At 61.3% G+C, this 55,170-nt stretch carries 59 protein-coding genes, 2 tRNA genes and 2 pseudogenes; 37 read left to right on the top strand and 26 right to left on the bottom strand.

The window, feature by feature from the left end; translation table 11 throughout:
* From QKD99_RS09175 to QKD99_RS09185, 3 genes and pseudogenes are all read left to right on the top strand, one after another.
* Positions 1–403: pseudogene (locus QKD99_RS09175) on the top strand (integrase core domain-containing protein); the annotation flags it as partial.
* A gap of 607 nt (positions 404–1,010) precedes the next feature.
* A complete protein-coding gene (locus QKD99_RS09180; protein WP_347951275.1) occupies positions 1,011–1,700 on the top strand; it encodes an alpha-ketoglutarate-dependent dioxygenase AlkB in 690 nt (229 codons plus the stop codon).
* Positions 1,701–1,738: 38 nt separating this feature from the next.
* A complete protein-coding gene (locus QKD99_RS09185; RefSeq protein ID WP_297846831.1) occupies positions 1,739–2,284 on the top strand; it encodes an NAD(P)H-dependent oxidoreductase in 546 nt (181 codons plus the stop codon).
* A gap of 142 nt (positions 2,285–2,426) precedes the next feature.
* On the opposite strand, the gene QKD99_RS09190 is transcribed toward QKD99_RS09185, so the two are convergent.
* Together QKD99_RS09190 and betT are read right to left on the bottom strand one after the other, a co-directional pair.
* On the bottom strand, positions 2,427–4,004 hold the full coding sequence (locus QKD99_RS09190) for an aldehyde dehydrogenase family protein (protein ID WP_347951276.1): 1,578 nt from the start codon (positions 4,002–4,004) through the stop codon (positions 2,427–2,429).
* Positions 4,005–4,049: 45 nt separating this feature from the next.
* Positions 4,050–6,299, bottom strand: coding sequence for a choline BCCT transporter BetT (gene betT, locus QKD99_RS09195; RefSeq protein WP_347951277.1), 2,250 nt, complete (start codon positions 6,297–6,299; stop codon positions 4,050–4,052).
* Positions 6,300–6,632: 333 nt separating this feature from the next.
* On the opposite strand from betT, the gene betA reads away from it, so the two are divergent.
* The 5 genes and pseudogenes from betA to QKD99_RS09220 all read left to right on the top strand — a co-directional run bounded on the left by betA (position 6,633) and on the right by QKD99_RS09220 (position 11,553).
* Complete coding sequence (gene betA, locus QKD99_RS09200) at positions 6,633–8,408, top strand: choline dehydrogenase (protein WP_284788328.1); 1,776 nt, start codon at positions 6,633–6,635, stop codon at positions 8,406–8,408.
* A gap of 190 nt (positions 8,409–8,598) precedes the next feature.
* Positions 8,599–8,727, top strand: coding sequence for a chemotaxis protein (locus QKD99_RS09205; protein WP_284844601.1), 129 nt, complete (start codon positions 8,599–8,601; stop codon positions 8,725–8,727).
* 337 nt (positions 8,728–9,064) lie between these two features.
* A pseudogene (locus QKD99_RS09210) lies at positions 9,065–9,222 on the top strand (alkane 1-monooxygenase); the annotation flags it as partial.
* Positions 9,223–9,304: 82 nt separating this feature from the next.
* On the top strand, positions 9,305–9,664 hold the full coding sequence (locus QKD99_RS09215) for a metalloregulator ArsR/SmtB family transcription factor (RefSeq protein WP_023016478.1): 360 nt from the start codon (positions 9,305–9,307) through the stop codon (positions 9,662–9,664).
* On the top strand, positions 9,661–11,553 hold the full coding sequence (locus QKD99_RS09220) for a cation-translocating P-type ATPase (RefSeq protein ID WP_347951278.1): 1,893 nt from the start codon (positions 9,661–9,663) through the stop codon (positions 11,551–11,553). Before QKD99_RS09215 ends, QKD99_RS09220 begins: the two co-directional genes overlap by 4 nt.
* 918 nt (positions 11,554–12,471) lie before the next feature.
* Here QKD99_RS09220 and QKD99_RS09225 read toward each other — a convergent pair.
* Complete coding sequence (locus tag QKD99_RS09225; protein ID WP_347951279.1) at positions 12,472–13,197, bottom strand: TIGR02391 family protein; 726 nt, start codon at positions 13,195–13,197, stop codon at positions 12,472–12,474.
* A gap of 113 nt (positions 13,198–13,310) precedes the next feature.
* On the opposite strand from QKD99_RS09225, the gene QKD99_RS09230 reads away from it, so the two are divergent.
* On the top strand, positions 13,311–13,661 hold the full coding sequence (locus QKD99_RS09230; protein WP_347951280.1) for a VOC family protein: 351 nt from the start codon (positions 13,311–13,313) through the stop codon (positions 13,659–13,661).
* Here the strand turns inward: QKD99_RS09230 and QKD99_RS09235 are convergent, their stop codons facing one another.
* Entirely contained in the window at positions 13,662–14,291 is a 630-nt protein-coding gene (locus QKD99_RS09235; protein ID WP_347951281.1) for a HEPN domain-containing protein, read from the bottom strand.
* Positions 14,292–14,588: 297 nt separating this feature from the next.
* Complete coding sequence (locus tag QKD99_RS09240; RefSeq protein ID WP_347951282.1) at positions 14,589–15,563, bottom strand: NAD-dependent epimerase/dehydratase family protein; 975 nt, start codon at positions 15,561–15,563, stop codon at positions 14,589–14,591.
* Between the two features lie 206 nt (positions 15,564–15,769).
* On the opposite strand from QKD99_RS09240, the gene QKD99_RS09245 reads away from it, so the two are divergent.
* Positions 15,770–16,117 carry a VOC family protein gene (locus QKD99_RS09245; protein ID WP_347951283.1) on the top strand — a complete coding sequence of 116 codons (348 nt, stop codon included), beginning with the start codon at positions 15,770–15,772 and terminating at the stop codon, positions 16,115–16,117.
* 747 nt (positions 16,118–16,864) lie between these two features.
* On the opposite strand, the gene QKD99_RS09250 is transcribed toward QKD99_RS09245, so the two are convergent.
* Positions 16,865–17,494 carry a TetR/AcrR family transcriptional regulator gene (locus QKD99_RS09250; RefSeq protein ID WP_347951284.1) on the bottom strand — a complete coding sequence of 210 codons (630 nt, stop codon included), beginning with the start codon at positions 17,492–17,494 and terminating at the stop codon, positions 16,865–16,867.
* Positions 17,495–17,520: 26 nt separating this feature from the next.
* Between QKD99_RS09250 and QKD99_RS09255 the strand changes: the two genes are divergently transcribed.
* The 10 genes from QKD99_RS09255 (at position 17,521) to QKD99_RS09300 (ending at position 23,095) form a co-directional block, all read left to right on the top strand.
* Positions 17,521–18,246 (top strand): DUF998 domain-containing protein, encoded by a 726-nt coding sequence (locus QKD99_RS09255; RefSeq protein WP_347951285.1) that lies wholly within the window; start codon positions 17,521–17,523, stop codon positions 18,244–18,246.
* Positions 18,247–18,278: 32 nt separating this feature from the next.
* Complete coding sequence (locus QKD99_RS09260; protein ID WP_347951286.1) at positions 18,279–18,881, top strand: LysE family translocator; 603 nt, start codon at positions 18,279–18,281, stop codon at positions 18,879–18,881.
* Positions 18,882–19,018: 137 nt separating this feature from the next.
* Positions 19,019–19,693 (top strand): LysE family translocator, encoded by a 675-nt coding sequence (locus tag QKD99_RS09265; protein WP_347951287.1) that lies wholly within the window; start codon positions 19,019–19,021, stop codon positions 19,691–19,693.
* A 9-nt stretch (positions 19,694–19,702) separates the two neighbouring features.
* Positions 19,703–20,032 carry a YbjQ family protein gene (locus QKD99_RS09270; protein WP_347951288.1) on the top strand — a complete coding sequence of 110 codons (330 nt, stop codon included), beginning with the start codon at positions 19,703–19,705 and terminating at the stop codon, positions 20,030–20,032.
* Positions 20,025–20,960 carry an esterase gene (locus QKD99_RS09275; protein WP_347951289.1) on the top strand — a complete coding sequence of 312 codons (936 nt, stop codon included), beginning with the start codon at positions 20,025–20,027 and terminating at the stop codon, positions 20,958–20,960. Before QKD99_RS09270 ends, QKD99_RS09275 begins: the two co-directional genes overlap by 8 nt.
* Before the next feature lie 35 nt (positions 20,961–20,995).
* The gene (locus tag QKD99_RS09280) at positions 20,996–21,280 is read left to right on the top strand and encodes an RNA-binding S4 domain-containing protein (RefSeq protein ID WP_150851437.1); all 285 of its coding nucleotides are present in this window, start codon (positions 20,996–20,998) and stop codon (positions 21,278–21,280) included.
* Positions 21,281–22,108: a VOC family protein gene (locus QKD99_RS09285; protein WP_347951291.1), complete on the top strand. Its 828-nt coding sequence runs from the start codon at positions 21,281–21,283 to the stop codon at positions 22,106–22,108. It begins immediately after the preceding gene.
* 5 nt (positions 22,109–22,113) lie between these two features.
* Positions 22,114–22,425 (top strand): MGMT family protein, encoded by a 312-nt coding sequence (locus QKD99_RS09290; RefSeq protein ID WP_239279103.1) that lies wholly within the window; start codon positions 22,114–22,116, stop codon positions 22,423–22,425.
* A complete protein-coding gene (locus tag QKD99_RS09295) occupies positions 22,422–22,781 on the top strand; it encodes a multidrug efflux SMR transporter (RefSeq protein WP_347951292.1) in 360 nt (119 codons plus the stop codon). Before QKD99_RS09290 ends, QKD99_RS09295 begins: the two co-directional genes overlap by 4 nt.
* Positions 22,778–23,095, top strand: coding sequence for a multidrug efflux SMR transporter (locus tag QKD99_RS09300; RefSeq protein WP_347951293.1), 318 nt, complete (start codon positions 22,778–22,780; stop codon positions 23,093–23,095). The genes QKD99_RS09295 and QKD99_RS09300 overlap by 4 nt, the downstream gene beginning before the upstream one ends.
* Positions 23,096–23,177: 82 nt before the next feature.
* Here the strand turns inward: QKD99_RS09300 and QKD99_RS09305 are convergent, their stop codons facing one another.
* On the bottom strand, positions 23,178–24,029 hold the full coding sequence (locus tag QKD99_RS09305) for a PrsW family intramembrane metalloprotease (protein WP_347951294.1): 852 nt from the start codon (positions 24,027–24,029) through the stop codon (positions 23,178–23,180).
* Positions 24,030–24,611, bottom strand: a complete 582-nt coding sequence (locus QKD99_RS09310; protein ID WP_049377077.1) for a hypothetical protein — start codon at positions 24,609–24,611, stop codon at positions 24,030–24,032.
* A gap of 42 nt (positions 24,612–24,653) precedes the next feature.
* On the opposite strand from QKD99_RS09310, the gene QKD99_RS09315 reads away from it, so the two are divergent.
* From QKD99_RS09315 to QKD99_RS09325, 3 genes are all read left to right on the top strand, one after another.
* Positions 24,654–26,588, top strand: a complete 1,935-nt coding sequence (locus tag QKD99_RS09315) for a M13-type metalloendopeptidase (protein WP_347951295.1) — start codon at positions 24,654–24,656, stop codon at positions 26,586–26,588.
* A gap of 39 nt (positions 26,589–26,627) precedes the next feature.
* Positions 26,628–27,521 (top strand): alpha/beta hydrolase, encoded by an 894-nt coding sequence (locus QKD99_RS09320; RefSeq protein ID WP_347951296.1) that lies wholly within the window; start codon positions 26,628–26,630, stop codon positions 27,519–27,521.
* 63 nt (positions 27,522–27,584) lie between these two features.
* A complete protein-coding gene (locus tag QKD99_RS09325) occupies positions 27,585–28,961 on the top strand; it encodes a PepSY domain-containing protein (RefSeq protein WP_347951297.1) in 1,377 nt (458 codons plus the stop codon).
* Here QKD99_RS09325 and QKD99_RS09330 read toward each other — a convergent pair.
* From QKD99_RS09330 to QKD99_RS09350, 5 genes are all read right to left on the bottom strand, one after another.
* Positions 28,900–32,358, bottom strand: coding sequence for an arabinosyltransferase domain-containing protein (locus QKD99_RS09330; RefSeq protein ID WP_347951298.1), 3,459 nt, complete (start codon positions 32,356–32,358; stop codon positions 28,900–28,902). The genes QKD99_RS09325 and QKD99_RS09330 overlap by 62 nt on opposite strands.
* Before the next feature lie 74 nt (positions 32,359–32,432).
* Positions 32,433–34,409, bottom strand: a complete 1,977-nt coding sequence (locus tag QKD99_RS09335; RefSeq protein WP_347951299.1) for a galactan 5-O-arabinofuranosyltransferase — start codon at positions 34,407–34,409, stop codon at positions 32,433–32,435.
* A 196-nt stretch (positions 34,410–34,605) separates the two neighbouring features.
* Entirely contained in the window at positions 34,606–35,364 is a 759-nt protein-coding gene (locus QKD99_RS09340) for a decaprenylphospho-beta-D-erythro-pentofuranosid-2-ulose 2-reductase (RefSeq protein ID WP_284844614.1), read from the bottom strand.
* A gap of 37 nt (positions 35,365–35,401) precedes the next feature.
* Positions 35,402–36,817: an FAD-binding oxidoreductase gene (locus QKD99_RS09345; protein ID WP_347951300.1), complete on the bottom strand. Its 1,416-nt coding sequence runs from the start codon at positions 36,815–36,817 to the stop codon at positions 35,402–35,404.
* A gap of 126 nt (positions 36,818–36,943) precedes the next feature.
* Entirely contained in the window at positions 36,944–37,219 is a 276-nt protein-coding gene (locus QKD99_RS09350; protein ID WP_347951301.1) for a hypothetical protein, read from the bottom strand.
* A gap of 34 nt (positions 37,220–37,253) precedes the next feature.
* Between QKD99_RS09350 and QKD99_RS09355 the strand changes: the two genes are divergently transcribed.
* Genes QKD99_RS09355 through QKD99_RS09370 form a run of 4 tightly spaced genes read left to right on the top strand, consistent with a single transcriptional unit; the run spans position 37,254 to position 39,278 of the window.
* The gene (locus tag QKD99_RS09355) at positions 37,254–37,718 is read left to right on the top strand and encodes a hypothetical protein (RefSeq protein WP_049377070.1); all 465 of its coding nucleotides are present in this window, start codon (positions 37,254–37,256) and stop codon (positions 37,716–37,718) included.
* Between the two features lie 9 nt (positions 37,719–37,727).
* Positions 37,728–38,636, top strand: coding sequence for a hypothetical protein (locus QKD99_RS09360; RefSeq protein WP_347951314.1), 909 nt, complete (start codon positions 37,728–37,730; stop codon positions 38,634–38,636).
* An 11-nt stretch (positions 38,637–38,647) separates the two neighbouring features.
* A complete protein-coding gene (locus tag QKD99_RS09365) occupies positions 38,648–39,088 on the top strand; it encodes a GtrA family protein (protein ID WP_284769274.1) in 441 nt (146 codons plus the stop codon).
* 40 nt (positions 39,089–39,128) lie between these two features.
* Positions 39,129–39,278, top strand: a complete 150-nt coding sequence (locus QKD99_RS09370) for a hypothetical protein (RefSeq protein ID WP_284766416.1) — start codon at positions 39,129–39,131, stop codon at positions 39,276–39,278.
* Here QKD99_RS09370 and QKD99_RS09375 read toward each other — a convergent pair.
* The gene (locus QKD99_RS09375; protein WP_284766415.1) at positions 39,275–40,198 is read right to left on the bottom strand and encodes a glycosyltransferase family 2 protein; all 924 of its coding nucleotides are present in this window, start codon (positions 40,196–40,198) and stop codon (positions 39,275–39,277) included. The two genes, QKD99_RS09370 and QKD99_RS09375, sit on opposite strands and share 4 nt — an antisense overlap.
* A gap of 94 nt (positions 40,199–40,292) precedes the next feature.
* On the opposite strand from QKD99_RS09375, the gene QKD99_RS09380 reads away from it, so the two are divergent.
* Positions 40,293–40,961: a GNAT family protein gene (locus tag QKD99_RS09380; protein WP_347951302.1), complete on the top strand. Its 669-nt coding sequence runs from the start codon at positions 40,293–40,295 to the stop codon at positions 40,959–40,961.
* On the opposite strand, the gene QKD99_RS09385 is transcribed toward QKD99_RS09380, so the two are convergent.
* Positions 40,958–41,761 (bottom strand): ABC transporter ATP-binding protein, encoded by an 804-nt coding sequence (locus QKD99_RS09385; RefSeq protein WP_005323203.1) that lies wholly within the window; start codon positions 41,759–41,761, stop codon positions 40,958–40,960. The genes QKD99_RS09380 and QKD99_RS09385 overlap by 4 nt on opposite strands.
* A gap of 46 nt (positions 41,762–41,807) precedes the next feature.
* Positions 41,808–42,659, bottom strand: coding sequence for an ABC transporter permease (locus QKD99_RS09390; protein WP_239279113.1), 852 nt, complete (start codon positions 42,657–42,659; stop codon positions 41,808–41,810).
* Positions 42,660–42,872: 213 nt separating this feature from the next.
* On the opposite strand from QKD99_RS09390, the gene QKD99_RS09395 reads away from it, so the two are divergent.
* Positions 42,873–44,129: an aminotransferase class V-fold PLP-dependent enzyme gene (locus QKD99_RS09395; RefSeq protein ID WP_299139661.1), complete on the top strand. Its 1,257-nt coding sequence runs from the start codon at positions 42,873–42,875 to the stop codon at positions 44,127–44,129.
* On the opposite strand, the gene QKD99_RS09400 is transcribed toward QKD99_RS09395, so the two are convergent.
* On the bottom strand, positions 44,126–45,082 hold the full coding sequence (locus QKD99_RS09400; RefSeq protein ID WP_284815834.1) for an NAD(P)H-quinone oxidoreductase: 957 nt from the start codon (positions 45,080–45,082) through the stop codon (positions 44,126–44,128). The genes QKD99_RS09395 and QKD99_RS09400 overlap by 4 nt on opposite strands.
* Positions 45,083–45,259: 177 nt before the next feature.
* Here QKD99_RS09400 and QKD99_RS09405 point away from each other — a divergent pair.
* Both QKD99_RS09405 and QKD99_RS09410 read left to right on the top strand, forming a co-directional pair.
* Positions 45,260–45,343: transfer RNA gene (locus QKD99_RS09405), tRNA-Ser, on the top strand.
* Positions 45,344–45,569: 226 nt separating this feature from the next.
* Positions 45,570–45,830, top strand: coding sequence for a hypothetical protein (locus QKD99_RS09410; protein ID WP_347951303.1), 261 nt, complete (start codon positions 45,570–45,572; stop codon positions 45,828–45,830).
* A gap of 27 nt (positions 45,831–45,857) precedes the next feature.
* Here the strand turns inward: QKD99_RS09410 and QKD99_RS09415 are convergent, their stop codons facing one another.
* Genes QKD99_RS09415 through QKD99_RS09430 form a run of 4 tightly spaced genes read right to left on the bottom strand, consistent with a single transcriptional unit; the run spans position 45,858 to position 48,916 of the window.
* Positions 45,858–46,856, bottom strand: coding sequence for a ThiF family adenylyltransferase (locus QKD99_RS09415; RefSeq protein WP_347951304.1), 999 nt, complete (start codon positions 46,854–46,856; stop codon positions 45,858–45,860).
* Entirely contained in the window at positions 46,853–47,314 is a 462-nt protein-coding gene (locus QKD99_RS09420; RefSeq protein WP_301715877.1) for a molybdenum cofactor biosynthesis protein MoaE, read from the bottom strand. Before QKD99_RS09420 ends, QKD99_RS09415 begins: the two co-directional genes overlap by 4 nt.
* Positions 47,304–47,783 (bottom strand): MogA/MoaB family molybdenum cofactor biosynthesis protein, encoded by a 480-nt coding sequence (locus QKD99_RS09425; RefSeq protein WP_347951305.1) that lies wholly within the window; start codon positions 47,781–47,783, stop codon positions 47,304–47,306. The genes QKD99_RS09420 and QKD99_RS09425 overlap by 11 nt, the downstream gene beginning before the upstream one ends.
* Positions 47,780–48,916 carry a molybdopterin molybdotransferase MoeA gene (locus QKD99_RS09430; protein WP_347951306.1) on the bottom strand — a complete coding sequence of 379 codons (1,137 nt, stop codon included), beginning with the start codon at positions 48,914–48,916 and terminating at the stop codon, positions 47,780–47,782. Before QKD99_RS09430 ends, QKD99_RS09425 begins: the two co-directional genes overlap by 4 nt.
* Before the next feature lie 59 nt (positions 48,917–48,975).
* Here QKD99_RS09430 and QKD99_RS09435 point away from each other — a divergent pair, with 59 nt between their 5' ends.
* Positions 48,976–49,236 carry a MoaD/ThiS family protein gene (locus QKD99_RS09435; protein WP_239194003.1) on the top strand — a complete coding sequence of 87 codons (261 nt, stop codon included), beginning with the start codon at positions 48,976–48,978 and terminating at the stop codon, positions 49,234–49,236.
* Here QKD99_RS09435 and QKD99_RS09440 read toward each other — a convergent pair.
* Both QKD99_RS09440 and hisC read right to left on the bottom strand, forming a co-directional pair.
* A complete protein-coding gene (locus QKD99_RS09440) occupies positions 49,233–49,625 on the bottom strand; it encodes a phage holin family protein (RefSeq protein WP_204610500.1) in 393 nt (130 codons plus the stop codon). The two genes, QKD99_RS09435 and QKD99_RS09440, sit on opposite strands and share 4 nt — an antisense overlap.
* A complete protein-coding gene (hisC, locus tag QKD99_RS09445) occupies positions 49,626–50,678 on the bottom strand; it encodes a histidinol-phosphate transaminase (RefSeq protein ID WP_284766406.1) in 1,053 nt (350 codons plus the stop codon).
* A gap of 108 nt (positions 50,679–50,786) precedes the next feature.
* Here hisC and QKD99_RS09450 point away from each other — a divergent pair.
* Positions 50,787–50,875: transfer RNA gene (locus QKD99_RS09450), tRNA-Ser, on the top strand.
* Positions 50,876–50,959: 84 nt separating this feature from the next.
* On the opposite strand, the gene QKD99_RS09455 is transcribed toward QKD99_RS09450, so the two are convergent.
* The 3 genes from QKD99_RS09455 to QKD99_RS09465 form a co-directional block, all read right to left on the bottom strand.
* Complete coding sequence (locus tag QKD99_RS09455; protein WP_284766405.1) at positions 50,960–51,094, bottom strand: hypothetical protein; 135 nt, start codon at positions 51,092–51,094, stop codon at positions 50,960–50,962.
* Between the two features lie 174 nt (positions 51,095–51,268).
* Entirely contained in the window at positions 51,269–51,652 is a 384-nt protein-coding gene (locus QKD99_RS09460; protein WP_347951307.1) for an NUDIX domain-containing protein, read from the bottom strand.
* Positions 51,653–51,680: 28 nt separating this feature from the next.
* Entirely contained in the window at positions 51,681–51,902 is a 222-nt protein-coding gene (locus QKD99_RS09465; RefSeq protein ID WP_347951308.1) for a hypothetical protein, read from the bottom strand.
* Positions 51,903–52,180: 278 nt separating this feature from the next.
* Here QKD99_RS09465 and QKD99_RS09470 point away from each other — a divergent pair, with 278 nt between their 5' ends.
* From QKD99_RS09470 to mgtE, 4 genes are all read left to right on the top strand, one after another.
* On the top strand, positions 52,181–52,543 hold the full coding sequence (locus tag QKD99_RS09470; protein ID WP_347951309.1) for a DUF202 domain-containing protein: 363 nt from the start codon (positions 52,181–52,183) through the stop codon (positions 52,541–52,543).
* Positions 52,536–52,844: a DUF202 domain-containing protein gene (locus tag QKD99_RS09475; protein WP_239194011.1), complete on the top strand. Its 309-nt coding sequence runs from the start codon at positions 52,536–52,538 to the stop codon at positions 52,842–52,844. Before QKD99_RS09470 ends, QKD99_RS09475 begins: the two co-directional genes overlap by 8 nt.
* Before the next feature lie 44 nt (positions 52,845–52,888).
* Positions 52,889–53,647 (top strand): hypothetical protein, encoded by a 759-nt coding sequence (locus QKD99_RS09480; protein WP_347951310.1) that lies wholly within the window; start codon positions 52,889–52,891, stop codon positions 53,645–53,647.
* Between the two features lie 91 nt (positions 53,648–53,738).
* A complete protein-coding gene (mgtE, locus tag QKD99_RS09485) occupies positions 53,739–55,103 on the top strand; it encodes a magnesium transporter (RefSeq protein WP_347951311.1) in 1,365 nt (454 codons plus the stop codon).
* The last annotated feature ends 67 nt before the right edge of the window (positions 55,104–55,170 follow it).

A 55,170-nucleotide genomic window follows, 5' to 3' on the forward strand; every position in this document is an offset into this window, starting at 1 on the left:
TAGCGTGCAGGATTCTTACCTGGTTGAACGTGCACTGCGCATGGCTTACACCCTGCGTGGTGAAGTACCCGACGGCGTGGTCTTCCACGCCGATCGTGGTACCCAGTTCACCAGCGAACAGCTGTGGCAGGTCTGACAAGAACTAGGGATTGCACAATCGGTCGGGCGTACTGGTGTCTGCTTTGACAATGCGATGGCCGAGTCGTTCTGGTCGATAGTAAAGACCGAATTTTACGATCGGAAGAAATGACAAACCCGCAACGAAGCCCGGAAGACGGTGGGTCGCTGGATTGAGATCGTCTATAACCGGCGCCGTCGCCACTCGTCCATCGGGATGGTAAGCCCCGTCGATTTCGAAGCCCAGCTCGCTAATCAAAACGGTAATAAGAAGGCCGCTGCTTAACTCCTGAGCAGCTTAACAACGTGTCCACGACTTGCGGGTAACCCCACTACCGCTGACGATGGTCAGCGGCGAGGGCCGAGTCTGCGGGATATTTCCCAGCAGAAGTTAAACGCTGCCACCGATTACATGATTGATGAGTTAATGAACCAGGGCATGAGCGAGAAGGAAGCCATCGAGTATTTAGACCGTGAGTTGGAAGAGGCTATCCCGGATGATTTCTGGGAAAGCACCGACTAAGGACTAATCCTGTTCCGGCTCCGGTTTGATTAGAGTTCGGCGTCCTAATCGTCTTCATGCTGTGCTTCCAGCTCTGGTGCCTTGTTCTCACTCTGGGTGTCGTGAGCGTTATCCACGGTCTGGTAGCCGGTAGGAGCCTCCTCGCCTAGTTCGAGGCTGGTGAGAAAGTCGAGGTTGTTGTGTTCCTATGGGCCGTGTGCAGTGGTGGTCTGGGGCACTTCAATAGGCCATTTGGAACCAGATAAACCAGCCGGTGAAACCCGCGTGAGGCGCCCTAGGCTTGGGCCTATTGGTCTTGAACAGATTCTGATCCTTGGCGAGGATAATAGGTCTTGGTCGATTTATCGGGGCGTTGGGTTAGGATGAGGTCATGCTTTTTGATTCGCTGCCGCGGCCGAGCGTGCGTGTGGCTCCGGGGGTGGGGCATGTGCCGGGATGGGCGGGCATCGATAAGCAGAAGGCCTTGGTAGAAGAGATGCGCGGCATTGCGCGCGAGTATGCGGGTACGCCGATGGCGATGGTGCGGCCGCGGTTGAAATCCGGCGGGCAAACGAGCGTTTTTCAGCTGCATCTGGGCAGGTATTGGCATTATCCCAGCTATCGGTACGTGGACAATATAGACGGCACGCGGGTTCTGCCGGTGCCGGAGAGCCTGCGGCGGATTGCTCCGGGGACACTGCGCGCCGCGGCTGAGGTAGCACCCGAGCTAGAGCCATGGGTGGAGACCTTCGTGCCGGAGATGGCATTGGTGAATTACTATCCACCGGGATCGGCTATGGGCATGCACGTGGATGATTCCGAGGAGTCACCCGCCCCGGTGATTTCGCTATCCATTGGGGATGAGGCGCTTTTCCGCATGGGCCATACCGAATCGCGCACGCGGCCGTGGGATGATATCACGCTGTGCTCAGGGGATTTGGTGGTCTTTGGTGGGCCAAAGCGCTTTGCCTACCACGGCGTGGTGCGCGTTAATGATGGAACGTTGCCGGAGGGGTGCGGGCTGAGTGAAGGACGTATCAACATCACTATCAGACAAGTATCTGCACGGGCGGTAAGCTAGGGATGTTACATAAAGCTTGAAGGAAAGAAGGTTCTTTTATGTCTCGTATCGGCATCATCATCGGCACTACCCGCGATAACTCGGCCGGCAAGGTAGTGGGCGAGTGGCTCAATGAGGTGGCCCAGGGGCGCCAAAATGGCGTGGCGTACACGCTGCTGGACCTCAAGGAGTTTGATATTCCGCTGCTGACCACTGACGTCATTCCTGCCACCGCCAATAAGCAGTATGCGGATGAAAAGGTGCAGGCGTGGTCCGATGCTGTGGATGCCTGCGATGGTTTCGTATTTGTCACCCCAGAGTACAACCGCTCCGTGCCGGGTCCATTCAAGAATGCCTTCGACTGCTTGGCAGGGGAGTGGACCGGTAAGCCGGTTGCGTTCGCCGGTTACGGTCCTGCGGGCGCTATCCGCGGCGTGGAAGCATGGCGCACCATCGTGGTTAACTTCTCCATGCCGCAGCTGCGCAATCAGCTCGACTTCGGTTTCTTTACTGACTGGACCGACGGTGAATTCCGTCCTGTAGATGCCAAAGTGGAGCGCACTAATTCCTTGCTGGCCGAGTTGGAAGGCGCCGTATCCGCATAATCAGTTCGCACAGCGGCCACGCTCTGGCCCCGCAATAGGTGAACGAGACCGATAACGTGGCCGCACGTTGGCCTCATACCAAAATTCAGCCCCCGCTGCTCACGAAGAGCGCGGGGGCTGAAGTGCTATGTGGCCGGCTTAGTTACTGCAGGCCGAACTGATCCCAAGCGGCAGGGGAGAGGTTCTGGTACACGTGCTTGTGCTCCTGGTACTCGGCCAAGCCGGTGGGGCCAAGCTCGCGGCCATTGCCGGACTGCTTGTAGCCGCCCCATTCTGCCTGTGGCAGGTACGGGTGGAAGTCGTTGATCCAGATGGTGCCGTGACGCAGGGCGCGGGCAACGCGCTCGGCGCGGCCGGCGTCGGAAGTGTAAACGGCGCCAGCCAGGCCGTACTCGGTGTCGTTGGCGATGGCGATGGCCTCCTCCTCGGTGGTGAAGGTCTCGATGGTCACGGTCGGGCCGAAGGCCTCGTCGTGGACACAGTCCATCTCGCGGGTAGCACCATCAATGATGGTCGGCAGGTAGTAGACGCCGGCGCCCAGGTCGGTGGTGCCGGTGCCGTGCTGGCCGTTGGTGTCCTCGCTGGTGGCGGCGCGGCCACCGGTAAGGATCTTGGCGCCTTGCTCGCGTGCCTTGTCTACGTAGGCGGCGACCTTTTCGCGGTGCTCGGCGGAGATGAGCGGGCCGGTCTCGGCCTTCTCGTCGGTCGGGCCGCCGATCTTGATCTTATTGGCGCGCTTTACCAAGGCGTCGACGAACTTATCGTGCAGGGACTCTTCCACGACGATGCGGGAGCCTGCGGAGCAGACCTGGCCGGAGTGGAAGAAGGCGCCATTGAGGGCGTTGTCCACAGCGACGTCGAAGTCGGCATCGGCAAAGATGACGTTCGGGTTCTTGCCACCGAGCTCGAGCGCGGTGCGCTTGACGGTCTCGGCTGCATTCTTGGCGATGATCTTGCCGGTAACCAGGCCGCCGGTGAAGGAGACCATGTCCACGTCCGGGTGCTGGGACAGCGGGTTGCCGCAGTTAGCGCCAGCGCCGGTGATGAGGTTGCCCACGCCGTCCGGCAGGCCGCATTCCTTGAGGGCGGCCATGAGCAGCATGGCGGTGTGCGGGGTGAGCTCCGCCTGCTTGAGGACGAAGGTATTGCCGGCGGCCAGGGCCGGGCCGACCTTCCAGGAGACCTGCAGCAGCGGGTAGTTCCACGGGGTAATCAGGCCGCAGACGCCGACGGGCTCGGCGTCGATGCGCGAGCGCAGGTTGGGATCCTGCGGGTCAACTACGCGGCCGGCCTGGTGCTGGGCCAGGGTGCCGAAGAACTCGAAGGCGTTGGCGATGTCATCCATATCGCCCAGGGATTCCTCGTAGCGCTTGCCGGTATCGGCGGACTCAGCCTGAGCGAAAAGCTCCTTGTGCTCGCGGATGAAATCGGCCACGCGGATGACCAGCTTGCCGCGCTCGGCGGCCGGGGTATTGGCCCACTCGCCGTTATCAAAGGTTTCACGGGCAACCTTGATGGCGCGCTCGGTGTCCTCGTCGGAGGCCTCGGAAACGAGGCCGACGGTGGAGCCATCGGCCGGGCAGATGATGGTACGGGTTTCGCCGCTCTGGGCGGCTTCCCACTTACCGTTGATGAACAGGGACTTCGGGGCGCCGTCGGCATGCACGCCCTTCAGCAGCTCGGTCTGGGTGGGGTCGAACAAAGTGTTCTGGGTGCTCAAGTGAAAAGCAACCTTTCTCTCATAGAGGTAGTTGTACTGGCCAGCTTAGCTATCTTCGCGCCAGGTGCGCTCGGGCTCGGCTCCATCGGAGACATCGGAGTCGCCCGGCTGGGTCTGCTGCATGTAAAGGAAGGCCAGGTGACGCTCGTAAAGGTCCAGCACGTTATTGATGATCTGGTTCTCGGAATAGCCGTAGACGTCGTAGCCTAGCGAACCGGTCATATCGTAGACCTCGAGGCGGTAGTACTCATCGCCCTCGCCTGTGCTGAAGTCGGGGCGCTCGGCCGCGACTGGGAAGAGCTGGTAGCGGAACATGCGCTCATTGTGCAGCTTAACTTCGAGGTCGAGCTGGGGAAGTTCGACGTCGGGAAGCTCGCTGGTGAGCAAGAGGGCATCGTAGCCGCGAGTGCGCATGTGCGTTGCCACCTGCTCGAGGGCGTAGGTAGCGGTTTCGCGCAGGTAGGTATCCATCTCCTGCTTGGAGGGGTAGGTATTGGCTCGGTCGAGGCGATTCTTCCATAGGTTGGAATCCGAAGGCTCGCGCTCGGTGCGGGAGGAAATCACGCCGTGCATGGCGGTGGTGCGGGCCTCGCGCTGGACGTTTTCCAGGCGCAGGGACTTCCACAGGGAGAACATGATGAGGTAGACCACGAACGCGAAGGGCAGGCCCATCACGACGGTCGCGGACTGCACGGTGGCGATGCCGTCGATCTGCAGCAGCGCCAGGGTCAGCGCGCCCACGGTGACGGACCAGAAGATGCGCAGCCAGCGCGCGCCATCCTGGCGGTTATCGGTAATGCGGGAGGTGAAGTTGGACATCACCAGCGCGCCGGAGTCGGCCGAGGTGATGTAGAGCAGCAGGCCGATGAAGGTGGTCAAGAAGATGACGATGCCGGAGCCTGGGAACTCGTGCAGCATGTCGTAGAAGCCCTGTTCCGGCACGTTGATCGCGTTTTCGGCGAACTCGGGGTAGTCACCGGAGCGGACCATGTCCAAGGCGGTGTTACCGAAGAAGGACATCCACATCAGGATGAACAGGAACGGGAAGGTCAGGGTGCCGAAGATGAACTGGCGCAGGGTGCGGCCGCGGGAGATACGGGCCAGGAAGAGGCCGACGAAGGTTGCCCAGGCAATCCACCATGCCCAGAAGAAGAGGGTCCAGGACTGCATCCAGGTATCCACGTTGGCCTGGTCATCGGCAAAGGCGAAGGTTTCCATGGTCCAAGACGGGAACTTCGAGACGTAGTCACCGATATTGGTCACGATGGCATCGAAGAGGTAGGCGGTCTTGCCAAAGACCACGACGTAGACCATCAGCGCGATTGCCAGATAGACGTTGAGCTCGGAGAGGAAGCGAATGCCCTTATCGACGCCGGATACGGCCGACAGCGTGGCAATGGCCACCGCAATGATGATGAGGGCGGACTGCAGGCCAAGGCCCTGCTCGATGCCGAAGATGAGGTGGAAGCCATAGGACAGCTGCACCACGCCGATGCCCAGGGAGGCGGTCACGCCGAAGACGGTGCCCAGCATGGCGGCGATGTCTACCGCCGAGCCGATAGGGCCGTGCACGCGCTTGCCAATGAGCGGGTAGAGCGCGGAGCGAATAGCCAGCGGCATATTGAGGCGGTAGGCAAAGTAACCGAAGGCCATGCCCATGAGGGCATAGAGCGCCCAGCCGGTCAGGCCATAGTGGAACATCGCGTAAACCACGGCTTCCTTGGCGGCTTCCATGGTCTCGCCGTCACCCACCGGTGGCTGCATGTACATGGTCACCGGCTCGGCCACGGCGAAGAACATGAGGTCCACGCCGATGCCAGCGGCAAAGAGCATGGACGCCCAAGAGAAGGTATTGAATTTCGGCCGTGAGTGGTCTGGGCCTAAGCGGATATTGCCGGCATTGGAAAAGGCAATATAGAGCACGAAGACCACGGCGATGGTGGCGGTAAGGACATAGAACCAGCCGAGGTTGTGGCCGATCCAGCCGGTGACGCTGGCGAGGGTCTCTGCCGCGGAATCACGGCCGAGCCCGGCATAGAGCGCCATGGCGATAATGAGGACGCCGGAGATGATAAATACCGGCCAGTTTGTCTTGGGAGCAGGGACCTGATCCGCGCCTACGGCATCGCCGGTTTCAGCCTTGTAGCTGCCGACGAGGGCACGAACTTGGTAGCGCGGGCTGCGCTTCTTGGTTTCCCCGGACGGGGTTGCGAGAGAGGTGTTTTTACCCCCTTGTTGGGGGTCTTTATTTGAAGTGTGAGACTCCTCAGGATCGTGAGGGTCAAAGTTAGCCATCTACTTCTCCTATTGTTGGTTGGTTTGGGCCGAATCTTTCGCACGGGTGCCCCAAAATGCTCACAAGATCGCAGGGAGAGATAGGTGAGTGAAATGAATCATATTCGGGCGAACTATGCGCAAAGACTTCGGATTTCATCTCCAGAGACATCCATCCGGACAAGGTAAATATACATTAAGATGGGCAAACTTCTAGAGGGATGTGTACTCTGGAGATAGTGCCCGCACATAAGGCGATGTGAATAAATACAGACTTTTGTATAAATTACAATATTTTCACTTCCGGTGGGGCAATCTTGACGTGTGAAATATTTCACAGAAAGAAGGGGATTTATGGGTTTTATGGACAAGCTGACCAAGAAGCGTTCCGCTAAAAAGGTCACCGATGAAGTAAGCGACGTAGTCGTCGTTGGCGGTGGCTCCGCAGGCTCCGTCATCGCCGCACGCCTGACCGAAGACAAGAACACCCGCGTGCTGGTCCTTGAGGCTGGCCGCCCAGATTCCCTGTGGGATCTGTTCATTCACATGCCATCCGGTTTCTCTTTCCCGATTGGTGCAAAGAACTATGACTGGATGTACGAGTCCGATCCGGAGCCGGAGATGAACGGCCGCCGCGTTTACCATGCCCGCGGCAAGGTTCTCGGCGGATCTTCTTCCATCAACGGCATGATCTACCAGCGCGGTAACCCGATGGACTATGAGAAGTGGGGCCAGAACCCGGGCATGGAGAACTGGGACTTCGCCCACTGCCTGCCGTACTTCAACCGCATGGAAACCGCCGCTGCGGCTGAGCCGAACGATCCGCGCCGTGGCCACGATGGCCCGCTGTACCTCTCCCGCGGTCCGGCTACCTCCGAGCTCTTCCAGGCCCTGTTCAAGTCCGTGCAGGAGGCCGGCTACAACCTGACCAATGACGTCAACGGTTACCGCCAGGAAGGCTTCGCTCCGTTCGACCGCAATATTAAGAACGGCAAGCGTTGGTCCGCTGCTCGCGCATACCTCTACCCCAACATGGATCGCGAGAACCTCGAGATCCGCACCCGCGCGTTCACCACCAAGATCCTCTTCGAGGGCCAGAAGGCCGTCGGCGTCGAGTACGAGTGGCAGGGCGGCGTTCACCGCGTCTATGCCGAGAAGATCGTCCTGTCCGCCGGTGCCATCAATACCCCGCAGCTGCTGGAAATCTCCGGCATTGGTGACCGTGAGATTCTGGAGAAGCATGGCATCGACGTCGTCAAGCACCTGCCGGGTGTGGGCGAGAACCTGCAGGACCACCTCGAGGTCTACATTCAGTATGAGACCACCAAGTCCACCGCTTCCTCCCAGCCTTACCTGGATAAGTGGCGCTGGCCCTTCATGGGCCTGCAGTGGCTGCTGACCCACAAGGGCCCGGTTGCTACCTCCCACTTCGAGGGCGGCGGCTTCGTGCGTTCCAATGAGAACGAGGATTACCCGAACCTCATGTTCCACTTCCTGCCGATGGCCGTGCGTTACGACGGCCAGAAGGCGGACGTCAAGCACGGCTTCCAGTGGCACGTGGGCCCGATGTTCTCCGATACCAAGGGCCACGTTCACATCAAGAGCGCCGATATCCACGACAAGCCGTCCATCCTCTTCAACTACCTGAAGACCGACCAGGACCGCCGCGAGTGGGTAGAGGCCGTACGCGTTGCCCGCTCCCTGCTGGATACCAAGGCTATGGAAGAGATAGGCGCCCGCGAGTTCAGCCCGGGCCCGGATGTCCAGACCGACGAGGAGATCCTGGAGTGGGTCCGCAACGATGGCGAGACCGCGCTGCACCCATCGTGCACCGCCAAGATGGGCGCGGAGTCCGATCCTATGGCCGTGGTTAACCCAGACACCATGGGCGTGTGGGGCGTGGAAGGCCTCTACATTGCGGATGCTTCCGTCTTCCCGTCCGTGACCAACGGCAATATCTACGCCCCAACCATGATGGTGGGCGAGAAGGCTGCCGACCTCATCGCCGGCCGTACCCCGCTCGAGCCGAACCACGCCGAGTGGTACAAGGCCAAGCAGGATATGCCGCTCTACGCTGAGGGCGAAGCAGTCCGCGATCACAAGCACTCCATCCAGGGCGCTGACCACTAAGCACCCTCCCGCCGGATTGCTCTAGCGCCGCGTTTCCCATTGTGGGGCGCGGCGCTTTTGCTTGCCGACGTCCCCCTTTCCCCACCGCGCACCCCTCCGCCCGGCCAGAACCATGGTTAAATCGCCTGGCAAGGAATCAACCCCAATGGAATGAAGCTGGAATGAAGCACCAGAGTAAAGGAGGACAGTGATGCTCACCATTATCGCTGTAGTCATTAGTATCGTTTTCGCCGTTACCGTCATTAAAAAGCTCGATGACATCGATACGCACCTGAAGGAGCTGCTCGCCTCGCGCGAAGATGGCGAAACAGCGCGTTAATCGTGCGGGTGGCTAAGGAGACGGTGAACAAATTTCGAATTAACCAACTGCAAAAGGCCCATACCGACCGTGAAATGGAATTTTCCTGCGATGTAGCTTGAAGGGCTATGGCTTCGTAGACCAAGTGGTTTCCAAGCAGTAGTTCCAGTACTTCGTACGCGGGGTAGCCAACACCGCCGACTTTAAGGAAGTATCATTCCCGGATACCAGCGAAAAGAGATAGTCATTTGGCTATTAGAAAGCTTCGCTACGTGTGGTTTGACCCGTACGCAATGTCCGTGAGTGTCTAGCTCTTGATGGAGAACCTGGTGTCAGTGTCGCTGGCCGCACCTACGCCGCCGTCATGTCCGCCGACACCCTGTTCATCACCATCCCCACAGGGGTGGGTGTGGACATCCACGTGAAGATTCTGGAGAATTTCGCCGCCCACGTCGCCCCTCGTTGGGTTGGCAGGCGAACCGTGAAGGACTAGTCATCGGCTATCCCATCGACTAATTCTTGCAGGTCGCAGGACTTTCGCGTGACTGTTAGTTCAGCCCATTTTAAATAGTTCATCGCACACTGTATAGTTCAGCACATGCTGACTATTGCTTCGCGCCTCGACGTCATGAACCGGCTCGGCCGGGCCATGGCTGATCCGACGCGCTCCCGAATCCTGATAACCCTACTAGACGGTCCGAGCTACCCGGCTGTGCTCTCGCAAAGCTTGGATCTGACCCGCTCGAACGTTTCGAACCACCTGTCTTGCCTGCGCGATTGTGGCATTGTCGTCGCTGAGCCGGAGGGCCGTAAGACCCGCTACGAAATCGCCGATCCGCACCTCGCGGCAGCGCTCGAAGCGCTAGTCAACGCGACACTGGCCGTCGACGAGAATGCCCCCTGCATCGACACTGAGTGCTCGGTGCCCGGCTGCGGCGAGAAAGGAGCGGACGTATGAGTTCAGCATGTGGATGCGAACACGAACCCGCCACGGAGATCGACGAGCTCGATCGGCCATGGTGGAAGGACCCTGAGCTACTGCTGCCGATCTTCTCCGGCGTAGCCCTCATAACAGGACTGGCGCTGGACTGGTCCGACTTGGAGACGCCCGCGACGGTACTGTATTGGGTTGGGCTGCTGTTGGGCGCTTACACGTTCGCGCCTGGAGCGATCCGGAACCTTGTCACGAAGCGCAAGCTCGGCATTGGCTTGCTAATGACGATCAGCGCGGTCGGTGCGGTGATCCTCGGATTCGTCGGAGAGGCCGCGGCGCTAGCGTTCCTGTACTCGATCGCCGAGGCACTGGAAGACAAGGCGATGGACCGGGCCCAAGGCGGACTGCGGGCGCTGTTGAAGCTGGTACCGCAGACCGCGACGGTGCTGCGCGACGGCACAGCGGCCGAGGTCGAAGCGAAGGACCTCGAGGTTGGCGAGCTAATGCTCGTGCGCCCCGGGGAGCGGATCGCCACGGACGGCATCATTCGATCCGGGCGCTCCAGCCTTGACACCTCAGCGATCACCGGAGAATCCATTCCGGAGGAGGTTGCGCCCGGCGACGAAGTGCCTGCGGGAGCGATCAACTCCGCCGGGGTGCTGGAGGTCGAGACGACCGCAGCTGGAACGGACAACTCGCTGACCACACTCGTGGACCTAGTCGAGCAAGCGCAGGCGGAAAAGGGCGACCGCGCCCGGATCGCCGACCGGATTGCCCAACCCCTAGTGCCCGGGGTGATGATCCTGGCGGTGCTGGTCGGCGTTATCGGCTCGCTGCTGGGCGACCCTGAGACGTGGATCACCCGTGCGCTGGTAGTCCTGGTCGCAGCGTCGCCGTGCGCGCTGGCAATCTCCGTGCCGCTGACGGTCGTGGCCGCGATCGGCGCGGCCAGCCAGTTCGGAGTGGTTATCAAGTCCGGCGCGGCGTTCGAGCGACTCGGCGGCATCCGTCACCTGGCAGTGGACAAAACCGGAACCCTTACCCGCAATCAGCCTGAGGTTACCGGAGTGGTCCCGGTAGACGGATTCGATCGGACGCAGGTGCTTTCCTTCGCGGCAGCAGTTGAGCAGCAATCGACACACCCCCTCGCCGCAGCGATCGCGGCAGCGGGGTCCGAAGCGCCCACCGCCTCGGACATCAGCGAGGAAGCTGGGCATGGCATTGGCGGCACCGTCGAAGGCCGACGGGTGCTGGTGGGCAGCCCCCGATGGATCGACGCCGGGCCACTGAAAGCAGACGTTGAGCGCATGGAGTCCGAGGGCCAGACCTGCGTCCTGGTCACCGTTGATGACGCTCTCGCCGGGGCGATCGGGGTCCGCGACGAGTTGCGGCCCGAGGTGCCCGAAGCCGTGCAGGCCCTGCACGCCAACGACGTGGAAGTAAGCATGCTCACCGGCGACAACACTCGCACCGCCCGGGCGCTGGCTGGAATCGCCGGAATCAACGACGTGCGCGCCGAGCTGCGCCCTGAGGACAAGGCAAGCATCGTCGCCGATTTCTCCTCCAAGACGCCGACGGCGATGATCGGCGACGGCATCAATGACGCGCCGGCACTGGCGGGTGCGACGGTGGGCATAGCGATGGGAGCGACCGGCTCTGACGCCGCGATCGAGTCTGCTGACGTCGCTTTCACCGGCCACGACCTCCGGCTAATCCCGAAGGCGCTGCAGCACGCCCGCCGAGGAAGCAGGATCATCAACCAAAACATCGTGCTGTCTCTGGCCATCATCATCGTGTTGATGCCACTGGCGATCAGCGGCGTGCTGGGCTTGGCTGCCGTCGTGCTGGTTCACGAGGTCGCCGAAGTGATCGTGATCTTGAACGGCCTACGGGCTGCGCAAGCGAAGCGCTGAGGCTGCGACCGGCAAGTCTCATAAGGGTTAAACCACACGCCGAGCGGACACGCCTTGGGCCAGGTACGTCATTCGAGTTCACGGTCCGTCTCCGTGGAATCGGGATCGTACTCGGTGACCTGTCCCTTCTCGGTGCGTGTGGGCACGGGGGCTGTGGGCGAGCCACCACCCGGCACGTGCCCCAGCCGGTCAAGGGCCCCCGAGCGCTCCGCGTCTCCAGCGCAGATCGTGGAAGGATCGAACTTGCTCAGGGACCAAGCGTCACTGCCAGACTCTTTTTGTTCCGCAACTTGAATAGTTCAGCGGCCTTGATACCACGGACATCCATTCGGAGTGCTGCCGAGTCTCATCGACACAGCCCGCGACTACCTGGGCAGTGTGTTTGACAAAGGACCCCACCCTCATCAGCATTGACGAGCCCTCGCCGTTCCAGTTGCCGTAACCGACTAGATGCAGATTCTTCACCGCGGTTTCGCGGCCGCGCATGAGGTGGCGGAATAGACCGAGAGCCGAACGAAAACCAGCGCACCAGATCAGATGGTCGTGGTCGTGCTCACTAAAGCTATCGAAGATGGGGGGATGTCCCCGAGGTTCGGGCCGGAATCGCCGCCGAGCATCTGGCGGCGGCCGCGTCGGCGAACGAACAGACCGCGCTTCAACCTACCCGCCCAATAACGCGAAGCGCCATCAACGCCCCGCGTTACACGTTTAATTTGAACTCCACAGAGTGTCGGCGCAGCTTAACGTGTGCGAGATTCATTCTTGGACCCAGCCCAGTCGCTGGCGTTAACCTTGCACAAAACTACGGCGATGGTCCTGGACGGCCTTGCTGACTGAGCACCCGGCACCTCCATTACAGGCGTTCGTGCTCCCCACATCCTTCGCTCAAGCGAACTGCCATCCCGTAAACCGATGTTGTCACCCCTCCAGGACGGTAGCCTTATCAACCCAGCGAGCCAATAGACTGAAAGCCGCGAGCTGCTCCAACGCGACTTGCTCCTCACCACCGTCGTGTGGAACATGCATCCCGGGATTGCGGATAGCCGCGTACAAGCCCTCTGCAAAGGCGCGGGCGCCCCGATGCAGGTTCTCAAACGTCTTACTGCCATCATTTTCCATAAGCCGAAGGCGCGGCGCATTACGCTTCGGATCATGGAGTGAAAACGCCTCGTTGAAAAGTGCTGTTTCAGATACGTCTAGGCGGTTCAGTTTCGCTTGGGTCTCTGCATTGACGCGGATGGCAGCCTGCATCACGGTTTGATGGTAGTGCCCGTGATTCCAGTAACCCTTGCCATTTTCCCACGCCCACGGATGCAGATTGGCTGCATCTAAGTCTGGCGTGTTCTCTCCGAGCTTTTCAGCGAGTTCAGACCGACGTTCAAGCGCTGTCTTGGCCCGGGCCGCTTGACCCCTCAGCCAGCTATACTCCTTGTCCTGGACCGGGCGTCCTTGTCTCCACCCGGGAAGCACTCGGTCAAGGATCATTTCAACGACATGGGCGCGTGCCGCAGCCTCAGTCGGCGATCCACTCATAACGGTTCCAAGGTAGGCGATGCCCGGGCCCATGTCGGGGACTACCTTCGCTGTGACTTGCAGGAACGCGTCTATCTCATTGATCGCCCACTCGGGGTCCAGCTCGGCCATGCCTCCATTATGACGTATGGGGCTGACATGGCCGGAGAGAACTGGTCTGATACCCCCACCAGAAACACCCCGCATTGTTGCAAGCGCGCTGACGCGCGCCCATCATGGAAACCATGAGCGATCCCAACTTCACGATCCGCCAGATCACCTTCGACTGCCACGATCCCTCAAAGCTCGCCAAGTTTTGGTCCGCCGCAACCGGCTGCGAAATCGCCGCGGATTACGGCGATTTCGTGATGGTTGATTCGACCCCGGCGCTAGGGTTTCAGCGCGTCGAGGATCCCACGCCTGGCAAGAACCGCATGCATATCGACGTTGGCGGATCGGAGCGCGAAACCTTAGTAGAGCGTCTCAAAGGCTTGGGCGCTGCCGAACTAGACACCCACGAAGCACCGGGATTGGTGTGGACCATCATGCAGGACCCAGAGGGCAACGAGTTCTGTGTGGGCAGCCCCAAGGCCTAGCTACACATTGCACCTAAATTCAACCATGTGCTCATCGAATTTTTCAATCAGTCGCCGAACAAAATCAGCCCAATTACGGACTAGACCAAGGTTAAGCGCATCGGGCGTTGAACCTCGATGCACAATTTCACCTCGTATTTTGACCAGCTCGGAAACCTGTTTCCGCACCGCCGCGTTGGTTTTCTTCTGCCATTTGATTTCCCGCAGCGGGCAGAAACCGAGGATACTTTTGTACAGGCTTTCGACACCGCCAACGCTAGCTGTGTTGAATCCGTAACGGCCGTCCGAATCTCCTTCGATTCGCAATCGAACAAGTTCAAGTACAGCCGATCGCCACGAGTCGCCCACGAACACCCACGGATCACTACTTTGCTCAGCCACCCACGACCGTAACTTTTCCGGCAGCTCATCGGCTTTCTTATTCGTCAAAAGCCATTCAACCGTCTCGATCAGTGATTCTTCGACATAGACCTCCCACGCCGTATAGCAGAGGGATGTACCCGCGCGCAGCAACGGCCCGTAACCTGGCCCCGCGGGCTTTCCCGGCTTAGGGTCCTTCTGTGCGGGATGGTGGTCAAGAAGGGAATTGACATCCCCTAAGAGTTCTTGGGCAGCCTTTAACGCAGTCATATCCCTGACTTCCTTTACTTCTTGTTTCCAGAGGTAGTATTAAATTTAAACTCGACGGAGCGGCGAAAGAAGGCTACCTCACTCAGTTGCAAGCGATTCGAGAAGCCGAAAAGTGCGCCGCAAGGCGTTTCCTGCTCGGAAAGGCAGCCTCCGCAGGCTAGATCGTTCCGCGTCATGAAGAGCTAGCACCGCCGAAGCTCCCCTCAAGTCAGATTCGGACTCATTCTCACAGTCAGTCGCGGAACGAAAACCAACTTAGTACGGTCCCGACTGCAACTAAAACTGTTCCTGCCGAAACTAAATACCATCTTCTAACCGCTGGCGAAGCACGACTTCCTCTTCATCGCTGAGCCCAGCGAGTCTTTCCCCCTGCTGTTCTTCTTCGAATCGCAGCGCATCCGCCAATGTTTCTTTCAACGGGCGAATCTGCAGGCCAGCTTCGTAGGCTGTGGCGCAATCGAGTAGCGCGATGTTGCGAAACTGTTCACCTGGTACCCACAACGGCAACGATTTTGGGCCCATCCACGGGGTTACATCATTAGCGAGAAGCAGTTCATCAGAGCAAGGTCGCTCCGTAGCCTCCGATGCGGTTAACTCACGCGAAATCTTGAACACATCGGACAAGGAAGTAGCAAACCCCGTAGCGTTAAAGGTTCCGAAAGTCCCAACTTCTGCAGACTCAACTATCCAGCCTGCAAGGTCTTTCACATCAATCATAGCGACGGGAAACGCCGGGTCTGGGACGATCACGTTCTCACCCGTGGGATGCGCGAAGCGCCACGGATAGTAACCACTGCGCCCTGTTTCGTCGCCGTAGCCGGCGATCAGACCGGGTCGAACTACCATTACCGACCTATTTATGTTGCGATAAATCGTTTCGCAAGCAGACTTTGCGGCCGGGTACTGCCCCATGTTCTCCATGTAGTCAATTTCAAGCGGAGTGACTACGGAATCAGACTCGGAAGAAATACTTCCTTGGTCCTCATATACGCTGCTCGAAGACACAAATATACGATGCTTGGCCTGGAGTTTCGTCGCCGCATCCCGCGCATGCTTCGGCTGACCCGTCAGATCCACAATGGTGTCCCAAGTTTTCCCCGCAACCTCATCGTACGCACCGTCACGGTCACGGTCTGAACTCACAAATTCGGCTCCGTTGGGAACCTTCCCGTTACCCCGCGCGAGGCAAGTAACTTGATGCCCTCGGTCGATTGCTGCCGCCGCAATGTGTCCTCCAAGGAAACCGGTACCACCGAGCAATAAAAAGTTCATGTCACTAGTTGTACACGAAACCTTCTCACACGTGACCAGTCCTAATCCCAGCGCATCCAAGCTGGAATAAGATGTCAGAGCAGGATTACCCCACCATCTGCCAGAGCTTCTTATTCGGCTAACCTACACATTGAACTTGAATTCAACCGCGTTCCATAGCCGAATAACCTCTTGCCTGGCACTCCTCCAGCGGCCAGCATGAAGGCATGGACATCGAACGCATCGTCCCCAACCTCACGGTGGCAGACCTCCGCAGAAGCGTCGACGAACACGCTGCGGTCCTCGGTCTCGAGGTGGTCATGGATCACGGCTGGATCGTCACACTCGCCGATTCCAGAGGCTGTCAGCTGAATCTCCTCGCGAAAGATGCCACAGACCGCGAGAATCCCGATGTCTCAGTCTTCGTCAGCGATGTCGAAGCCGCCTACGGTCGCGCTGTCGAGGCAGGTTGCGAGATCGTGCACCCTCTCACGACCGAAGAGTGGGGCGTAACGCGCTTCTTCTACCGCGACGGATCAGGCAACGTCATCAATGTCGGCATGCATTCTCACTGAGCATCGTCGTCGTACGAAGGCGACTAATCGTAGTCACGCGACGCGCAACGCAGTGATCGCGGCGACCTGCGGATGGACTTTAAATTAGCGCCCCAGATCCCCTGCCACACAGCGCTGATCACCAGCCTCGTCCGCACGCTCCTGCCCGGGGTGGCCACCGAGGTCGCCCTAATTCGGTGGCCACCGATGGCTTCACCACCGAGGCCGATGTCGAGGCCTTCGACTGCCTCGGCGCTACGGCCGTCTTTTGCGCTCCTCGAGGATCGCGAGACATGGGAGGGCAAGCATGCCCAGGACGACCGGGGTCTGACCACGCGCGGGAACGTGAGCGCCCCGGCTCAAGAACGTCCTCGGGCGGGCCAGTCTCAAGACCCCGTCCGAGCTGGGCCGTCGCCGACGACACGTACAGGATACGCAGAGGGAGGACAGGCTTCTTGGGAAGCGCTGGACGGCATCAAGTAGGCCGGCGAGCGCGTCTCCGCATGGAGCACGCCCAAGCTTGCCGTCATTGGCTTCCCCAAGGACCCTCCCGGAGGCAGGCTGTGCCCCGCACGGGTTCCCGGGGGACATGACGATCTTCCTCGACGGCACGCCCGAGCCTCTCGCCGTCTTCCTCTACGCCGGCACAGGCCGTGTTACGGCTTTACCGAGACAGCAGCACCGCGCCGCCGCGCAGCAGTGCTTGCCATCAGCAACGCTGAACCGAGCACAGGAGCGCTGAGCTTGGCCTGCTGACAACCCCGTGCATCATCGCCGCGACAAGCAGTCCAGATGCCGCCGCACCAGCATCCGTGCCCGCGCGAGCGGCATCCGCTGAGGTTCCGCGGCTCGCGCGACGGCGATGCCGTCGAGAACAGCGAGGAGATGAGACGCCTTGTCTACCGGATTGAGCGTGGGGTACAGCTCAGCGATGACATCTGCGAGATGCTCCTCCGTTCGGGACCACGCCACGGCGAAGGCATCGGCCACGGGCCCGGGCCGCGTCGCCTTCGCCGCGTACCAGAGCCACACGGTGGACGCCGTCGTATCGTCCCCGGTCCCCTCCGGTGGCGGTGACGCGTTCGCCAAGAGCTCGCAGAAGGCGACGAATGCCGCGAACGTTCCGCCCTCGACGAGAGCTCGGTGGGTGAGGGCATCAGCGCGTGCCGTGAACTGTTCCGTCACGTACTCAGACGCCGCGACGAGCAGTGCATTCTTCGTCGCGTAATGATGCTGAACCGCGCCGATGGAGACCCCGGCCTCCGACGCCACCTTGCGCACCGACAACCCATCCAAGCCATCCCGCACGAGGACGTGCACCGCCGCATCCACCACGAGCTGGGCGCCGACTGCCTGTGCACGTCGAACACGTCGACGATCGCTGCTAGCATCTACCATACGATTGTATTCTAGAGGAGGCTCGTATGAAGCGGTACCGCGTCGGCGCGATGGCCTGGGCGCTCAGCGCACTGGTGATTCCGATTCAGTTGTTCGTGGCGCTGGGCTGGCCAAATCGCTACTCGCTCTCTCGCAACACCATCAGTGATCTCGGTGTGACCGCCTGCGGGGAGTACTCCGAACTCGGTCAGCAGATACGTCAGGTGTGCTCGCCGGAACACGCGGTCTTCAACATCGGCATGGTCGCTTCCGGGGCTCTGGTCCTGCTCGGCGCGGTTGTCCTGCATGGATACTGGGCTCGGCTCGCCGGCCAGGCCGGAACCATCCTGATGGCGATCGCCGGAGCCTCGGTCATCGGCGTCGGCCTTTTCCCCTGGGACGTGTCGCCCGCAGCCCACGACGGCTTCGCCCTGCTTCAAGCCGCCGCGCAGTGGATCGCCATGGTGCTCATCGCCGTCGCCGCCGGGCCGGGCAGTTTCCGGAAGGTCACGGCCGCGGTCGTGATCCTCTCCGTCGCAAGCTTCATCATGTTCGTCGCAGCACTGGATGGGTACGATATGCCTTGGATCGGGCTCGGCGGTGCCGAGCGGCTCTCCTTCGACTCGCTGACGCTCTGGACCGCGCTGACCGGCGTTGCGCTCGTGAGGGCTCACAAGCCGTCCGCTCAGGGGCGGGAGCGGGCCTCTCTGCGACGGCCATGCGACAGCACTGCTGTCTCGATGCGTGGGCCCTGCACTGAGAACCGGACATGAGCTTTCGGCTACACGTTAAACTTGAACTCCACTTGGTTCAAGTCATCCGCGTGGCCCCGCGGTCCACCCGCGCCGGGTTGATGTGCGCGTTGGGGGTGTGCAGCGGCACGGTCTTTTGGGTGACTGCGTCCTTGGCCGGCCTCTCTGCGGTGATTGCCGCGCGGCCGAGCGTGCTGGGTGCGCTGCAACTTATTGGCGGGCTTTTTCTTATCTATATGGGTGTGTCCTCGATTCGTTCCGGTTTTGCCTCCCGCCGCGCGCCCACCGTGGTGGTGGGCACCGAGGATTACACGGAACAGGCCATCGCGGCCGGCAGCATCGATAACATGACCGGGTGGCGCGCTTATAAGCTCGGCGTGGTTACAAACCTGTCCAATCCGAAGGCGCTCGTCTTCTTCGGCGCGGTTTTCGCGCAGTTTATTCGCCCCGATATGTCGTCCACCTGGACCGTTGCGGTGGCGGTCATCCTCGTGGCGATGTCGTTGACCTGGTTTTCTACCTTTGCACTCATTGTGCGCGCGGCATCGCGCTGGATTGCGCACCACTCCGCGGCCATTGACATTGTTTCGGGACTCATCTTTGCGGTGCTGGGCCTCGTGATGGCCGTTGAGGGTGCACTCGAGCTCCTCGGCTAGCACGGCCAGAGAGTTTCCTATTGGAAGATAGATTGAGAAGCTACCGAAATCACATTAATTACCTGTTTCGCTGCAGGTGAGAGACTTCTTATAGTGGCATGCGTTAATCTAATCGCATGCGAGTATGGAGGTGTTAGGTGGCTATTAGCGCCCTGGTGACCTTAATGGGTGTGTGGTTCGCGGCGATGGCCTCGCCGGGCCCAGACGTGGTGCAGATTATTCGCTTGGGCGCGCGCTCCACGCGCGCGGCGGTATGGGCGGCACTTGGTAGCACTACCGGCCTTACCATCTGGACCGTGGCTTCCTTGGCGGGGCTTTCCGCATTGATTTCCGCGCATCCTGGGATCCTCGTGGCGCTGCAAGTCCTTGGCGGCTGTTACCTATTGTGGATGGCCTATACCGCCATTACCGGTGGCATCAAGGAGCGCCGTGCGCCCGCAACCGTGGTGGGGACCGAAACCCGCGCCCCGCAGCCGCGCGGGTTTACGCCGGACGGCATCATTAAGGCCGGCACCGCTTATCGCATGGGGTTCATCTGCGATCTCTCGAACCCCAAGGTGGTCATCTTCTTCGGCGCTATCTTTGCCAATTTCATCGACCCCGGCATGGGAATCGTCGCCAACCTGCTGGTGGGCGCCGTCCTGATCCTGGAAAGCCTCGTGCTCTTCGTGGGCGTGGCCTTGAGCACTCGCGCGGTCTCGAAGTGGATGGCTAAGAATTCCGCTTGGGTGGATATTGTCAGCGGCGTGGTCTTCTTGCTGCTGGGCGTGGTCATCCTATTTGAAGGAATACGTGGGCTTATAGCCATGTAATCTGGGGCCATGATTTTTACCACTACTAGTACCGTTGATGGCTACGAGATCACGGACTATATCCGCATCATCGCCGGGGAAACCGTCATCGGTATTAATATGCTGAAGGATTTCGGGGCATCCCTCCGCAATATCACCGGTGGACGCTCCGCCGGATATGAGAGCGAGGCCATCAAGGCGCGCGAGGCGGCACTCGATGAGCTGTGGCGCCGCGGGCAGGAACTCGGTGCCGACGGCGTGGTGGGCATCGCCTTTGATTATTCGCCCATGGGCACCTCGAATGACATGTTGATGGTCACGGCCACCGGCACGGCGGTGAAGCTGCGCGCCCGTGATTAAGGTAGGCAAGAAAGCACTGGCCCTATGCGCCGGCTTATGCGCGGCGGCTGGGCTGATGGCAGGGTGCGAGGAAGAACCGCCGCGGCCGGGCAGCGTGCCGAATGAATCGCAAGGCGCGGCCGATGGCTATATCACCACGCTGCCGGATCAGGGCACAACGGCTAATGGCCGCTACCAGATCATTAACCTGCAAAATCATCGCAGTTTTGTGGTGCACGTGCCGTTTAATGCGGATAAGCACCACCGCCTGCCCGTGGTCGTGGCGATGCACGGCTATGAGATGGACGCCGGCAATATGTTCAAAGGCACCGACCTCTCCCAGGGCGATGCCATCACGGTGTTCGTCCAAGGCGCGGGGAAGGCGTGGGCGCCGGCACCGTATGCGGTAACCAGCTTGGACGATGACCTCAAATACGTCGATGACACGATCGATTTCGTTCGCCGCCACTATCCGGCTTCTGAGACCACCTATGGCGTGGGCTTTTCCAATGGTGGCGGATTCGTCCGCGCGGTGACTTGCAAGCGGCCGGGACTATTTGATGCGGTGGCTACGGTTTCGGCGGCCAAGTATGACCGCGTGGAAAAAGACTGCGCCAGCGAGCCCACCGATTACCTGGATATTCACGGCACGGAGGACGTGCTTATGAAATACGGTGGCGGGCACCAGCACGGTGCGCACTACCGCTCGGTGAAGCAATCGCTACGCGGAATCGCGAGGGAGAATGGCTGCAATCCGTTTCCAAAGAGGCGTCGGAAAGAAGCGGTGGAGCACTTTACCTGGCGGGTATGTGATGCGCGCACCGAGCAGTACACCATCCACGGTGGCACGCACACGTGGAACGGCGGGGCCACGGACCATTCCGGTTTGGTGAAAGCGGAGTGGACCACCGATACGGTGCTGGACTTCTTCCATATCGCCCACCCGTAGCGATAGCCGCGCGCGGGCTGGGTAAGCTGGGCGGCATGCTAGACATTCCTATCAATGGCGACTCCATCAAATTGGGTCAGTTCATCAAGCTGGCCAGCTTGGTGGCTACCGGCGGCGAGGCCAAAGAGCTCATCGCAGAAGGCGTAGTTACGGTCAATGGCGAGCCCGAGACGCGCCGGGGCGCCACGCTCCACCCAGGCGATGAGGTGTGCATCGAGGACGCCTGCGCGCGCGTGGGCGAGCCGGACGATGACGATGATTACTTCGATGAAGCCACGGCCGACGATGACTTTGATCCGGAAAAGTGGAGGAATATGTAGATGCCAGCATTCGAAGCTGAAGTGGGCATGCCCTACTGGATCGACCTGACCACCTCGGACCCGCGCAAGTCCGCGCACTTCTATGAGCAGGTGCTGGGCTGGGAAATCTCCGCCGAGTCCGGCGAAGAAAATCCCTACCAGATGGCGCGCCTGCAGGGTCTGCCCATCGCCGGGCTCATCCCGCAGCCGGAGGAGGCGCCCATGCCGGATACATGGGTGACCTACTTCCTGTCCAAGGACATCGAGGGCGATTGCCAGCGCGCACAGAACCTCGGCGGGCGCATCCTGGTGGAGCCGCAGCAGGTGCAGCTGGGGCACATGGCCCTGCTTGCCGACGCCGCCGGCGGCATGTTCGGCCTCATCCAACCCGCCGGCCCAGAACACTTTGTCGCTGCCGGCGAGCCCGGCACCCCGGTATGGCACGAGCTCACCGCAACCTCGGGCTTCCAGAGCGCGATGGATTTTTATGGCGAGCTATTCAACTGGGAAATCCGCGCCATGCAGTCCGAGGATGAGAACTTCATTTACGCCACTGCAGAAGAAGACGGCGCGCCGTTTGCCGGCCTGTGGAACGCTGAGGGGCAGTTCCCGCCGCAGGTGCCAAGCTTCTGGCAGACCTATTTGGGCGTGCGCGATATCGACGCCGCTGCGAAAAAGGTCGTGGAATTAGGCGGCGAGGTCATCCGCGAACCGTGGGATTCGCCCTTTGGCCGCATGTGCCTTTTGGCCGATTCCACCGGTGCAACCATAACCCTCACCGAGGTCGAAGACGCCCCCGAAGAAGAGCCCACCGAGTCGGATGACGTGCTGGGACTCGACCCGCAATAATTGCGATGAGTGAGTCGCCTCTGGTCAAGCGCGTATTAGCAGTCGTTGCCGTAATCCCACCCGGCAACGTCACCTCTTATGGCGAGGTGGCCAAGGTGGCTGGCTGCGGTGCGCGCAACGTCGGCACCGTGTTAAAGCGCCACGGTGCCGGTGCCACTACCGCTTGGTGGCGCGTTGTCCGCGCCGATGGCGCCTCCCACGATCCCGCCCGCGCCGCGGAGTTCTGGGATCGCGAGGCCATCGCGCACGCCAACGGCCGCGTTAAAATGCACGAGCACGGAATCGACGCCCGCGAATTACAGGAGTTGATGGAGTGAGGGCCTGGGGCATTCTTTTTCTTGCGATTGCTAGCGAGGTCGTGGGCACCGTCGCGCTGAAATACGCCGTGGACCATTTCTGGATCTATGGCGTGGCCGCTTTTTGCTTCATCCTTGCCTTCGTGCTGCTGCACCGCGTGATGCAAGAAGGCGTCAACGTGGGCGTGGCCTACGGTCTCTGGGCATCCGGCGGGGTCATTTCCACTGCTCTGCTTTCCGCTGCGCTATTTGGCGAGCCGCTCGGCGTGGTAAAACTCGCCGGCATTGCGCTCATTATGGGCGGCGTATTCTGCGTGGAAATGGGCGCGAAACCAGACGAGGATCAAGACCATACTGTGGAGGTGGCGCCGCAATGATCTGGTTCCTCCTTTTCCTCGCCACCGCCATTGAGGTCACAGGCACGCTGTGCCTGCGCATGTCCGCGGTAACCGGCCGCCGCTTCTGGGGGGCGCTCGTTGCCCTGTGCTATGTCTCTGCCTACGGCTTCTTGGCGCTCGTGCTCAAGGCCGGCATGGATCTGGGTGTGGCCTACGGCATCTGGGCAGCCACCGGTGTTGCCCTGACCGCCATTGCCTCCTACCTCCTATTCAAGGAGCCATTTACCTGGCTGAAATCCCTCGGCGTGGTGCTCATTGTCGGGGGAGTCCTGCTCGTAGAAGCCGGGGCATAGCACTGACAAAACAAGCACGTTTCGTCTCTCACGGAGCATGAAAAGGGCGAAACGTGCTTGTTTTGTATGAAGGCGGCGAGATTTAGCGGATGTAGGCGAGGGCGTCGTCGGCAGTGCTGTGGCTATAGCTCTCATCGGACCTGGCGAGCTTATTGCCGCGCAGCACCAGCCATATGCTCAGCGGGTAGAGGATAAGCGCTACCGTGACGGCCTGGATGATGGCGGCGACCTCGGAATCGTGCAGGTAGTTCCAGCAAAAGTGGAGGAGGAACGCGGCGGCGAGGCAGCCGAGAAAGACACCGATGCGCCACCACAGCGGCTTGGCCGCGGCATAGAGCGCCCAGCCGATGCCCCAGCCGGCCAGCGCGGTGAGCAAGACGTGCAGACCAGGGCCGGCGATAAGCCGTAGGCCCCACATCTCAAATAGGCCCTGAATATCGCTATCGGGGTGCATCGTGGCGCCCATGGCGCCGTAGAGGATATTCTCGCAAGCCTCGAAACCAAGGCCCACCACTGCGCCCACCATCCAGCCATGCCACGGGCGGTTGAGTTGGCGGAAGGACATGAGCACGAAGATAACGCCGGTGGCCTTAGAAATTTCCTCTGGGTAGGCGCCGCTCCAAGACATCATGGCATCGACCCAGCCGGTGCCGATGGCGAGCTGCATGACAGGACCGGAGCTGATAAGCGCTAAGGCTACGGCCACACCGCCGCCCCAAAGGAAAGCCAGTAGAGCCCACAAACGCGCCGGGCGTGCCCACATGGGGCTGCGTTGCAGCAGGTAGATGACCAGTGCTACGAGCACGGCGGCGATGAGCAGGCTGAGCAGGCCCATCAGGGGAGAGATTAAAAATGTGCTCAACGTCTGGACCAAGAATGCAATGAGGCCAACACCGGAGAGGATCCACAGCGTGGTGCGAAAGAGCTTGGACATCTAGTACATCAACTCCCCGGAGAAGTCAGCGAATTCTGCATCAGCATCGGCGGGTAATTCCTCTTGGCCGAAGGCATGCCAGATGCGCGAGGTGGTGGCCCGGGCCTGATCGCCCTTTCCGGTCACGGTGACCACCCAATCTTTGTTTTCGTCTTCGCCGGTGCCGTCGAGGGAGAGGGCGGCGGTGGAGGAGGGGGCGTCGGCAAGCAGGAGCGCTCCATTCGTGCCGTCAAAGGTAGGGGCGTCGGCCGGCAGGGAAGCCATGGCGAGGGCGCGGACCATGCGGCGCAAGGTGGTGGCATCGTCCTTGGCGTCCTCGGTGAGGGTGGCCTGTACGCTGACATCGCCGCAGATCCAGCCGATGCTGGCGAGGGATTCATAATCTCGCTCGCAGTAGAGATCGGGAACGTCAATCTCCCAGTCCTGGCTGGGCTCGGTCAGGGTGACTTGCTCGACGTCCGCGGAGGAATCCGCCAGCGCCGCCTGCACAATTGTGGGCAGAGCGAGAACCACCGCCACGAACGCAATAACGGCGAGGAAAAGGCGCCGCGGATGCGCTGGAGGAAAGCGATAAAATTCCATAGCCCACACCTTATCTTGCTGCTTTGACCTAGAGTGGCAAGCATGAAAGATCTTTATCAACTAGTCAATGGACCCTGGCTGGAAAGCCACGTCATTCCCGATGATCGCGGCGTGGATGGCACCTTCCACGCGCTGCGCGATGAGGCGGAGGAACTCGTGCACGAGATCGTGGACAAGGACACCGGCCGCCCAGGCAAGCTCTATGCCTCCTTTATGGATACCGAGGGAGTCAACGCGGCCGGCATGGCTCCATTGGACGCGGATCTGGACCGCCTGAGCGCAGCCGACCCGGAAGAACTGGCGCAGCGCCTGGGTGAACTTGAGCGCACCGGCGTCGGCTCCCCGGTGACCTTCTGGGTATCCAAGGACTCCGGTTCCGAGGACGCCATTGCTTATGTCATCCAATCCGGCCTGGGCCTGCCGGATGAGGCTTATTACCGCGAGGAAGCCCACGCGGAAACGCTGAGCGCTTACGAAAAGCACGTGGCCGAGATGCTGGAATTCCTCGACCCAGCCCGCCTCTTTGGCCTGGGCGCCGAGGTAGCCGCCCAACGCATCGTCAGCTTGGAAAAGGAGCTGGCCGCTGGCCATTGGGACGTGGTCTCCACCCGCGATGCGGTTAAGACCTATAACCCCTGCGAATTTAGCGAGCTGCCCACCATGACCCGCGCTCTGCTCTCTGGCGGCAACCTGCCAGAGCACCGCGTGGTCAATATGATGCCGTCCTACCTCGAGCACTTCGAGAGCCTCTTTACCACCGCGCGCATGGCCGATTGGCAGCTGTGGGCCACCTGGCACATCCTGCGCTCCCGCGCGGCCATGTTGCCGGAGGAAGTAGGCGCGAAGAACTTCGAGTTCTATGGCACCAAGCTCTCCGGCGCTACCCAGCAGCGCGACCGCTGGAAGCGCGCCGTGGGCTTAGCCGAGTCCCTCGTGGGCGAAGAGATTGGCCAGGTATTTGTGGATAAGCACTTCCCGGCCTCTTCCAAGCGCGAGATGGATGAGCTGGTGGACTACCTCATCGCCGCCTACCGTGAGCGCATTTCCCAGCTGGAGTGGATGACCCCAGCCACCCGGGAGCGCGCGCTGGAAAAGCTTTCCCAGTTCAAGGCCAAGATTGGCTTCCCGGACTCCTGGCGCGATTACTCCGGGCTCGAGGTCTCTGGCAAGGGCGCGGACCTGCTGGCTAATGCCCGCGCCGGCTCCGCCTTCTCCCATGACTTTGAGCTGGCCAAGATTGGCAAGCCGGCCGACCGCGATGAATGGGTGACCACCCCGCAGACGGTCAACGCCTTCTATAACCCGGTGGTCAATGACATCACCTTCCCGGCCGCCATCCTGCGCCCGCCGTTTTATAACCCGGAGGCCGATGCCGCAGAAAACTTCGGCGCCATCGGTGCCGTCATCGGCCATGAGATCGGACATGGCTTCGATGACCAGGGCTCGCAATTTGATGGCCAGGGCAACCTGAACTCCTGGTGGTCCGAGGAGGACCGCACGGCCTTTGACAAGCTCACCGCCAAGCTGGTGGAGCAGTTCAATGGCCAGGTACCGACGGTGCTCAAGGAGGCCGGCATCGACTCCACCGGTGTCAACGGCAGCTTCACCCTGGGCGAGAATATCGGTGACTTGGGCGGTTTGGGTATCGCTGTGGTGGCTTTCAAGAACTACTGCGCCGATAAGGGCATTGACCTGCAGGGCAAGGAGGAGAAGTTCGAGGCAGACGGCGCCGAGCCGGAGTTGGCCGAGCACACCTACACCGGCCTGCAGCGCTTTTTCCTATCCTGGGCCCGCGTGTGGCGCACCGCCATCCGCCCGGAGATGGCCACCCAGTACCTGGCCATTGACCCGCACTCGCCGGCGGAGTTCCGCTGCAACCTCATCGCTGCCAATATCGCGGAGTTCTACGAGTCCTTTGACGTAGCGGAGGATTCCGCCATGTACATTGCGCCAGAGGATCGCGTCACCATCTGGTAGCCCTTTTAGCCGGTAGGCGGTGCGCGTAGGCTCGGTGGCATGACTAACGCAGATGCTAACCAGGACCCGCACCGCCCGCTGGAGCCCGGCCAGGAATGGCACATCGGCGGCCAAGACCGCCAGATGGAGGAGAAGGAACAGCTCGAGCAGCTTGTTGCCTATATCGACGCCCACTATGACACCCCGGATTTTCGCCCGCCGTGGGCCGGGGGCGGCTCCCCTGAGGCGGACCAATATTGCGCGCTCTTGCCGGATCGCATTACCCATGCGGCAATGATGGTGCTCGGTACTGCGGTGGATCATGCGCTGCCAGGTACTGCGTACACGGAAGGCATTAGCGTAGAAGAGTCCGAGGTGGGTGCCATTTTCCGGCCCAGCACGCCCACCGGCCGGTGGGCGGTGTCGCTGCATTCGGGCGGCTGGTGGCGCGGCGGTGGCCAAGCGCTGGAGATGCAGTGGCGCCCCGAGGTAGCCGCCGCCGCGCAGCTATCCGGCACCACCATCATTGACGTGGATTATCCCCTCGCCCCCGAGCACACCGTGGCGGAGATGGTCACTGCCGTGCAGCAAGCCATCGACTATGCCCGCGAGCAGGGTGCTTCTAGCGTTACTACCTGGGGTTATTCCTCCGGCGGGGCGCTGGCGGTGCTGGCGCCTGCCGACGCCCTCCTGCTCACCTTCCCCGATTTCGATGCCCTGGCAAACCTGCCGGAGGACCTGCGCGCCGGATACGGCATCCCAGCGGACCTATTTGAGCTTGGTCCGCACACTTTCGTGCAGACCGCCACCGAGGATGAGATTGCCGCGCGCGTTTCCGTGCCCGGTGCCGCGGCGCGCGATTATGTTTCCACCCACCGTGTGTCCACCCCGGCGGTGGCGCGGCAGCGCGTGCGGGATGCGGCGGCGTTCCTGGCAGGCGAGCTAGAAAAATAAGAGGTTCCTGGCGGTTCCATACTAAAAGGGAACTAGTTTCAACAAGGGTGCGACTAGTTCCGCATGACTATATCCACCCATGGCGCGCTATCGCGCCTGCATAAACTCGCCGGCGTTATCATCGCGCCCTTCCTCATAGTCGCAGCGTTAAGCGGCTTTCTCTACGCCTTGGCACCCACCTTTGAACCGTGGATTTATCACGATGAGGTAACCGCCACGGCGCCAGGCAACCCACGCAGCCTAGACGAGCAGATTGCCGCCGCCCAGCGCCAGCACCCGGACGGGGACGTGGTTCGAGTCGAGCCTTCCGAAGACCCGCAGGAGACCACCCGCGTGCTTTTCGACGACCCCACCGCCCCCAACTCCAGCTATACCCATGCCGTCTTTGTAGACCCGGTGGATCTACACATCACTGGTGAACTACAACAATATGGCGGCTCGCGGGCGCTACCTTTCCGCACGTGGGCATCTAATGGTCACCGCACTTTGTGGCTAGGCGAGCCGGGCCGCCTCTATGCCGAACTTGCGGCCTCGTGGCTCGGTGCGCTGAGCATCCTTGGTCTTTACCTGTGGCTTAAGCGTAAGCAGAAGAATAGAAAGCGGCTTTCCAAGCCGCTGACGTTGCATGCCCGCGTGGGCACTTGGTTGCTGCCAGGCTTTCTCTTCCTGACCGTCACCGGCCTGACGTGGTCGCTGGTGGCGGGTACCGCGATTGGCAAGGTGCGCGAGGAATTGAATTGGAAGGAGCCGTCCGTGGCAACCTCCGTTGCGGAAGTGGGCGCTAGCACTGAGACGGGGGAGCATTCCGGCCACGCTGGTCACAAGGGCCATGCGAGCCATGCGGGACACGAGGGCGCTGCGAAACTTGTCGGGGCCCAAACCGCATTGTCGGCAGCACGCAGCCAAGGCTTGACCGGGGTTCTGGAGATGACCCCACCGGAAAAGCCAGGTGATGCGTGGGGCGTGCGCGAGGCTCGTGCGGCCTTTAAGCTGCGCAGTGATGCCGTAGCAGTGACTCCGAACGGGGAGGTTATCGACCGCATCAATTCCGCCGACTGGCCGCTTGCCGCACAGCTAACCTCGTGGCTCATCCAGCTGCACATGGGGACGCTTTTTGGCATCTATAGCCAGATCGCCTTGGCGGCGCTGGCCTTGGGATTGCTCGTGGTGAGTATCGCGGGTCTGCGGATGTGGTGGATAAAGCCGCGCCGCGGCCTGCCCGAGCTAAAAATTACCCCCGCCGTGCTGGCGGGGGTGATGGCCTATTCGATCATCGCGCCGCTCTTTGGCGCCTCGCTTGTGATCTTTTTCCTAGGCGATTGGGTTGTGCGGCGGTTGCGCGCCCCGCAGCGGGGCCGAGGCGCTGCCGCAGGTGAGACTATTCCTCGCCCTCGGGGCGAATCTTCATCTCGGAGTCTTTCCACAGACCGGAACGGGTAACGTCCTCATAATCGATCTCGGCGGGGACTGGGGCATTGCCCTGTGAATCGGTACGCAGCTCGTACTTTTCAATGGCACCCCAATCGCGGGCCCAGTCATTATTGAGGTAGCTCGGGATCTCATAGGAGTAGTTGACCGCCTCCGCGGTGGACATGGCGCCACCACCGGAGAAGGACTGGAAGTCCGTTAGCGAGGTCTGCGCCGAGGAATCCGGCAGGACGCGGTACTCCGGGATTTCCGTCACACCGGCAAAGTGGTCGAAGGTGCGCTGACATGGGAACTGCAGGGCTACGGCCCAGTCCAGCAGCGCCGGGGTGTCCTTGGAGAACTGGTTATTGATGGTATCCAGCTCCGGTACGCGCGGCGGGGTAAAGGCCAGCCAATCTTCCTCATCGGTGGAATCATCCGTGGCTACCAGGCGCACCACGTTGGCGTCTTGCGGCAGCTTATCCAGCGGCAGGCGCAGGTTGCGCCACTTCGGCGTGGCGCCGACGGCGGAGAGTTCTTCCTCGCCGGTATTGGTGACCTTGCCGGAGTCATCGATGGTGCCGTACTCGAGGCGAAGCTCCATGCCTTCTTGCTCCACCCCGTTGACATCGTGGTGGTAGATATTGCCGGCTGCGGACACGGCGAGAACCGGGGTATTGTCCTTGGCCTCTGGCAGGTTGTACCACTTGGTGGTTACTTCAGAGGTGGAGTCTTGGCCCTCGTTATAGGAACCGAGCACCGGCACCTTGGTGTAGTCCAGGTTGAATGGCAGGTGCATGGTGGAGCCATTGACGCCCTGGGTGCCGCGCACGCCGCCCTCAGAGGTATTGGTGGTTTCCTTGGACTTCTTGTCCTTCTTATCCTTCGACTCCTGGGAATCGGCAGAATCGCTCGCGCCGCCGGATTCAGCATCCGCGCCGGAGGTAGCGGTCTCGGCGCTATCGGAGGAGGAATCGCTAGAGCCATCCGCGATGGCACCCACGGAGGCGGAGTTTTGGTTTTCCGGCTCGATGGATTCCGGGATGAAGTTCGGGTCGAAGCCAGTGTGGGTTTCGTCCTCATCCACCAGGGAATCGCCCAAGTCGCCGTCCACCGGGGTCAGGAAGGAGTCATTGGTATTGGTCTCCACCATGGTCTGATCCGCCAGCGCGCAGGTATTGCCGCGCAGAGAAGCCAGGTTGCCCTTGCCCACGGAGTAGGAATCCGCCTGGGAGACGGTGGCCTTAGCAAAGGAAGCACAAGAAAGGGCTACCACGATGGCGCAGGCCAGGGCGATGGGCGCGGACATGATGCCGGCCGAACGCGAGACCTTGGCGGCGGCATTCTTTTCAAACTCCGCGAGTGCTCCCGCCTCTTCCGCCTGGGACTTGCGGTAGCTATGGCGCAGGGACTGCACCACGCCGATGGCGAAAATGATGAGGGCGATGGCGAGCAGCACCTTATTGGCCTCGATGGCCTTGAGCTGCACCGTGCGATCCCACCACGGAATGCCAAAGGAGGATACGTACCACCAGGCGTTCCAGCCGGCGAAGGAGATGGCGAGCAAGAAGACCACCGCGGCGATGGCGAAGGTGCGAGCGCGCGGCGAACGCAGCGCAAACTGAGAGAGCACCACGGCACCGAGGGCGGCGATGACACCGGCCACGCCGGCGTAGATGCCAAAGTGGTGGGTCCACTTGGTGGGGGTGAACATGAGGAAGAACATGGACAGCGCCACGATGATGAGCAGGCGCTGGGTCGGGCCGACGGCAGCACCAACGACGCGGCGGTCCTTGATAAAGGCCGCCACGATGAGCACCAGGCAGAAGAGCATGGTGAAGACCGCGAAGCGGCGGGTCAGCGAGCCATCCACGGATTCCTGGAAAAGGGTGGAGTAGCGCGCGTACTCGGCGTACCACGGCAGGGAGGGGCCGACCTCGGAGCGCACGCGAGTGGATTCCAGCACGGTAGACAGCGTCTGGTCACCAAAGGCGGCGACCATGATGGCGGTGCCAGCGCTCAGGAACGGCGCAATGAGCGAAAGCCAGCCGAGGGCGCCACCGCCCATGGACGGTACGCGCTCGGCCATGGCACGGAAGAGGTGCGGCAGGCTAACCAGGAAGACGCCCACGGCAAAAAGGCCGGTGGGGCCGGCGGCCAAGGTGATGGTTGCGGCGATGGTGCCCACGGCCGCCGGAAGCAGGCGGCGGGTGGCAATGGCGCGCTCGAAGGAAGCCCAGGTAAACATCACACCGAGCGCCACGATGGGCTCTGGGCGAGTGCCGTTGTTATACGGCAGCCAGAAGGCCAAGAACATCAGCGCTGCGGTCCAGTGGGCGACCCGGCGGCCGTCGACAAGCTGGCCAAAGCGCGGCAGCATCTCGCGGGAAAGGATAAACCAGATGATGAGCCCGGAAATCAGGCCCGGCAGACGCACGAAGACCGAGGCGGTAGAAATCTGGGAGAGTACGGCAACCAGGTCGTAATAGGGGGAGCCAAAGGGCGCCTCCGGCACGCCGTACCAGCGGTAGTAATTGGCCATATAGGTCGCGTGATCGAAGACGCGGCTCATGGAGAAGATGAAGCCATCATCGGAGGTATTGGCGCCGAGGATGTACCAGAATCCCAAAATGGCAGCGACCACGCCATCGAGCGGGCGCACCTTCTTCCACGTCTCGGGCATGAAGCCGAAGCGGCGGCCATCGAGGCGGTCGATGCGCCACAGGCAGAACAGGGACACGACCACCATGGCGATGCCCATCCACATGGCAATGGTCTTGAGCAACGTCGGGGACGAGGTAAAGCGGGAGTTGATATCGACGTGGACATTGAGGCCATCGTCAAGCAGGGCTTGCACGTCAGCCTTATCGTCGATTTCGGTATAGACACCGGTGACCTGCGGGCGCAGATCCTCCTCGGTGGTCTTTTCATGCTCGCCCACGCTCACGGAGGTGCCATCGCCCGAAGCGGAAATTTCAATCTTGGCGTCCTTGGGGAGCTTGGCTACCTCTTTGGCATTGAGGGTAAGCAGCACCTCATCCAAGGACACAACGGACAGGCCCTCGTCATTCGCGCGGACGAAAAGGCCGCGATTGGAGGCCTTCTTGGACTCCGGCGGGACGGTGCCGTAGACCATGGACTGGCCCTCGCGCAGTTCATCGACTGCGGAGATGGGGATGGTGGCCTTCAGGTCCTCCGGGGCGACGGAAATGAGCGGCGCGTTGATGGACTGCACGGAATCATGCTGCGGCCAATCATAAGAGGACTGGGTTTGGGTCACCGGCAGTAGCGGGGTCGCTACAAAACACAGGAAACCAATCAGCCCGGCAATGATTGCGGTCCACCGCAGGCCCGCGGGGGCGGCGGTGAAGCGGGAGCCGGCAGCGGCAGGTCGCGCTTGGGTGGTATTCGTAGTGAGGCTATCTGACACGGCGATTAGTTTACGTCAGATAACCCCCTCGGCCCGCGGGCACACCCTGCCGCGGGCGGGAAGTGTGGGTGAACTTACTTGGTGCGAACGGCTGTTACAAAGGGGCCGGTTTGCTGCAACTTCCAGCCTTCATCAAAAACGTCGGCATTGAAGAAGACCGCGCGGTAGCGAATATTCGGCTGGTTGGGATAGATATCTTCTGCCAGGTGGAACTTGAAGCCATCGTCCTTATTTTCCAGGTCGCCGCGGAACATCATGACATCCGGGCCGCGCCAGGGAGCAGAATCCAAGGCCTTGCGGAACTCCTCCGGCTGCATGTCCCAGGAATCATTGGCCCAAGTTTCAATCTGCTCGTTGCGGGTGCTGAACTCGCCCAAAGGATTGGCGTAGTGGCTGGTAAAGGCGTTAAAGCCCCAGTAGGGGTAATAAGACATGAAGGTCTTTTCATCCGTGAGCACCACCGTTTCATCCGGCGTATAGCCCTGGTCCTGAATGAAGTTGTGGATATCCAGGTAGTAGTGGGCGGAATCGCTGGTGAAGCGGTCCGCGCGTTCGCCGTAGCCATCGGTATCGCTATAGGCGTGATCGATGGCGTCCTCGTTAGCCTCTGGAATCTGCTGCGCATAGAAGACGCCGGCCAGGGCCAAGATGATGCCAAAGACCGCAGTGATCTGCTTATTGGTGGTGTGGGAGAAACGCGCCGGGTAGAGGCGGTGCACACCGAGTAGACGAATCTCTGCCAAGGCCAGGACGCCGGCGGTGGCAAAGAGGAGCACCACGATCACCTCGAGGCGGAAGCTGAGCAGCGTGGTACCGGCCAGGGTTGCCACCATAGACACCACGGTCCACAGGTAGGTGCCAAGGAGGGAGATGCCCAGCGCGCGTACCTCCACGTCATTGAGGCGGATGACGATGTAGATAAGCCCCATGAGGCAGAGGAAGCCCACAATGCTGAAAGACAGGAAAGGCACTGGAATTTGTGTGCCTTCCTCCGGCAGGTAGTGCTGCGCGGTGGTTTGCAGCGGCGCCGGTGAGTGCATGACCGACCATAGGTAGGGCCCCCAGGCGATAAGGGCGATGGCAATGGATCCTACCGCCATGATCACCAGGCGCAGGATGGGGCGCCACGTATGTTCATAGAGCGCGGTAAGCAGCGCGATGAGGCTGACTACGGTAAGTGCGGCCGCACCGGTGAAAAGGGTATAGAACGTAGCGGAAATGCCCAGGTAGAGCGTTACTCCCAGGGTGGCCAGCCAGGAGCCGCGGAAGGCGCGGGCGCTAAGTACCGCAATGGCGGGCAGCCCCATGGCAATGACCGCGGAATAGGGCTCCTCGGCCGCGATGGTGAGCGTAATCGCGGTGGTCACCAGGGCGATGGCGGTGGCGACCGGCAGGGAACTGGTCAGGCGTTGCCAGATGGGCACCAAAATACAGCCGGCTACGGCAATGGAGATGAGCGCCCAGGGCTGGTAGACCTCCCAGCCCGGAATTCCCATGAGCGCACCCAAGCGGCCGCCCAACCAGAACCAGCCAATGGGGTAAAAGGACGGCATGTCCTGGTAGTTCATGTCCGCATAGCCCATCTCATCCACCGAACGGGTGAGGAACTGGGTGCGGAAGGCCTGATCCACCTGCACGCCATCGAGCCACAAGCGGGAGGCGGACAGCGGCAGGCCCACGGCGGCCAGGGTCAGCAAAGCGGGAGACAGGTAGGTGACCGCGTAGGTCAGCCAGGCTCGCCAGCGCGGCCGGGTAAAGGAATCCTTGTAGTGGTCATAGAGCCACCACACGCACAGCCCGCCGGCCAAGGCCAGCGTGAGCACCACTCCCACCGTGGTCAGCGCGCGAGTGACCATGGAGGTATTAAAGGACGGCAGCGAGACCGTCTTGAAGGCAAACCAGCCCAGCAGCGTTACCACGCCACCGGCCAGGGCGGCCAGCACGATACCCAGCAAGGTCGCGCGAGGGGTCAGCGCATCGGCGCGGTAGGCCTCGGTGCGGTTATCCTCGCTCACGGGCGTTAACTGGGCGGGTACAGCGGTGCTTGTCATGCCCATTAGTTTCGCATACCCAAGCCCCACAGCCCAGATTTGGCGCGGGCAGGTGAGCACTTGCTTGCCGACGTCCCCCTGATACACCACCGCCCCCGTCACCTCCCTCGCCGCGGGGTGTGCGGCGAGGAGGTAGAGCGGGGGCGGGGCGGAGGCGAGCCGACCGGCTAGCGCCAGCGCGGAAAGCCGCGGCGTTTTAGAACGGCAGCTTGCGGAAGATGGCCTGCGGGATGAACTTGAATGCCAAAGACACGTACTCAAACAGTGGGTGTACGAAGATGGACTGCTTGCCCTCGAGCACGGCCTTGACGGTGGCCTCGGCAACGTCGGAGACGTTGACGGTCAGTGGGGCGTCGCCAGCCTCGGCGGACATCTTGGTGCGCACCTGGCCCGGGCGGACGACCAGCACGTTGGCGCCGGTGCCGCGCAGGGCCTCGCCCAGGTTGATGTAGAAGCCGTCCACGCCGGCCTTGGAAGCGCCGTAGACAAAGTTGGACCGGCGCACGCGCATGCCTGCCACGGAGGACATAGCGATGATGGTGCCGTGGCCTTGGTGCTTGAACTTCTCACCCAAGAGCACGCCTACGGACACCGGTGCGGTGTAGTTGGTCTGCGCGGAGGCGACGGCCTTGTCGTGGTTTTGCCACAGCTCTTCCTGGTCACCCAGGGTGCCGAAGGCAACGATGGCTACGTCGACGTCGCCGCGGGACCAGGCCTTATTAATAACGTCCGGGTGGGAGTCGAAGTCGGTGGCGTCGAAGTCCAAGACCTCTACGTCAGCGCCGCGGGATTCCAGGTCAGCCTTGGCCTGGGCGATGCGCGGGGACTCCGGCCGGGCGGCCAGGGTGACCTTGGCCGGGCCGCGCTGCAGGAACTCGGAGACGACGCCGAGGCCGATCTCAGAGGTGCCGCCCAGAAGCAGGATGTGTTGTGCTTGGCCTACTGCATTAAGCATGGTCAGTAAATCTCCTTAAAGGTGTTATTTCCAGTGATTAGTGCAGCTCGAGGCGGCGGGACATATCGGAGGCAAAGACGCCGGTCGGGTCGATCTCGTTGCGGGTCTTCAGCCAGCCTTCCATGCCCGGGTACATCTTGTGGAAGTTCTCCGCGGAGGTGCGGGATTCCTTGGCCAGGTAGAGGCGGCCGCCGAATTCCATCACGCGGCGGTCCAGGTCATCCAGGAACTTGCCCAGGCCCGGACGGATGGGGAAGTCCACGCAGACATTCCAGCCCGGCATCGGGTAGGACAGCGGCGCGCGGTTGCCTTCACCGAAGAGTTTGAACACGTTGAGGGCGGAGTAGTGGCCGGAGCGCTGCATATCGCGGATGATCTCCTTGAACGGCTCCACGGCCTCGGTCGGTACCACGAACTGGTACTGCAGGAAGCCCTTGGAACCGTAGCCGCGGTTCCACTCGCCGATGAGATCCAGCGGCTGGTAGAACTGCGTCAGATTCTTGACCTGGTTTTTCGCTGGTGCACCCATGGTGTAGTACGCCAGACCCACAGCGGAGAGGGAGAGCTTATTCATGGTCCAGGACGGGAAGATATCCGGCACCGTCATCAGCTGCGGCGCATTGAACTTCAGTGGGTCCTTGGCCAGCTTCGGGGCGAGCTCTTCCAGCTGTGCCAGGGTGGCCAGCGAGCCGCGGGAAATGGTGGAGCGGCCCAGCTTTGGTTCTGGTGAAATGACATCGAACCAGGCGGAAGAATAGGTGTAGTTGTGCTCGGAACCATCGGAGTGGAAGGCGATGGTCTCATCCAAGTTATCGGTGCGGTCCGTATCCGCGATGAAGTAGGCGGTTTCCGTCTTGGTCATGCGGATGGTGGCGCGCAGGATGATGCCGGTCAGGCCCATGCCGCCGACGGTGGCCCAGAAGAGGTCGCCGCTCGGGTCATCCTCGGATCCCTCCGGGGTCAGGTGCAGCACGCGTCCATCGGCCACGAGCAGCTCCATGGAGACCACGTGGTTACCAAAGGAACCGGCGGAGTGGTGGTTCTTGCCGTGAATATCCGGGCCGATAGCACCACCGATGGTGACCTGGCGGGTACCCGGTAGAACCGGAACCCACAGGCCATATGGCAGGGCGGCCTTCATCAGCTGATCCAAGGTGACGCCGCCATCGACGTCCACCAGAGCGGACTCCGGGTCGATGGAGTGGATCTTATTGAGCTTTTGCATGTCGATGACCAGGCCGCCGCCATTTTGGGCGGGGTCACCGTAGGAGCGGCCCATACCGCGGGCGATGACGCCGCGGCGCAGGTGGGCGGGCTTATCCGAGTTATCTTCTGCAACCTGGGCCATGGCCTTCTTAATGACGTCCACGTCTTCGGTGGCGAGAACGTGGGCGGTCGTCGGGGCGGTGCGGCCCCAGCCGTGCAGGGACTTTTCAGTGGTATGTAATTCCATCTCTTACTCTTTGCTCGACGGATTTATGTCGCTTCTCTAGCCTACCTAGCTCACACGAGGGTGGTTGGAGTGAACCGAGTGATATTCGGTACAAAACGGACGGTTGTACTGCCCGAATGTGCCCGTTTACAGATCCATGAGTGTGCGGATCTCCTCCGGCAGCTCCTCCTGGGATTCAATAATCGGGCCATCATACTCCCGCAAAAGTTCATAGACGCGAGCCCGTGAGGAGGAATCCAGCATGGGCAATTCCTCTGCCATCAGGCGAGTCATGAAAGGGCTCAACGGCACATCGGTATGCTCCGTGGCCTCGAAGTGGCCGTTGCGCTTATCGTCCTCCGCGCGCACATCCTGTGCCGCCTGCTGCGCCGGCGTCATATGCTTTGTCTTTTCCGAGTACATGCGCATTAGCTTACCGCCGCTTAAAGTAGTCGCTATGACCAACAACCGTGAGACGCACGATCAGCGCCAAGACAACTACGCCCTCGATGACACCCTGGCTGGCCGTATCACCCAGGCCGCCGCCGTGGGCATTGCGACCTCCTATCCGGATTGGATCACATCCAAGGGCGGCTTGATTACCGCGTATACCTTGTCTTTCTTTGGCTTTGGCGCCCTAGTGGCCTATACCAACGCGCACGCTGAGCAGGACGGCGATGAGCCGCGCTCGCCGCAGGATAGTGCCGATCAAGGCCTCAAGCCCTGGGCTATTTTTGCCGCCGTGGTGCTGCTGCTCATCCTGGGCGGGTGGATGAACGTTGCCCTTTCCCGCCGGATGGTGAAGTTCCTGCGCAAGCGCGGTGCCAAGCGGCCGTGGACCCTCTTGGGCGCCATTGGGGCGGCGCTGACGTTCCTCATTAGTGAGCTGGAAGCGCGCGATATTGCAAAACTAGCTTCCTAAAACTTGCGTATGGTGGGGCTCATGAATGCAGGGGTCACCGATATCGCACAGGCGCGGGCCAAACGCGCCGATGGCGTGGTATCCCTCAAACGCGAGCCCCTCACCATCATCTGCCAAGCCGCGAATATTCGCGCCGATGGCGAGGTGCACCGCCAGATAGGTTTTAGCGATGCTCTGACCTTCACCGAGCTGCACCGCGTGCTGCGTATCTGCTTTGGCCTGCCGGAGGAGGAATCCCCCTGGCACTTTTATGAACACACCGAGGCCCGTGGCCCGCGCATCGATCCGGAGCGCCAGGCCTCCGAATTCCTGTGGCGCGAGGGCGATCAAATCGACTTCGCCTGGGGATTGTGGGACTTCGAGCTGGTAGTAGCCGAGATTTATCCCCGCGATAACGGCACCCCAGAGGCGTTATGCGTGGGTGGCTCCGGATCGCTCTTTCAGCCCTTTGAGCTGACCAGCGTGAACCGTGAATTGACTGGCCAAGAGGTTACCGATGAAGTCTTTTCCGCGGTATCGTCCCCCGTGCGCAATTTGATTGAGCGCACCAAACTCTATGATTTTGTCCCGCTGCTGCAAGCGATGGACCTAGGCAGGGAAACCGACCTCACACCGCATACCGCCCGCGTGCTCGCCAGCCTGCCGCGCGAGGTGACCCATGAGGGCAAAGACGCCTTTTGGTCCATGGCGCTGGCCCTATCCTGCATGGGTGGCGCGGAGCTGACCGATTCCGTCGTGGAGACCACCATGGATGCGCTCGGCTGGGTCAATGACGATGGCACGGCGCTCTCCGGCGCCGACGTGCGGGAGCTGTGTGCGGCGTCTCTACAGCAATTAGCCGGGGTAGGCGCTTATGGCGCCGAATCCGCCGCGCCGGTGGATCGGTTGGACATGTACCGAGCGCTCTTGCGCGGGTAGGCTACTCACTCGTGACTAATTCCGCTGACGACGCCGTAGAAGTAAAGCCCTCGTCCACCTCGCTGCATACCCAGCTGGTGCGTTTTATTTCCGTGGGCGTATTTACCGCCGCCATTGACTATGGGCTCACGCTGCTATTGACCTATTTGGGGCTGCACCGTTCCGCCGCCAAGGCCATCGGCTGGGTCTTTGGCACCATCGCCGCCTACCTAGCCAATGCGCGGTGGACCTTTGGGGCGAAGGTATCTGGCCGCACGGCCGCGACCGTGGGCATCTTGTACGCCTCTACCTTTGCGGTCCAAAACTTCCTGTACTGGGTGCTCAATGAGCCGCTTATGGCCCTCGGCTTTGAGGGGGCGGTGAAAGACACCATCGCCTTCGTCATCGCCCAAGGCGTGGCCACGGTGACCAACTTTGCCATTCAAAGGGTCTTTATCTTTAAGGAAAAATAGATGGCAGCAGCCTCCTCACGGACGTGGCGCGGCGCGGGCGGTGGGCTTTATCGTCGGTACCTGGGCGGCCTATCTGCTCAATCGCCGCTGGACCTTCCAAGCCAAAGCCACCGCGGTGAATTTTGCGGTGCAACGCTGGATTTTTAGGAAGGCGGGGGTCCGGGGCGTCGCCAAGCAGGATCCGTCCTAGCCCTGGTGAGGTCGGCGGAAATCTTCTTGGCGCCCGCGGTTGTGGAGCTTTAGCCATTCGATAAAGCCGGCCGGATCGTGGCGCTGGACCAAGAAGAACCAGCCAAAGCGGGCAAATTCCTGGGGTAGTAGTTTGCGCATGCCGCGCTGCCACAGCAGGTAGCCGCGATTGCGGTAGGTGAAAAAGCGCTTGAACTCACCTTCTGGGTACTGGGTATGCATCTTCCCGCCCAGGATGGGTTTGAACTCATCCGATCCGTCCGGGTGCAGGTAGCTGGTGGTCAGCGCCGTGCCGAAGGAGAGACCGGAATTAACCAGCCGGCGGTGGTATTCCACCTCATCGCCGCGGATAAATAGCCGGTAGTCCGGCACACCAATGATCTCCATGGCCGCGGCGGAAATCAGCGCGCCGTTAAAAAGCGAGGCGATGCCGGGCAGGAAATCGCCCTCCAGCTCGTCCATCCGGCGGCGCCATACCAGCCCCTGGCGCAGGGGGAAGGCGAGGCGGCCGGGATCGTCAATATTGCATACCGCCGGGGAGACCTCATGCAGGCGGTTGGCTTCTGCCACTCGATACAGCTCCGCTAGTACCGCGTGATCGGCAGGGCGGCCGTCATCATCGGCGCACCATACGGCATCGGCGCCCAAAGAAAGAGCGGTAAGAAAGCCCAGTGCAAAGCCACCGGCGCCGCCCAGGTTGGTTTCCGAGGGCACGTAGACGCCCCGGTCACCCGCCATGGATTCGACGAGTTCGCGCACCGCATCTTCCGCGCCATTATCTACCACGACTACCCACTGCACGGGGTGGGTTTGGTGGACTACCTGTTCAAGCGAGGCCCGCAGTAGCTCGGCGCGCTGATGGGTAACAATGACGGCGGCGGTGGAACCGGTGGAAGTCAGGGTGGCAGTCATGGGTTCCATCTTGCCACCGGGGTAGGGGACCAGCGCAGAAACACTCCGCGTGGGTGAAGCGAAAAGTAGATATGACCGCAGCGTTGTGGATACTGTGAAGCGTATGGAAAGTATCTGGCCGCCTTTTGCGGTGACCATACGGGCCAGCGATGATTCTGGCCGTGGAGTCGACCTGCGCGTCATGCGCGATGAAGACATCGCGTGCGTGGCCCAAGTCGGTGCGGCAGATATCTATGGCGCGAATATCCCAGAGCACGCCTTTCCCTGGCTCTTTGATAAGAAGATGAATACCCCCGCCGCCATGGCGCAGCACCGGTGGGAGCATCGTGCAAAGCTATGTACCCAAAAGTGGACCCTGGATTTCATCGCCCGCGACGTAGAAACCCAAGAAATGGTGGGTGTGGTGGACTTGGTGGCAGAAAACTTTGCGGCCGCGCGGGAGGTGGAAACCGCATCATGGGTATTACACCGCTTCCAAAGCCAAGGCTATGGCACGCTTATCCGCCAAGCGGTGGCCGAGTTTTCCTTCTCCCACCTCGATGCGCATTCGCTGCGCACCAGTTGGATAGAGACTAATCTTGCCTCAGCCCGGGTGAGTGAAAAGATGGGCTACCGCATAAGTACCGAGAAAAAGGAAGAGCCTGCCGGCCCAGAAAAAATTAACCAGCCGGTGGTTAGCGCGCGACTTAGCGCCACGGACTATCACCGGCCGGAAGGGCTGCGGGTGGACGTGAAAGGTGTGGGGGACCAGTTGCTGCGTATGCTCAGCTAGTTGCCGCTGGTGTCCTCATTTTCAAAACGCTCGCGCAGGTCGCGCACGTACTCACCCACCTCAGGGCCTTCGTATTCACCGACAACCTCGGAAACCTCGCCCACCGAGCGGATCTCGCCATGGTCGATCCACAGCGCGGTATTACACAGCTGCGCCAAGAAGTCATTGGAGTGGGAGGCAAAGACCAGGATGCCGGAGCGCTTCACCAGCTCTTGTAGGCGTACACGGGCCTTGGCCATGAAAGCAGCGTCGACGGCGCCGATGCCCTCATCCAACAGCAGGATTTCCGGCTCAATGGACGTCACCACGCCGAGCGCCAAGCGCACGCGCATACCGGTGGAATAGGTGCGCAGCGGCATGGAGAGATAATCGCCGAGTTCAGAAAACTCCGCAATCTCATCCATCTTTTTCTTCATCTGCTTGATGGACTGGCCCAAAAAGAGGCCACGGATAATGATGTTGTCGTAGCCAGAGACCTCTGGGTCCATGCCCACGCCCAAATCAAAGACGGGGGCCACGCGGCCGCGCACATCGGCAGAACCACGGGTGGGCTCGTAAATGCCAGACAAAAGGCGCAGCAGGGTGGACTTGCCGGCGCCGTTATGGCCCACCAAACCCACACGGTCGCCCTCGCGCAGGTGCAGGTTAATATCCTTTAGTGCCTCCACCACGACGGTATTCTGGGCGTTTTTGCCAATGGCGCCGCCGGCGGAAGAAAGCATGGCCTTCTTTAGCGAGCGGGATTTGGCATCAAAGATGGGAAAGTCCACGCACGCGTTATACGTATCAATCGAGACCATCAGTCTGTATCCTTTCCAGGAATCTCAGGAAGTGCAGGGCGTGGGCTTAAACCCAGTAGCTGACGCGGAAGCGCCACTTGCGCATGACCAAGCCGGCGATGAGCAGGCCGAGTACGGTGCAACCGATGACGATCCACCAGTGGTAGGCGGCCACCGGCTCGCCGATCATGGGCGCACGGACGATTTCCAGGTAGTGATAGAGCGGGTTGATTTCCGCGATGCGGGCGCGGCTGGACACCGCACCGCCCTGCTCCTTCAAGGTATTGGTCATCCACACAATCGGGGTGACGTAGAACAGCAGCTGGGTCAGTGCTTCAAGCAGCGGAGCGACGTCACGGAAGCGGGTAGCGATGATGCCAAAGAACATCGTGACCCACACGCCGTTAACCAGCAACAAGGCCAAACCTGGGAGGAAGAGGAAGAACTCCCACCCCAAGTTGCGCGGGAAGATAAGGATAAGCAGCAACCAGATGATGAGGTTATGGCCCAAAAACAGCGTCTGGCGCCACACCAAGCGGTATACGTGTACCGACAGCGGGGCGGGGAGCTGTTTAATCAAGCCCTCGTTGTCAATGAAGACCGTGGAGCCTTCCTTGATGCAGCCCGAAATGAAGGTCCACATAATAAGGCCCACGGTGACGTGGGGGAGGAACTCCGCGACGGGAATCTGGAAGAGCATGGAATACAACAGGCCCAAGGCAAGGGCCATCACGCCGGTGGCGATGGTGATCCAAAACGGGCCCAGGACAGAGCGGCGGTAGCGCTGCTTAATATCTTGAATGCCCAGTTTGAACCACAGCTCGCGCTGCTGTGCACCCTGCGCCAGGTCCGCGAAGGCGGCCTTGAGGGTCTCGGACTGGGACGCTGGGGTGGCCTCGCCGTCTGGCTGGGAGGTCATGCGGGCGATATCAGCGCGCAGTTGATTGTTATCTTGCACGCTCAACACCCTAGCGCGCGGGCTGGGCAAACGGGAACTACACGCCGCCAGCCTGCGAAAACAGCGATATACAGCGAAAATCCAGATTTGGGAAACTTGGGGCAAACGCGTATACAGTAGGGAACCGACCGCCACTGTGTGGCGATGCCTAGTGCGATAAAGAAGGGGACCGTAATGCCAGCAGGAGCTTCGGCACACTACGACGTATTCAGTGTGCGCGGTTTATACACCGGGCTATCTGATGGTTGGACCTACCTCAACGCGCACGCGGTGCCCCAAATCTCTGAGCGCGTCGCCTCCGGCGTGGCGCGCTCCTTCCGGATGTCTACTGCAGTGGCCACCCAGGAGGGGCCAGGCGGCGCCCACTCTGCCACTCCCGCGCCGGGCCGTTTGGAAGGCGATGGTAATTACACCGCCGCACGCATGGCTGTAGCGGATCTGACCGGGTCCAAGGCAGACCGCGTGGTGCTTGGCCCGTCCTTGCCCGTGTTGTACCAGTCCTTGGCGCACGCGGCCCGCCCGCTGTTGGGCAGCAATTCCTCGGTGGTGCTCTCCAAACTGGATCCGCCGTCTTTGTACTCGGCGTTTTCTGAGGTCAAGGCAGAAACCCGGTGGGCCCAGCCAGATTTGGGCACGGGTGAGCTGCCAGGTTTCCAATTTGCCGAGCTTGTCGATGGCTCCACGCGCCTCGTCGCTTTTTCCGCCGCGCACGAGCTTTTGGGCACGGTCTCCCCGGCCGCCGAGATCATTGACACCGTCCATGAGCGCTCCCGTGCCTGGACGCTTCTCGACGTCTCTGCGATCGCCCCCTACCGCCCCATCAACTTTGATGATCTCGGCGCCGATATCTTGGGCCTCGACCTGGGACTGCTGGGCGGACCGCAGCTAGCAGCTTTGGTCTTTCGCGATACGCGCATGTTCCGCCGCCTCGATGCCCTCGATCCGGTGCATACCGGCAAGGGCGCCCGCAAGCTGGAAACACCCATTTCCTCTGGCCTGGCCGGCGGTGTCGGACCGCTCGTGGACCACCTTGCTGCCCTGGCCGGTGGGGAGAGCGGCTCGCGCCGCAAGCGCTTGCGTACCTCCATGGATGCGCTCAGCGCCTATTTGGAGGAGTTGCGCGCGGACCTGTATTCCTTCTTGAGCACCCTGCCCGCCGTGCATATTCTTGGCGTGACCGGGGAAGCGGCCGCCGGCGCGTCCGACGATCGCCTGCCGCGCCTCACCTTCGCAGTAAAGGGTGTTCCGGCCGAGACCGTGTACAAGCGACTCTTTGATAACGGCCTTGTTACCACGCTTGCCCCGCAGACTCCGTTGCTCACGGAGATGGGCGTGGAAGAAATTGGCGGTGCCGTTACCGTTGCGCTCGGCCCCTTCAATACCTATCACGACGTCGAGCATCTCATCCGCGTTGTAGCCTCACTGGCTTAAACGGTAAGCACCAAGGTGCCGGTGACCTCGCCGCTGTCTAGGGCGGTGTGGGCTTGGGCGGCGTCGGCAAGCGGGTAAGTGGCGTGCAGTGCGTGCTTTACGCGGCCGTCCTCCAACATGGGCCACACGTTTTCTACCGTGCCCGCCACAATCTGTGCCTTATCCTCCAGATCGCGGGCGCGCAGCGTCGTGCCTTGGATGGTCAGGCGCTTGGGCAGCATGGCGCCCAAGTTGATTTCCGCCTTGGTGCCGCCCTGCATGCCAATGATGATGAGCTTGCCGTCCTTAGCCAGGCACTTCATATTCTTTTCCAGATATTTCGCGCCGATGATGTCCAAAATGACATCGCAGCTTCCCTTCAACTCTTCTACGAAGTCGTGCTCCTTATAGTTGATGAGAATATCGGCGCCCAGCTCGCGGCAACGCTCCAATTTCTCCTGCGACCCGGCCGTCACCGCCACCTCTGCGCCGAGGACCTTGGCTACCTGAATGGCAAAAGTGCCAATGCCGCCGCCTCCGCCATGGATGAGGACGCGCTGGCCCTCGTGAAGGCCTGCCTCAATGCCCAGGTTGGACCACACGGTGCATCCGACCTCAACCACCGCTGCAGTTTCCTCGACGCTCAACCCCTTGGGCACGGGAAGCAGCTGGCCCTGCGGAACCGCGACGTATTCGGCGTAGCCACCACCGGCAAGCAGGCAGCCCACCTCGGTGCCTACCTCCCAGTTCGTATCCCCGGCATCGGCAATGGTGCCTGCTGCTTCTAAGCCCAAGATTTCCGACGCCCCCGGTGGCGGCGGATAGGCACCCATCGTCTGCAGGATATCGCCGCGGTTAACGCCGGCCGCCTGCACCTTCACAAGCACTTCGCCGGGGCGCAGCTGCGGGACGTCAACTTCGCGGAGCTCTAAGGACCGACGATCCTGCGGGTCGGTCTGAACGATAGCCTTCATGTGTGTTGTAGTCATGGGCCCAATCTAACGAACCTTGTGTGTCCTGTGCCACGAAATTCGGAGTATCCTACGGTGACATTCAGTGCTGCAGGTGGCTTTTTGGGAAACCGGGCTATCAATTTAGTACACTGACTAAGTTGCTTCGTAGGCGCGAAGAGCGTTTACGAAATACAACGTGGAGACGTGGCAGAGCGGCCGAATGCACCGGTCTTGAAAACCGGCGAGGTAATACCTCCGCGGGTTCAAATCCCGCCGTCTCCGCAGCTGCCTAAGCTTCCTTTCTAAGTTAAGGGAGCATAGAAGCTTATAGCTTCTGAGTGAGGGAGAGCAGCATTAAGGCACCCTACCGAATCGGTAGGGTGCCTACTCACGTTTTGGGACGGATGCGCTGGGCGACAGTGAAACTTAAGTCCACGGCCAGACGGCGTTTACATTGAGCTTCTACCTTGAGGTACGGAATTTCAAACACCGTTAACGTTGAGGCACTATGACAAATTACATTTCCTACTTGGCCGAGGAGCAGATACCGGCATCGTATGACTGGCTATGGAGCGGGCTAGGCGCCGTCATCGTTATTGGTCTGTTGGTCTTTTGGGTGGCCTCCCTCATTTCCATCATCGGTTCGGGATATAGCGGAGGCGTCAAGGTATTGCTGGTGATGGCGGCATTTGCCTACCCGTTCCTCGGGCCACTTGTCTGGTTTCTTTTTGCGCGAAATAAGGAGCATAAGACCCGAATGGGCCGTTAGGCTGCGGTCTTGCCAAGGGGCATTCGGTTACTGCTGCTCGAGCCAGGAATTGATGCCGCCGCGCAAGGAGACGACGTGAGGGAAGCCGCGTTTGCGGAGGACATCAACGGCTTGGGCGGAGCGGATGCCACTGGCGCAGTAGATTACGGCCGCAGCATCTGGTTCGATGTCGGGATCTTCGCCGGCGAGGATGCGGTCGAGCTCAAAGTGAGTGGAATTGGGGATAGCGGATTGGGCGCGCTCGGGGGAGGTGCGGACGTCGATAAGCGGGGCGTGTAGGGGAACCTCGCGGACCTCGGGGGCGTCGGCAGGCTGGGTTGGTTGCGCGCCGGTGGACTGGAGCGGGATGTATTCCCAGGTACCGGAAAGGGCGTCGAAGTAGCCGAGCGTGCCGATGAGTGGGGTGCCTACGCCGGTGATGAGTTTGAGCGCTTCGAGCGCCATGGCGGATCCGACGACTCCGACCACCGGGCCCAGAACTCCGGCCTGGGAGCAGGAAGGAACCTCGCCGGGTGCGGGAGCGGTGGGGAAGACATCCTCGTAGACGGGGCCGTGGCCGGACCAGAACACGCTGAGCTGTGCGTCGAAGCCGAGGATGGAGGCCCATACGTGCGGGATGCCGAGCTCGTGGGCAGCCCAGGAGCTGAGGTAGCGGGCGTCGAAGTTATCGGTGCCGTCGAGGATGAGATCGCAGCCGTGTAGCTGCTCGAGCGCTGTCGCTGATTCGAGGCGGCCGTGGCAGGTGATGTCCACCTCTGGATTGAGCGCGCGGACGGCGGCCGCGGCGGAATCCGTCTTCGGTGTGCCGATGGCGGCGGTGGTGTGGATGACTTGGCGGTGCAGGTTGGAGGGGGAGACCACGTCGTCGTCGAAAAGCGAAATGCGGCCCACACCTGCGCCGGCGAGGTAGAGCAGGGCCGGGGAGCCCAGGCCGCCGGCGCCAATGACCGCTACGTGGGCATCGCTGAGCTTGCGCTGGCCCTCCTCGCCCCAGAGCGCCTCCTGGCGGGCATAGCGGATACTCATTCCAGACCCACCCAATTGGTGGAGCCATCGCCATGGCTTTGTTCCTTCCAGATGGGGACTTCCGCCTTGACGCGATCGGCGCATTCCTCGGCGGCACGGAAGGCATCGCCGCGGTGCGCGGCGGCGGCTACTACGGCAAAGGCGAGGTCGCCAACCTTGAGATCCCCCGTGCGGTGGGCGGCCCACAGGCGCACTGGGTGGTTGGCTGCGACGGAATCGGTAACGTCTTGCAGCTTCTCTGGCGCAGATGGGTGGGCGCTATAGGAAAGTAGGGTGACATTCGGCCGGCCGCCATCGTGATCGCGGACGATGCCCTCAAAGGTGACGACGGCACCCATGGCGGCCGTGGCGGCCTCTTCCTTGGCAGCGGCAAGGAGGGATTCTAGGGGTTGATCGCTCAGTAGCGTGCCAATGGTGCAGCCGGTTTGCTCGGCCACATAGGAGGGATCAGTGCTCATGTTTTCCTTCTAACATATCGACGATCGGAACGATTAATTCTTCCAAAACCGCGCAGCCGTCTTTTACCCCGCCGGTGGAACCGGGAAGCGTCATAGCAAAGGTGGAGTCATTGACGCCGGCAATGGCGCGAGAAGCCACCGCGGTGGGCACGCTTTCCAATCCCTTCTGCCAGAAGGCGACGGCGATGCCGGGCAGCTCGCGGGTGATATGTGGCGCTACGGCCTCTACCGTGCGGTCATCGTGTGTCAGTCCAGTGCCGCCAGAGGTGAGGATGACCGAGGGCTTTTCCGCGAAGGCGGCGGCAACGGCGGCGGCAATATCGGCATCGGGGACGATGCGTGCGTCGGGGCAGTCAAAGCCCTTGCGGCGCAAGAAATCCACCGCGATAGGTCCGGAGCGATCGTCGTAGATGCCCGCGGCGGCGCGAGTAGAGGCGACGATGACGATGGCGGTGCGCTGTGGACTCATAGTGGGTAAACCTCCACTTCTTGGCCTTCTTCAAGGCGTTGACCGGCAGGAATGCGGATGAGATGGGTGGCGTCTGCCGCTTGGGCGAGCAGGTGGGAGCTGGCACCACCGAGGATATGGGCGCGGGAATCGACGCGCCCGCGGCGAAATTGCTCCTTGTGCGGGAGGCCGTCGATGCCCGCGGCAAGGGGGACGTGGAAAGGCTCTGGTGCCCAGCCGAGCGCAGGCGCGACGAAGAGGCGGAAACTTACCAACGTGGAAATGGGGTTTCCAGGCAAGCAGATCACTGGGGTGTTGTGAAAAGTGGCGATGCCCTGCGGGCCGCCGGGCTGCTGGTCCACATGGCCGAACCAGCCATCGAGTACCTGGCGGACTACTTCAAATTTCCCGGCGGAAATTCCGCCTGAAGTAATGATGGCGTCCGGGCGGTGCTGCGCTATGGCCTCCCTGAAGGTTAGGTCCAGGGCCTTGGGGTCATCGTCGGTAGTGATATAGCCTGCGACGTCGATACCGGCGCGGCCGGCCATTGCCGTCAAAAGTGGCGCATTGGCATCCGGAATGGCGGCGCTGCCGTGGCCGATTTCCGCGCCGCCGGTGCAGATAAGGATGCGGGCGGGGCGGTAGACCTCTACCGCGTCGATTCCTTGAGACGCGAGGGCGGCCAAGCGCACCGGCGTGAGCTTGTCGCCGCGGGCGGCGAGGAGGGCGCCTTCTTCCAGGTCGGAGCCGGTGCGGCGGATGAATTGGCCTGGCGAGGTCTCTGGCACGGTGATGCGAGCACCTGGGGAGAGGAATTCTTGTGGTTCGCAGCGCTCGATGGGCACGATAGCTGCAGTTCCTTCCGGCACCTTGGCGCCGGTCATGATGGGGCAGGCACCGGCAAGCGGGCCGTCGAGTACCTGGGCGGGCTCAGTGCCGGCCGCGATGGTGGGGCCCACCGGGTAGGTCCCGGCCGCGCACTGCGGGAGGGCGTAGCCATCCATCTGGGAGTTATCAAAGCGAGGGGAGGGGAACCCGGCGTGGATATCCGCAGCTAGCACCATATCCTGCGCCTGGTGAAGGGCTACGGTGGTGGCCTGGCGTGCGGGCAGGGCCGCGGCGACCTCGCGCGCGTGAGTCTCGGGTGTGCGCATGGCGGCTAGTTTACCCGCGGTCTCGACATGGCATGGGCGTGCGGGGCATAGTGGAGGGCATGTTGACCGTTCACTATTTCGCCGCCGCCCGCGCAGCTGCGGGCGTGGCTTCTGAGCAGGTAGAAGCCCCCGCCACATTGGGTGATCTGGTGGCGCAGCTGGGCAGGGAGCATACCGGCACCACCGAGGCCGGCATGAGCCTGAAAGAGGTCTTGGGGCGCTGTAGCTTTCTTATCGACGGCGCCGGGAACACCGCCATGGATTCCCCACTGGCTGGCGTCACCCGGGTGGACGTCCTGCCGCCGTTTGCGGGCGGCTAATCGCGCTGCCGCAGCGGGCTAGTAAAGAAGTTAATGACGCTGCTGACGATGGACAGCACGATGGCGCCGATGATCGCGGCGCCCCAGGAGTCGATGACGAGGTGGCCGATCCCCAGGTCCAGGGAATTGAGCGCCCACTCCACGATGATGAGCGCGGCGCCGTTGATGACGAGGGAGAAAAGTCCGAGCGTCAGGCAGGTCAGCGGCGCGCCGAGGACGCGCAGGACCGGCATGACCACGGCATTAATAATGATGAAGACGATGGCGATGGCGATGAAATTGCCAGTCTCAGCCGGGGTGATGGTGATGCCGGGAATGACGGCGACCACCGCCCACAGCGCCACCGCGATGGCAAAGACGTTCAGGGCGAAGTTGATGAGCGAGCGCATTTAGCCTCCTATGGTTGCGTTCCACGCCTGCAACAGGGTGTCGGTTTCTTCCTCGGTGGTCACGGTAATGCGTATGCCTTCGCTAAACGCGCGCACGAGCACGCCGTGTTCGGCCAGGCGAGCGGCCACCTCCTGCGGGGTACCAAGGCGGGCCAGATTCGCGGCCGGCAGCCAGACATGGTTTGCCTCGGAATGCGGCACTCCCCAGTCCTGCAAGGCTTCTTCTAGGCGCTCGCGCTGGGCGACGGCCTCATCGGTGCGCTCCCGCAGCGAATCTTGCGCCGCCAGTGCCGCGCGCGCACCAACCTGTGCCACGGTGCTGGCGGAGAAGGGGATGGCCACCTTATTGAGGGCCTCAATAATATTTTCTGGCCCGAAGGCATAACCGATGCGCACCCCGGCCAGGCCATAAGCCTTTGAGAAGGTGCGCAGGCATACCAGGTTGGGATAAGTGCCCACCAGCTCCGTACCCAGCGGAATATTGGTAGCGCGGTTGTATTCGATATAGGCCTCGTCGAGGGCAACGAGGACGTCGGCAGGCACGGCATCCATGAAGGCGGCGAACTCCTCCTTGGTCACCGTGGTGCCGGACGGGTTATTGGGATTGCACACGAAGATAAGCCGGGTCTTGTCCGTAATCTTGTCCGCCATGGCCGGCAGATCCACGCGCTGGTCTGCACCTAGCGGAACCGGGATGGGGTGGGCGCCGACTACCTGGGCGAAGATGGGGTAGGCCTCGAAGGAGCGCCAGGGGAAGAGGACCTCTTCACCAGGGGTAGCGGCAATTTCCACCAGCTGTTGGCACAGCGCGGACGATCCGGTGCCCACCGCAACCTGTCCATACTCCACACCCAGGTGCGCGGCGAGGTCCTCGCGCAGCGCGGTGGCCGCAATATCCGGGTAACGGTTGGCCTTCGTCACGGCCTCCGCCATGGCCGCGGCCGCCTCCGGCAGCGGCGGGTGCGCGGCCTCATTAGAGGAGAGCTTGAGCGCGTCATCGTTGCGCGCACCGGCGACGTAGGCGGGGATGGCTTTCAGGTCTGGGCGAATCATGCCTCCCACTTTAGGGCCTGCGTCTTTGCTGCGGGCGTGAAAGCAGGGGGCTAGTTTGGCAGCGGCGGGGCAGGCAGGTATTCTCAAACGAGGTTCCTTGCGAACCGTGGAGATGTGCCAGAGCGGCCGAATGGGGCTCCCTGCTAAGGAGTTGACCCTTCTGGGGTCCGGAGGTTCGAATCCTCTCATCTCCGCCATCTAATCCCGAGCGTGCGAGCTCGGGATTTTCTCATTTCAGGTGGCGGCGCAAAGCTCGGGTTGAGGGGCTGAGAATTCTGCTATTAGCGCTGGTACGCGGCGCAGCGGCGGAAGAGCACGAGCATGCCGGTGCCGAAGATAAAGCTTCCGGTAAATGCCGCAGCACGCAAAGAAGTGACCTCGTGGAAGAGGGCGGGCACCAGGAGAATGGCGATCACAGAGCTAATAACTCCGAGGACGAGGAAACAAATCGTTGTGATAGGACCAGGTGTGGATGGTTGCGGCATGGAGGGACGTCCTTTCATCAATCGATCCTGATGAAAATAACTCTAAGTTGTCCTCCCAGAAGGCGCAATAGGAAGCGAGAAAGCGCCTTGGAGCCGGTCGGGGTTTTAGGAGCGCAGGGCGGGAAAGACCTTGTCACGCAAGAGGTGGGCGAGCTCGCGATCCGGGTTGGTGGGGTCTACCCACGCGATCTCGGCAATTTCTGCGGCAGCGCGGGCAAGGACGGGGCGCGGATAGGTAAAGATGCGTCCTCGCACGGTTTCGCCGGGTTCGTTGGCGGCCGGGGCATCGAAGGTCCCGAGCAGGGATAGCTCAGGGAGGCGGACATCAACGCCGATTTCTTCTGCGACCTCGCGGGCCGCGGCCTGTACTGGGGTTTCGCCGGTCTCCAGCTTGCCGCCGGGCAGCTGGAACTTGGTGGAAGACTCCTTACGCACGGTGAGGACATGGCCAAAGGAATTACGGAAAACTACGGCGGCAACTTCAATCATGGGCCCGACTATAACTCGCTACAGCGGGTTAATTCAGAAAGCCTGGTACCCACTCGCGCCCCACCCGGGAAAGCGCTGCCCCTCCCATCTGCCGCTGGTTGAGGCCTATGTCGAGGACGCCTTCAGAAACCGGATCGCTCGCGAGCACGCTCAAGAGCAGCCAGCCGTTATTCTCGGCGGCGCTCACACGCAGATCGGCATGGCTTTTCGCTACAGCGGCGTCATAATATTTCAGCTGTGCAGGCGACACGGAAAGAAGTCTCTGCGTTGCGAGTTCTGGCAGGACCTCAGTGGAACCATCAGGAAAGAACACCATGGCGCGCGTGATGTTCTCGTCGCTGAAAACCTGTCTTCGTTAGGGGGAGATAAGTTGGAAGTCGCATAGGGGCAGGCACATAGGGCGTGAATGCTCCATTACTCAGAGGCTGGCCTGCACCTTTGAGACTACGGGAAGGCCTAAACGTCGCGCGGGCTTATCACCGCGGGCTTATCACGACGCGGATGGCAAATGAATATAAAGTGGTACCCATGAGTGACTCGAGGTTTCCCCGCTCGGTGTTCGCGGTTGGCACCGACCCTGATCCGCGTTTCACGCTCGCTAATGAGCGCACATTCTTGGCGTGGATCCGCACCTCCCTGGCGTTGATTGCTGGCGGCGTGGCACTCGAGGCCTTTGACGTTCCCCTGCCAGCCGCACTGCGCTCTGCGGTGTCGGGATTCATGCTGGTCGTCGCCATTATTCTGCCGCTCGTGGCGTGGGTGCACTGGAAGCAGTCCGAACGTGCGATGCGCGAGGAACGCCCCTTGCCCTTTAGCTTTGCCATCCCGGTGCTCGTCGTGGCGATTATGGTGGTAGCGGGCGCGCTAGTAGTGGGCGAGTTTCTTGGCTAGCCCACTATTTGATCCCGGCCTGCAGCCCGAACGCACCCGCCTATCGTGGCAGCGCACCCTTTTGGCGTTGTCCTTGGTGGTGCTGGGGGTAATGCGGGCGGTGAGCGTGCACGTCTTCTTGCCACTAGTCTTCCTAGCCGCCGGTGTTGTGGCGTTGGCCTTAGCGGTGTGGCAGCGTGCCGCGCTTGTCGACGCCGCCTTATCCACCCACCGCTCCCTCCCCCACGCGGTCATCCTTGCGAGCACCGCGGGGCTCGTGTCCCTGCTGGCCGCCTTCGCACTGTGGGGGCTCTTCTTCTAGGTTCTCACCCGGCTCGGGGAGCCGTGGCGCTGTATATTATGCCTATGCCTAAATCCCTATCTCTCCCTCTTGCCGTCGTCGCGGCGACCGCCGTTGCCGCCTTGGGTGGGTGTTCCAATTCCCCTGAGTCCGCCGAGTCCGCGGATAAGCCGAATTTCACCGGCACTGCCCCGAGCTCCTCTGCGGCGGCCGCGTCCGATACCGCGACCGAAGCCGAGGAAGACTCCGCTGATGGTTCCGCAGATGACACAGAAACCGTAGCCGATGCCGGCAAAGGCAAAGACACCGAGGCTGGCGGGGAAAACAAAATCATCCCGGTAGAAGCCTTAGACAGTTTGTGGGTGCCGGCACTATGTGAGAACCAAGCTGGCAACCTAGAAGGCGGCAATTTGCCGGAAAGCCTGAAGGCTGGCTACCCCCATGCGATGGCTGGCCTGAAGTCGAATCAGGACGATACGCCAATGGGCGCCTACGCGGATATCAACGGTGATGGCAGGGACGAAGCCGTTATTACCTACGTCTGTAATAAGGGCGGTACGGGATGGCCGGATAACCTGCTCATCTATGACAACGACCTGAATTACATCACCAAGGTGGATGATTGGGAACGCGAGGGAATGCCACCCGCGCGCGGGCATATCCAGCAGCTGCAGTGGACCAAAGACACGGTCACCGTTACCTGGCGTGCCTATGCTGACGATGACCCGGCCTGCTGCGCTACCCAAGAATTCACCGGAAACCTCACGTTGGACGGGGATAGGCCGCACCTTGCGGTAACCGGTCACCGGCAGGTTGCCGGCTAGCGGCATTCCCTGCAGCATGGCGTAGTCTAAATGGGCTGTAATTAATACTCAGGGAGCTAAATCCCAGAGGCAAGAAAGGCAGGGCAGCGCGATGGCGGAGACCACCGAGCAGGCTAGCGATATCGTCGAAGCGTGGCTGAAACAAGAAGACGCCATCGATCCACAAAAGGCCCCGCGCCTGCAAGAACTTTTGGATAGGGTGCCGCTGCAGGATCTCATCGCCGTCGTCGAGCGACAAAATGCCATCCGCGCGGCGCTGGCCCTGCGCCTGCTGCCGCGCCAAAAATCGATCGCCGTCTTTGATGCCCTCGATGCCAAGCACCAGGCGGATATCATCGATGAGCTGGGCAATTCCGATGTCTATGAGTTCTTTGATGAGCTCGATCCGGAAGACCGGGTGGCCTTGTTGGACGAGCTTCCCGCGGAAATCGCCGATCGCCTGCTGCGCTCGCTGACTCAATCCAAGCGCGATGTCACGGGCGTGGTGCTGGGCTACGACAAGGGCTCGGTGGGACGCCGCATGTCGCCTGAGGTGCCCGTCATCCACCCAGAAATGAGCGTTAAGGACGCGCTATTCAAACTGCGGGAGACGGCGAATGAGCTAGAAACCATCTATACCGTGCCCATCACGCGCGAAGATCGGCGCCTAGTGGGCGTGGTGAGCCTGCGTGAAATCTTTACCGCCGATGCCGCTTTGGCCATGGCCGATATTATGCACGATCCCATCTTTGCTCGTGCCGGTGCTGATGCCGAGGAAACCGCGCGCTGGTTCCTGCCACTGGATATGCTCGCGCTGCCCGTTGTGGATGAGTCGCATCGCCTTGTCGGCCTGCTGACGTGGGATGACGCTACCGACATCGTGGAGGAAGAAGATAGCGAGGACTCTGCTCGCGCCGGCGGTACCGAAGCCCTCCAGCAGCCGTACCTGTCCACGCCGCTGCTCAAGCTGGTGCGTTCGCGCATCGTGTGGCTGCTCGTGCTGGCCGTCTCTGCGCTGCTCACGGTGCAGGTACTCGATTCCTTTGAAGACACACTGGCTAAGGCCGTGGTCCTGTCCCTCTTCATTCCGTTGCTGACCGGCACCGGTGGAAATACCGGCAACCAGGCGGCTACCACGGTGACGCGTGCCTTGGCGCTGGGCGACGTCCGCACGCGCGACCTCCTCGCCGTCATGTGGCGCGAGCTGCGCGTCGGCATGCTGCTCGGCGCTGTGCTGGGACTAGCCGGCCTGGCGCTGGCCACCCTGGTCTATGGCCTAAGCATCGGCCTCGTCATCGGCTCAACGCTGTTTTTGATCTGTTCCATTTCCGCGACCGTCGGCGGGCTTATGCCCATCGTGGCTAAGACCATCGGCGCCGATCCGGCGGTCTTTTCCAACCCCTTCATCTCTACCTTCTGCGATGCTACGGGCCTGATTATCTACTTCCTGATTGCCAAGACCGTGCTGGGTATCTAGCACACCTCCCTGTGGTTCGGGGGTGGGGAAGTGGTGGGGACATTTCCGGTTTCGGGCAGGTGCGATG

This window comes from Corynebacterium sp. c3Ub_189 (assembly GCF_039907195.1).
GTDB lineage: Bacteria > Actinomycetota > Actinomycetes > Mycobacteriales > Mycobacteriaceae > Corynebacterium.

Bases quoted from the DNA above. Each gene is read 5' to 3' on its own strand.
- QKD99_RS09305 (WP_347951294.1), bottom strand. From the start codon at position 24,029: ATGTCCAAGCTCTTTCGCACCACGCTGTGGATCCTCTCCGGTGTTGGC.
- QKD99_RS09285 (WP_347951291.1), top strand. From the start codon at position 21,281: ATGCCAGCATTCGAAGCTGAAGTGGGCATGCCCTACTGGATCGACCTG.
- mgtE (WP_347951311.1), top strand. From the start codon at position 53,739: ATGGCGGAGACCACCGAGCAGGCTAGCGATATCGTCGAAGCGTGGCTG.
- QKD99_RS09245 (WP_347951283.1), top strand. From the start codon at position 15,770: ATGGACATCGAACGCATCGTCCCCAACCTCACGGTGGCAGACCTCCGC.
- QKD99_RS09230 (WP_347951280.1), top strand. From the start codon at position 13,311: ATGAGCGATCCCAACTTCACGATCCGCCAGATCACCTTCGACTGCCAC.
- betA (WP_284788328.1), top strand. From the start codon at position 6,633: ATGGGTTTTATGGACAAGCTGACCAAGAAGCGTTCCGCTAAAAAGGTC.
- QKD99_RS09470 (WP_347951309.1), top strand. From the start codon at position 52,181: ATGAGTGACTCGAGGTTTCCCCGCTCGGTGTTCGCGGTTGGCACCGAC.
- QKD99_RS09180 (WP_347951275.1), top strand. From the start codon at position 1,011: ATGCTTTTTGATTCGCTGCCGCGGCCGAGCGTGCGTGTGGCTCCGGGG.
- QKD99_RS09480 (WP_347951310.1), top strand. From the start codon at position 52,889: ATGCCTAAATCCCTATCTCTCCCTCTTGCCGTCGTCGCGGCGACCGCC.
- QKD99_RS09215 (WP_023016478.1), top strand. From the start codon at position 9,305: ATGCTGACTATTGCTTCGCGCCTCGACGTCATGAACCGGCTCGGCCGG.
- QKD99_RS09315 (WP_347951295.1), top strand. From the start codon at position 24,654: ATGAAAGATCTTTATCAACTAGTCAATGGACCCTGGCTGGAAAGCCAC.
- QKD99_RS09350 (WP_347951301.1), bottom strand. From the start codon at position 37,219: ATGTACTCGGAAAAGACAAAGCATATGACGCCGGCGCAGCAGGCGGCA.
- QKD99_RS09325 (WP_347951297.1), top strand. From the start codon at position 27,585: ATGACTATATCCACCCATGGCGCGCTATCGCGCCTGCATAAACTCGCC.
- QKD99_RS09255 (WP_347951285.1), top strand. From the start codon at position 17,521: ATGAAGCGGTACCGCGTCGGCGCGATGGCCTGGGCGCTCAGCGCACTG.
- QKD99_RS09415 (WP_347951304.1), bottom strand. From the start codon at position 46,856: ATGAGTATCCGCTATGCCCGCCAGGAGGCGCTCTGGGGCGAGGAGGGC.
- QKD99_RS09375 (WP_284766415.1), bottom strand. From the start codon at position 40,198: ATGGAACCCATGACTGCCACCCTGACTTCCACCGGTTCCACCGCCGCC.
- QKD99_RS09310 (WP_049377077.1), bottom strand. From the start codon at position 24,611: ATGGAATTTTATCGCTTTCCTCCAGCGCATCCGCGGCGCCTTTTCCTC.
- QKD99_RS09235 (WP_347951281.1), bottom strand. From the start codon at position 14,291: ATGACTGCGTTAAAGGCTGCCCAAGAACTCTTAGGGGATGTCAATTCC.
- QKD99_RS09435 (WP_239194003.1), top strand. From the start codon at position 48,976: ATGTTGACCGTTCACTATTTCGCCGCCGCCCGCGCAGCTGCGGGCGTG.
- QKD99_RS09185 (WP_297846831.1), top strand. From the start codon at position 1,739: ATGTCTCGTATCGGCATCATCATCGGCACTACCCGCGATAACTCGGCC.
- QKD99_RS09380 (WP_347951302.1), top strand. From the start codon at position 40,293: ATGGAAAGTATCTGGCCGCCTTTTGCGGTGACCATACGGGCCAGCGAT.
- QKD99_RS09355 (WP_049377070.1), top strand. From the start codon at position 37,254: ATGACCAACAACCGTGAGACGCACGATCAGCGCCAAGACAACTACGCC.
- QKD99_RS09440 (WP_204610500.1), bottom strand. From the start codon at position 49,625: ATGCGCTCGCTCATCAACTTCGCCCTGAACGTCTTTGCCATCGCGGTG.
- QKD99_RS09300 (WP_347951293.1), top strand. From the start codon at position 22,778: ATGATCTGGTTCCTCCTTTTCCTCGCCACCGCCATTGAGGTCACAGGC.
- QKD99_RS09320 (WP_347951296.1), top strand. From the start codon at position 26,628: ATGACTAACGCAGATGCTAACCAGGACCCGCACCGCCCGCTGGAGCCC.
- QKD99_RS09205 (WP_284844601.1), top strand. From the start codon at position 8,599: ATGCTCACCATTATCGCTGTAGTCATTAGTATCGTTTTCGCCGTTACC.
- QKD99_RS09390 (WP_239279113.1), bottom strand. From the start codon at position 42,659: ATGACCTCCCAGCCAGACGGCGAGGCCACCCCAGCGTCCCAGTCCGAG.
- QKD99_RS09425 (WP_347951305.1), bottom strand. From the start codon at position 47,783: ATGAGTCCACAGCGCACCGCCATCGTCATCGTCGCCTCTACTCGCGCC.
- QKD99_RS09395 (WP_299139661.1), top strand. From the start codon at position 42,873: ATGCCAGCAGGAGCTTCGGCACACTACGACGTATTCAGTGTGCGCGGT.
- hisC (WP_284766406.1), bottom strand. From the start codon at position 50,678: ATGATTCGCCCAGACCTGAAAGCCATCCCCGCCTACGTCGCCGGTGCG.
- QKD99_RS09420 (WP_301715877.1), bottom strand. From the start codon at position 47,314: ATGAGCACTGATCCCTCCTATGTGGCCGAGCAAACCGGCTGCACCATT.
- QKD99_RS09400 (WP_284815834.1), bottom strand. From the start codon at position 45,082: ATGAAGGCTATCGTTCAGACCGACCCGCAGGATCGTCGGTCCTTAGAG.
- QKD99_RS09290 (WP_239279103.1), top strand. From the start codon at position 22,114: ATGAGTGAGTCGCCTCTGGTCAAGCGCGTATTAGCAGTCGTTGCCGTA.
- QKD99_RS09385 (WP_005323203.1), bottom strand. From the start codon at position 41,761: ATGGTCTCGATTGATACGTATAACGCGTGCGTGGACTTTCCCATCTTT.
- QKD99_RS09250 (WP_347951284.1), bottom strand. From the start codon at position 17,494: ATGGTAGATGCTAGCAGCGATCGTCGACGTGTTCGACGTGCACAGGCA.
- betT (WP_347951277.1), bottom strand. From the start codon at position 6,299: ATGGCTAACTTTGACCCTCACGATCCTGAGGAGTCTCACACTTCAAAT.
- QKD99_RS09340 (WP_284844614.1), bottom strand. From the start codon at position 35,364: ATGCTTAATGCAGTAGGCCAAGCACAACACATCCTGCTTCTGGGCGGC.
- QKD99_RS09225 (WP_347951279.1), bottom strand. From the start codon at position 13,197: ATGGCCGAGCTGGACCCCGAGTGGGCGATCAATGAGATAGACGCGTTC.
- QKD99_RS09410 (WP_347951303.1), top strand. From the start codon at position 45,570: ATGACAAATTACATTTCCTACTTGGCCGAGGAGCAGATACCGGCATCG.
- QKD99_RS09460 (WP_347951307.1), bottom strand. From the start codon at position 51,652: ATGATTGAAGTTGCCGCCGTAGTTTTCCGTAATTCCTTTGGCCATGTC.
- QKD99_RS09345 (WP_347951300.1), bottom strand. From the start codon at position 36,817: ATGGAATTACATACCACTGAAAAGTCCCTGCACGGCTGGGGCCGCACC.
- QKD99_RS09360 (WP_347951314.1), top strand. From the start codon at position 37,728: ATGGTGGGGCTCATGAATGCAGGGGTCACCGATATCGCACAGGCGCGG.
- QKD99_RS09270 (WP_347951288.1), top strand. From the start codon at position 19,703: ATGATTTTTACCACTACTAGTACCGTTGATGGCTACGAGATCACGGAC.
- QKD99_RS09335 (WP_347951299.1), bottom strand. From the start codon at position 34,409: ATGACAAGCACCGCTGTACCCGCCCAGTTAACGCCCGTGAGCGAGGAT.
- QKD99_RS09240 (WP_347951282.1), bottom strand. From the start codon at position 15,563: ATGAACTTTTTATTGCTCGGTGGTACCGGTTTCCTTGGAGGACACATT.
- QKD99_RS09430 (WP_347951306.1), bottom strand. From the start codon at position 48,916: ATGCGCACACCCGAGACTCACGCGCGCGAGGTCGCCGCGGCCCTGCCC.
- QKD99_RS09280 (WP_150851437.1), top strand. From the start codon at position 20,996: ATGCTAGACATTCCTATCAATGGCGACTCCATCAAATTGGGTCAGTTC.
- QKD99_RS09220 (WP_347951278.1), top strand. From the start codon at position 9,661: ATGAGTTCAGCATGTGGATGCGAACACGAACCCGCCACGGAGATCGAC.